The sequence below is a fragment of the Exiguobacterium sp. FD-YE-25-4 genome (genome assembly GCF_057004685.1).
In genome coordinates this window covers 849381-907051 of the sequence record NZ_CM168041.1, presented here as the reverse complement: position 1 = coordinate 907051, position 57671 = coordinate 849381, and the positions used below count along the sequence as shown (strand labels likewise).

Here is a 57671-nt window from a genome sequence, read left to right as displayed (position 1 = left end):
GATTTTGACGCTGTTGTCCATGTTGTTGTGAGCTTGAAGCGGTCGACCTCGTGTCGACCGTTTTTTTGTCCCATCGATTCATCGGTCCGATGTTTCGGCATACAAAAAACCGCTTCTACGCATTTGTAGAAGCGGCTGTTTGTTATACGCCGAGAATCGCGAACGAGACTCCGACGACACCGATGAGCGCCATGGCGTAAACTGGTACGCGCGGCATTTCACCGTTATTATCGAGCGCCTTCCCGAACATGTAGAACACGATCGGATGGACGAGGAATGGCATCGAGAAGATGAGCGGGATGAGAAGCGACGCTTCCGTCCCGAACATACCGCCCTGCACGGCTGCGAAGAGACCGAAGTGCGAGATGGCTGACGATTGAGCCATCGTCGTGTAGTCGAACGCGATCGTGCTGAACGTGAGAAGGACGAGTCCACCGAAGACCGCCATCATCTGCCAACCGAACGAGAACTGCATGAGTGCCTTCACTTCTTTGAAGTCTTCTCCGTTGGCACCGCGCAAGTTTTTAAGCGAGAGCGCAGTCAACGTGAGACCGACCAAGACGATGATCGCCGTCGGCCAAATCCAGAGCGCTCCGTTGTCGGCACTGACTGCCAAAATCGAGAACACGAAGATGTGACCGAAGAACGGGATGTTGATCATGATTGGGGCACGTTTCGCGGCCACTTGACCGAAGTCACCGGCCGTACATGCGCCTGTGAGACCACTGTGTGAGAGCGAGCCGGCCATACCTGGTGCGAGGTTGCGGATATGTCCTGTGCGGGCGAACCACATGAGGAGCGCAATCCCACCGAACATCCAGAACAACTGACCGAAGAAACCGTAGACGAGAATCGAGTTCATGCCTTCGATGGCGAACGCATCACCGATTCGCGAGCCACCGACCATGAAGTTTGCGGCCAAGACGACCGGGATCCCGGCGAACAGAAGCGCACGGACGGTCGGTCCATACGTCCAGTTGTGGAAGATGGCACCGAGTGCTGACGAAAGCAACATGGCAAAGAAGATTTGCGGAAGCGCGATAATCGGTTGAACCGCTACGGCGATGCCGTACGACACGAACAAGATGACGAGCATCAAGACTGTCTCGATGACGCCTTTACGCATGTATACCTTCTTATCGTCGATTTGAGCCTTGTGGTCGATTAAGAGGAACGATGCCGCGAGACCAATCAACGCGAGGATCGGGTAGTAGAGCATGATGCCCTCTGCCGCGCCCGGTTGAATCATCATGCGGAAGAATCCTTCGAGACCGACGAGCAAGAAGAACGAACGGAGGATGAAGATGAACTGTGTCCGTCCTGTCCCGAGGAACATCTCTTCTTTCGATGGCACGACGATGTCTTTCATGTCGAGCTCTTGCTTGCTCAAAATCTTACGGAGCTCTTGGCCGCCGACGAAGAATGAGACAACGAGTGCGATGATGGTCGTCCGTGACATGAAGTCGACGAGCGGGAACTCAGGGAGACCCGGTGTCGCGATGCCCATCTCGACCATGGCGAAGCCAAGTCCGAGACCGAAGATGACGATGACGAGGATTGGTGAGAACCGTGAACCGGCTACGACCATCCGTGATAAAATGACCATCGGGATGACGAAGGCCATGAGCAACCAGAATTGGTTGAGTAATTGTACTTGCGATAACTGCTGAACGATTTCCATGGATAAACCCCTTATACATTTTTTTCACACTGTTTCGAAGTTTACAGGATTGAACATTCTGTGACAAGGGGGTGTGACGGATTGTAAACATTGAAAGCGGAACCAACTGAAATGGTTCCGCTTTCGGTTATTTATTCGATTGGCGAAGGCCCCAAACGCCTTTATTTCCCGTGGAATAAAACAAGTCATCTTTGCCATTGAAGCTGGCCGAATCGCTCGAATGGGCGCGAATCTGTTTATTGACGTGAGCCTTCCAATCTTTATACCGATCGAGCTCGAGTTGATAGTACGACCGCTCGATATATTCGTTAATTTCTTTCAATGACGCCGTCCCGCCATGATGCTGGAGGGCAAATTGGATTTTGCGAAGTAGTGCGCGTTTCAAGTTAAAGACTCCTTTCCCAATCACTCTGAAGCTTTACGACTGAAGTAATGATGCAGTCGAACTTCAACGATTTGTTTGACCCATTCGTAAACCAAAGGATGAGCAAACGCTTCATCATGCTCGATATGTAACGACTCCCCCGTCACGAAGAACGGTCCTTTAGCTATTTTATCAAACGGCATCCGTAAGAGTAACTTTTCGATTCGTTGTTGTTGGAACGGCGATTGGAAGTCTTTCGTTTGCCCATCAATCTGTTGTCGATATGGGATTGCATTGATGAACTTATAGAAAGGACGAGCCGCCTCACTCGCCGAGAGTGGCTGAAGCCATCCATCGATCCCTCGGTTCAGCATGATTGATAGCACAATCATCTTATAGCTCTTCGTCATGTCGGTGTATTCCACTTCGAGCAACAACGACTTCGACTCTTCAAACAGATGGTTCTCCTCGTCACTCAGCTCCCCCATCCGGTTGAAGAATCCGTAAAAGCCACCGTCTTTCTTCCATTCAGAACGATAGGCGTCCATTGAGTATTCCCCGCGTTGAATCAACTCTAAATAACTCGGTCGCCTTCCGAGTTCCTCCTTCACCATGAAGTAGTTCCGCTCCAGCTGTTGTCGACGCGTCGAAGACCGTGTCACCATCCGCTTCAACAAATCGATGGCGTGTAAATCGAATTCGATGTTACACCCTTTAGGCAATGTCTCATTTGTCGGGAGCTCTTTTACAATCGGTTGCCTCTTCATCGTCAACAACGCCAACTTCTTATCGATGTTTTTATAGTTGCCAATCAAATCTATGATGGTGCAGTGCGTCTTACCGCTCAATAGACGTAACCCACGACCGATCTGTTGTGTGAAGACCGTCAACGATTCCGTCGGGCGACAGAACAATAACGTATCAATCTCCGGGATATCGACCCCTTCATTGAATAAGTTGACCGCGAAAATGATATCGAGATATCCTTGCTTCAATTGACTCATCACATCGGTTCGGTCATATTCGGTCTGGCTATGTAACGCGACGGCTTGAACACCTTGCAGGCGGAAATAGTCGGCCAAGTATTCAGCCTGAGTGACCGACGAGCAGAACCCGAGCGCTCGCGTTTGGTGATGCATCCGCCAGGCATCAAAGATTTTTTGAGCGACACTTTCCTTTAACTGCTCCGCCAACAGTTCGTCTTGATCATAGCGACGACCATTGATCAATCGAATCTGGGAATAGTCAATTTCATCATAAACACCGACATAATGGAACGGTGTCAAATATGACTCTTCAATCGCTTCAGTGAAGTGCATCTGATAGGCGACATTGTCATCGCACAATGCGTAGACGTCTCCCCCATCCAACCGATCTGGCGTCGCCGTCAATCCAAGCAAAAACTTCGGTTCGAAGTAGTCAAGAACGCGTCGATAAGATGGTGCAGCCGAATGATGGAACTCATCGACAATAATCAAGTCGAATTGGTCAGGCGCAAGCTGTTGCATTCGATGTTTGGATGCCAATGTTTGGATCGAAGCGAATAGCACGTCGGCTGACTGCTCATCTCTCGAGTCACCACCGAGTAACAGACCTGTCTTCCATTCACTCGATACTCTTTTGTATGAAGCTTCCGCTTGGAGCAAAATTTCTTTCTGATGCGCGATAAAGAGCACCCGCTTGAACTGACGGGCGAAGAAGGCACTCAAATACGTCTTCCCGAGTCCGGTGGCGAGCACGAGCATCGCTTTGCGTCTACCCTCGTCCATCGTCTCGCGTAACGCCTTCAAGGCAGCGTCTTGAACAGTGTTTGGCGTGATTGTATCATCCTCGATATAAACAGGTGGTGGTGCTGCAACCAGCTCCGCTTCCTTCATTCGCTCTTGTCGGGCCATATACTCTTCCCTGTAAGGCTGTAACGAGATGCCGTTCATGATTTGGGCGTAATCACTATAGAACAGGTCATGAAACGCGTCGACTGATTGTTCGAACACGTCCTCCGAGATGCTTGCTGGAATCTCGACGTTCCATTCGACACCTCGATTCAAGGCACTATGCGACAGATTGGAGGAGCCGACAAAGAACGTCCCGCCATCTTGGGTACGGAACAAATAGGCTTTTGGATGGAACGATTGGCCCTTCGAACGATACAGTCGCAATTCAACACCATCAATCTTCATGAGCATCTCGAGCGCATCCGGATTCGTCAAATAGAGATAATCCCCAATCAGAATCCGAACTTGTGCCCCTCGTTCGACTGCACGCTTTAGTGCCTCAGCGATTTCCTGAACACCTGATACTTGCGCAAACGCGACGACCATATAAATTTCAGTCGCCGCGTCGATTTGGTGTTGTAATGGAATTCGTAAATGACTCGTGTGCAGACGTAACTCACTCATGGTCAAGGACCTCTTCCAAGAAGAGACCTTTTTCAAAACCGCCCCGCTTCTCACGTTTCTCCTCACGGATGCGATTCAATTCCTCAAAACTCGCACCATGCATCTTACCGAGCGTATAGACGAGTTCCAAAATGTCAGCAAGTTCTTCGAGTGATTCTTCATCGATGTTCGTCTCTTCGTACTCTTTGATTTCTTCATAGAGCTTCAAGCGAGCCTGTTCGAAATGTTCGGCTTGATTGAGATGTTTGACGACAGGAATTTGCCCTGCTTCATGGATGATTTCAGGGATGCGGTCGCGGATTAACTTGTTGAATTTAGTCATTAAATTCCCTCCATTAAACCCCAGATTTTTTTGAGTGGATTAATTTTGAAGGAATGGACAAACTAGTCTTGGTTGTCCTCCAAACAATCACTGTTGACTCTAAAAAATAGTCTTAAGAACTTACAGATAATTTCAATGATAATGAATACTAATTCTGAAAATAAATATTATTCATAGCTATAGAGATTCTTTTATCTGTGTTCTTCTTCAAACAATTTGTTAACATTATAAATTAATTAAATTTCAGTAAGTGATAGTTTTTCAATTTTTTCGTTATCATTTTTGACCAGCATCATCCTTAAACACATACAAAATTTTGGATCAACAAAAGTGTAGCTGTCTCCTTTTGGAGTTTTTTTTATAGGAGGGTTATCACTATGGGCAATTTCGGATAGCATTTGTCCTATATTCATTTTAGCTTGTGTGGTTAAAGGAAATTCTGTTTTAACTACTTCTTCAATATCAGAGGATTTGAATTCTTTTTTTTCTACTTTTCCCAATGCATACAATACTTGATTTTTTCTCTGCACAGTCGTCTCTCGAGAATTCATTAATAGTTCTACATTCGTGTAATTAGAGGTTAATGATTGGTTTATCCAATCAATTTTGGCTGATTGTAATAAAGCATCGTCATACCGCCAATCATTATCCTCCAAAGCATATGCGATTTTTAAGCAATACTCGTGTAGTCTTTGAGGAATACCTAAAGTCGACCAATAAATATCTTCACTTAATGACCGTAAAGTATCATTTCCCAAATCAATTTTCAGCTTTTCTACAAACCCCTTTTTAACAAAATTTTCAAGTTGATTCTTGCTTAATTTTGACACTTCAGGAATTTCTTCTAGTCTATTATCAATTGAAGAGGCATTTTCAGCTTTCGAAAAATATTCTTTAATGCCATTAGGAACACCTACTATCAAAAATTTCACCTCATATTTGGCATAAATCTCATCATCTAATAGAAGTATTAAATTGCCTAACTCTTTCATCAATTTCTCATCTTCAAAAATAGCCTCTAGGTTTTCAAAAACTATAAGAGCAGATTTTCTTCCAGCTTTCTTCCTCACATATTCTAAACACTGTAAGAAAGGTTCTTTTTCAGTAATTATATATTTATCTGAGTGATCTATTTGTCCTTTTGCAAAAGCAGCATTCACTTCGGCCATTTTTTTCTCAGTATATTCTACTTTTTTCACTTCATCATTCTGGTTGAGATACCATGTAAAAGTTTCAGAGATACTTTGATTAGAACTTGCGTTCGGGAGATTTATTGTTACATATTCACATCCCATCTCTTTCAGCACATTTTTATACATCCAAGATTTCCCTGATCCGCTATCTCCATGAATAATGATATGATACGTTCCATCTATAGCTCTCTTTAATTTTTTTTCTAATTCCGGTCTTGAAATATACATATCTTCATTAACCTTAGGTGCTTTTGGTGTAAAAACTTCATTAGGTTTTATTCTAATTTCTTTTTTAAACAACACTAAATACTCTCTCCTTTTACGATTTTTTTAAAATCCACATTTTTTTAGATAATCAAATTTTAAGAGTGTCTTTAATTTAGAACATGTTCGTCGATAGTTTTTATAAACTTGATTTATTCTAGGTCCAGATCCGCCTTTTATCGTCAATACTTTATAGTGTCAACCTCTACATCGAAGCCAGTGTTCTTTAATTTTACAGTAAGCTCATCATAAAACGGTTCTATATATGGACGTTCAATAAAAATTGTTAAATTTCTTCTAGCCCTTGAACATCCTACGTAAAATAGCTTATAGGCAGACAGAACAGCATAAACTTTATTTTTGTCAAAACATCTTTTTATATTTCCAACAAGGTTTTTATCAAGGAATTTATTATAATCATGAATGCATAGATTAATAAAAATAGGATTTTCTTTAAAGTGATCGCATAGTTCATTAATTCTTTCGTTTAAATACTCTTTTTTTTCTATTAATACGTGACTGTTTATTTCGCTTATTTTACATCCTAATACTTTCACTGTCTCATATATCCATTCTACATATTCATTGTAAAAGGACTCTAAAGATTCTAAGGTTAAATCCACTTTACTCCATAATTCTAAAAACGCGTGCATATGCACTAAAGGAGGGTGCCTCTTAGAATCAGCAACAATGAAAAATACTGAATCGTGGCTTTCGCCTTTTACTCCATGTTGAGTTGACACGCTCGGATTATTCAAATATAAGTTCAAAGCTCTAAATTCTTCTAATTTTATATTTAATATATTTTCATATTCTAAATCGATCCCATCAATATATTTAATGTTAATCAATGGATTACTTTTTAAAGCCTCAAGAAACTCTTTTACAGTGCAATCTTTTAGATATTCAGCATTTAATTTACTTAAACATTCATTTATCCTCTCAATATCATTTTTTTTAGTAATGAGACACTGCTCGTAATTGAAAACACTCTTGTTTTTTCGTACATGGTTAATTATTTTCCCCAAGTTTAATTCTGAATAGTAAGATAAAATCTCCTTTACCAAAAAGAGAAATTTATATAATGTATCTGTATTTTCATTCGTGTTATTAGTCATTACATCAACCGCGGATGGTTTTTGGTTATTAGAATATCTTTTTAATTTTTTAGTATGCAAGAATAATTGACCTGCACCTATTGCATTAAATCTCTGTTGATTCAGTAAATACAGTATTAATGCGTGTGAGTATTTTTCTCGCTCTACTTTCAAACGCGATTCTACGTTGGTGGTAATTATTACTCTAGGTGAATGATTAGGTTCTATAAGTTTGTTTTTTTCTGAATATTCTTGTTCATAGTTCTGATTATTATAGATATTATTTAACAGATTTACAATATCTGGTATGGACCTATAATTAGTTTTTAAATTGATGTTTCTATTTAGTGTCAAAAATTCTTGCTCAAACGTTCCATCATCACTACTATAGATTTGCTGCATCTTGTCGCCCAAGAAAAATAAAGTAGAGTTAGTTTCAATTACAGCGTCATAAAAAATTTTTAATATGATTGGAGCAGTATCTTGGTACTCATCAATAAAAATTTCCTGATACTTTTGTGTGACTCTTCTTTTTATCTTTGGGAATTTATTAAATAGCGCTACAGAAAACTCTAACAAACTATCGTGTGACAAACCTCCAAAATATAGGTGATTATATGAGGTTTCATTGTAATAAATCCTATTAGTATTTTCTTTTATAAAACTTAACGATAAGTCACCGTATTTTTCTCTGAAATTTTGATTAATTCGAGAGATGCCTTCTTTGTCTTCTCTGTTTAATATATTTTTTTGAATCTGGTCACTATATATTTCAAAATAAAGATCAATAACTTCTTTATTTTGAAAGTAAATTCTTAAAAACTGATGAAGAAATGAATGGATGGTGCTAATTTGAACATCTAAAGTGTCTACATCTTTTTTTAACTCTTCAGCAGCCCTTTTTGTATATGTAATGCACAATATATTATTTTTGGGATTCCTATTTTTAATATTAGCAATCATATCTTTAATTTTAGTCGTTTTGCCACTACCTGCAGGTGCATTAACTAAATAAATATTATCAACTATTGCTGAAGCCACTCTAATCCCTCCTCTACATAATGCGGAAGCATTTTTAAAATCATATCGTTTAAAATAACGCTATACATAAAATCTGTTTTCGAGTTACCAGTGTGTTTAACTATATCTCTAATAGAAATCATCTCTTCGGGTTCCTCAGGATGATCTATATCTACATTTTGATTCTCCATACTTCCTAATATCTTCAGAACATCAGGAACATTATGCTCACTTTCTTCATCTTCTAGTTCCCAATCATCTATTTTATCTGCTTTAGACGTTTTTATATTTTGTGGAATAGTGTATTTTAATTGGTCATTTTTTCTATCTATTATCCATTCGCTTCTTCTCTTGGTCGTAATAGAACTAATATTATAGTGTTTAGCGAGCATTGCTTCTTCTAAAGTTCGTGCAAAATTTTCTTCGTTACCTTGAAAATTAACTAAAATTAATTGATTAGAAAACAAATTCTCACCGTTCTTTTTCCAATCATATAAATCAGCTACAGTAGGGCTTTTCTTCCCTCTAGATTTATTAAAGTAGTGATTAAGAGTAGCATTTGTGGTTTGAGATTCAATGATGTCTTCTTGAGTAATTGCATTCTTTTTATAGTCTAAATCCGTCAAAATAAGGGTTTTGACTTCAATAAATTCAATAATTTCACTATATTTATGCGCATAAGCTCCACCCACTTGAACATATGCAATATATTTTTGACTAAGCTTAAAAAATTTATTGCAAGTTAGTAACTTCCTAACCAACAATCTTTCAGTATCACCCTCATAAAGTATGACTCTATCAGCAAAAACAATATCAGAGAACCCTATCTCAAAGAACCAGTCATAAAAATTATCAAGTATAGCATCATCTTTTACTTTCTTTTTAAATGAAGAAAAATCATATATTTTACTGATAAAATGATCAACAGAGCGAGACACCCTTAAGTTTTTCATTTCTGTTAAACGTACCATCTCACTTGAATGTGTACTAATTAAACCTTGTATTTTATTTTCACTATAATAATCGTTCAAGTATTTCCCAAATATTTTTTGCATTTGTGGATGCATATGTGATTCAGGCTCTTCAACCACAAAAATATTCACCAATAAAGGGTTTATTCTCTTTTTATATGCTTCTAGTTGCAGCAATATATAAATCATATTGCTATAACCAAGTCCTTGTGAAGATTCATTTAGATAATGCCCTTGATATTCATATTTTGTACTTGTTATTTGATTTAGTAAGGGGGCGATAGTGTCCTCATTAATATCTATGTCTAAAACCATACTCGCAGTATTCCCACCGTTTGCTTTTGCAATCGATTCTATAGCATCACTAAGTCCAGAAATTGATGCTTCTCTTACTTTATCAACAATTTGAGCATCCCTTATAGGATTCATTATTTGATCAGGTATTTCATTAAGTAAAGTTCCAAGTTCTTCATCATCTTTTGCAAGTTCAATCATATTTTTACTTAGGCTTCTATAACTCCCATTAGCTTGATCGTCAAGGGTTCGACCAGCATTTATATACTTATAATTAAATAGTTTTTTTAATCTATTTGGCTCAATTTCATATTTATTGTCTGAATAATCACTATCACAGTAGTAACATCTTTGAATTAAACTCGCTTTATATATTTCTAACATAATATCCTTAAATTGTTTAATTTTTAAAGAATTTGCGTCATCGTCAGTATCAGTATTTTTTAGTTTCGTATACCTATTTCTTAAATTAATCATTTTTTCTGTTAACGCTTCCAAAAAGCTTGCATATGAAGGTTGAATAATAAATTCAAAATATATACAGTTGTTTTCTGTATCTAAATCCATTATGAAATCCGCAAAATTTCTTATATCATCATTTTCATGATATTCAACTGTAAGTCTTAGGATTGTCGGACTCATAAGATATTTTTTACTTGGACTAGGTGACTCTTTATCAAATATTTTTCGAGCTAGTTTCTCAACTGTTTCAAAATTTTCCTCCTCAATGTCTAATGCATCATAAAACATCTCATAGACATTATCTGACCATTCTTTTGTAATTCTCACAGGAATATCTGAAATATCAAATGGTACTCTCCCATTTTCTAAAAGAGAACCTATTAAATTGATTAAAGAAGTTTTACCACTGTTATTAGCTCCAGCTAATATAGTAATTTCGTTAGATAAAGAAAAGGATTCCGCTTGAAACTTCCTATAATTTTGTATATATATTTTTTTTAACAACATATTTAAATCTCCTTCTCTAGTATTCTAATTCCAGTATATTTACCAACGTTTTCATTATAAACAGTCTATTGAATTTAGTTCCACACTTCTTCTTCATAAATTTCCTTTTGTTTCTAAATCCATTATTAACACAGTTGTTTGTTGGATTTTCATTGTTTCATTCCACAATCTCAAACGCCTTCACATACACGACATGGTCGAGGAAAATAATCCACTCATCCTCGAACTGGACGAACCCGTCCGTCGCATGACGGAACGATTGATAAATCGACTCCAGCGCCGCATAACGACTCTCCGCCTCCACCACTTGCGTCAATACCTCATCATTGATCATATGAAACTCAATCTCGAACTGTTTCATCATGTCCACTCCCTTTCACTCCCTTTCACTGCATTGCCTATTATCTCTTTTCCCAACTTGAGACGTCCCCTTAACCACTCTCTGGTTTCCTCGCATCGACGATTACTGAAGGAAACGCAAGCTGTTCTCCTTGATTTCGAGGATCGTACTTCTTGGACCGAAAGATGATGCCATCGGCTCCATCCCATTCCTGTTGATGAAACGTTCCGTCCTCATCGCAGTATTCAAGCAGTTCAACCTCAAAGCCTACACTTTTAAACAAATCGGTAATCGTTTGATACGTATGAACAATTTTATGACTCGCTGCCGGGTGGTCTTTCGGACCAGGTCCACCGACTTGTACAATGTTTTGATAAGATTCATCCGGAAAATACCCATCCGGCACTGCACAGCGAATGTAGCCTGAGGGCTTTAGATAAGTAAAACAGATTTCCGCTGCCGCCACCCCTTCCTCATACGTCAAATGTTCCCACACGTGTTCGGCTAGAATCGCCGTGATTGAATTTCGTTCGAATCGATTTTGCCACGTATGTATGTCCAATACATTTAATTCTTCTTCCTGTGTATGAATCCAGCCTGGATTGTTGTTGTATTCCCCGGCACCAATCACCAGCTTGATGTCCTTCTCCTTTTCATTCAATCGTCACATCCCCCTTTCACCCGACTCAGCAATCTCTCTTACACTCTTTTCCCCATTCCATCCCAGACTCCTCTCGAAACCAAGATGAAAATTTTCTCAGCTACCGAAAGGAAAGTTTTTCCTATACACTATGATAAATAGTCAGAAAATTACGTGTTCTTACATATTTAATAATGGCTATTGTAATTCAACTTAGAGAGGAGCATTCCTATGGCCTATGACTTTGAATGCAAACACCTGACGAAACGCTTTGATAACGGCGACGTCGCGACACTCGCGCTCGACGATGTGAACCTCCACTTCGCCCACGGCGACTTCATCTCGATTATCGGTCCATCCGGTTCGGGCAAGTCGACGCTACTCAGCTTGATCGGCACGCTCGACCGTCCGACCGACGGCACGCTCCTATTCAACGGCGAACTGATCTCGACCTTGTCCGCAAAACAGCTCGCCGACTTCCGCTTCGACAACATCGGCTTCATCTTCCAACAGTTCCATTTGATCCCGACGTTGACCGCGCTCGAGAACGTCATGGCACCGCTGTTCGGGCGGAAAGTCGACTACGACGGCGAACAACGGGCACTCGAACTGTTGAAAGAAGTCGGACTGAGCGACAAGGCGAACTCGCTACCGTCGCAGCTGTCCGGTGGTCAGCAACAACGGGTCGCCGTCGCCCGCGCCCTCATCCACCGTCCGAAGTGGCTACTCGCAGATGAGCCGACCGGGAACCTCGACACCCATACGGGCGATATCATCTTCGACTTGTTGACGCGTCTGAACCGGGACAACGGCTGCGGCGTCTTGTTCGTCACGCACGACCCCGAGCTCGCCGACCGGGCGAACCGAAAAATCGAGATGCGCGACGGGCAGGTCGTCGCCATGAGCGACGTCCATCATGCTTAAGTTCATCTGGAACTCATGGTGGCGGAACAAAGAACGGTTCATCCTGCTCATGGTCGGGATGCTCATCGTCAGTACCGGGCTCAGTTATCTACTCGGGGTGACCCAGGCGAACAACGGCACGGTCGTCAACGAACTGCAAAAACGTTGGGACTCGTCGTATCATATCGTCGTCCGACCGGAAGGCAGCCGCAGTGTGACCGAGGACTTGAACCTGCTCGAACCGAACTATATGAGCGGACTCGAGGGCGGCATCACGCGCGAACAATACGAGACGATTCAACAGATTGCCGACGTCGATGTCGCGGCACCGATCGCGATGATCGGGTCGACTTATTCAAGCTCGTTCACGAAAACGCATACGTTTGATAAAGCGGGTCTTTATCGCCTCAAGATGAACACACTCATCGATACGGGCATTGAAAAAATCAATGACTTCCAAGATTTGAAAGCTTATTTTTGGGTCGGCTGGATGCCAAACGGTGATTCAACCCACATCGGAATCGGTCCGACCGCCCTGTACGAACAATTCCCCCTCTCTTACGGGAGCGATGTCATGTTGGCTGGGATTGACCCGGTCGCCGAAGCGAAACTCGTCGGCTTAGACGATGCCGTACAAGCAACAGAGTTCAGTCGTTATTTCAACGAAGAGGATGTCCCAGAGCCTTACGATGAAGACATCACGACGATTCCGATTTTGATGAGTTCAAAAGACTACGTCGATGCCTCAATCAACTACACGATTGAAGAAGTGGATGTCGATACAAGCAATCAAGAGGCGTTTATCAAAACCTATCTCGATCAAGGAAAAGATGAATACCTCGATAGCTTGAAAGGTACAGAGGTCGCCTCATACGACTTTACAGCGCAACAAATGCACGACAATATCACGAAACACATTTTAGAAGGGACACCACAACCGCAAGACCCTCGTGTCACAGTTGACTATACTTGGCTTGCCGAGAAGGCTTCACCTCTCGTATATGAAGGCGTGACGAGCCCGTTCCCGAAACGTTGGCCGTACTCGTATCAAATCAAACCGTTCCTCGCTGAGGGTCAAGTGGCTTACGGCCAAGAAAGTATGTATCGCAAGTCAAATAAATACGCGGAAGACCTCAACGATGCACCGAAAGTGAAATATAACTACATCGGCTTGTTCGACCCGTCGAAACTGAAATTGTCGAAAGACCCGCTGACGGAACTGCCGATGGAGACATATTTCCCGGCCAGTGCCGATTGGGTCATGAACTCGAAGGACGAACCGGTCAACCCACCGACGACGGTCAAGCCGACGAACAATCCGTACAGCTTCTTGACGAAGCCACCTTCGATGTTGACAACGCTCGACGCCGCATTCGCCATTGCCGGCGACAAAGCCATCTCGGCGATTCGCGTCAACGTGAAAGGCGTGGACGTCTTAAACGAAGAGAGTGAAGCGAAACTGCAAGCGGTCGCCAAAGAGATTGAGGATCAGACCGGTCTCATCACGGACGTCACACTCGGCTCGTCTCCACAATATGCCGTCACGTATCTCCCTGGACTCAAAGGCGAGAGCGCCCTCGGATGGATACAACAGCCTTGGATTAAACTCGGGTCATCGATCACGATTTTCCAAGAAGCGAAACTCGGCTTCTCCGGCGTCGTCGCGAGCGTCATCCTCGTCGCGATGCTGTACGTGTTCAGCTCAAACATCATCATGCTGTACGCGCGGAAGAAAGAGTTCGCCATTCTGTTATCGCTCGGTTGGAGACCGAGCCAACTGTCGAAACTCTTGTTCCTAGAGGCGACGATTCTCGGTTCGATGGTCGCGCTCATCTCGTGGATGATTCTTGGGACGTTCCTATGGACGGCAGCCGGCTCGACATCGATTGCCCGCATTCTGTTGATCGGACTCGCCGGTCTGTTAATTTATTGGCTCGGGACGCTCATCCCGATTCGACTCGTTCGACGCATCAAACCGTATGAGACGATGCAGTCTGGCGAAGTGTCGAAAGGACGTCGTCTGCTCCGCTCCCGCTCGAGTGTCGGCATGAGCTTGAACCAGCTCGTGACGTATTGGCCGCGGACGACATTGTCGATTCTCGCCATCGCCTTACCGACGAGTCTGTTCGGTTTCTTCCTATTCGTCACATTCCGCCTTCAAGGCGTCTTGTATACGACATGGATCGGCGAGTTCGTCGCCCTTGAAGTTGGAACGATGCATTACGTCGCAATGGGTGTCGCTTTGCTCATCGCCATGCTGACGACGACCGAGATCATGTGGCAAAACGTCTCGGAGCGCAAGCCGCAGCTCGCTGTCTTGAAAGCGCTCGGTTGGCAGAACACATCTATCCGTCGTCTCGTTTTGACGGAAGGTGCGTTGACCGGTTTCTTCGCCGGACTGCTCGGCGTAACGGTCACGATCATCATCGTCACCGTCATGTATCAACAGTTCCCGACGTCTGAGTTGCCGTTCCTGTTCGCGACCATCCTCATCCCGGTCGTGACCGGTGTCCTCGGGGCGCTCCTCCCGGCGGAGCGGGCCGTCCGCATCACACCGGCCGAAGCCATCGGCGGACACGTCGTCAACCAGAAGAAAGTCGAAAAACGGTTCCGTCTCGTGCTCGGGACGACCGCGACCGCTCTCGTCGTCGGCATCATCAGCTTGTTCGTCTTCACGTCACCCGAAGTGAAACCGGTGACCGAGGAAGCGAGCACTACGCCTGCCCCGACCGCACAGACGACCGGTGCGAAACAAGCTGACTTGAAAGATACAAAACCGAAAGAAACAAAAGCAACCGCACCAAAAGAAGATGACCTTCAAAAAATCATGGATCTCGGTACGTTCCAAACGTATATTGGAGACCCGGAACTGAAGAAACGTGAATTCCAAGTCGGTGAACCGGTCTACGCATCACCGGACGGCACCGAACCAGAAGCCGGAAAACGATTCGTCAGTCTTCCCATTTCTCTATTCCATTCAGATGATGGTGAAGGTGGTTATATGGACTATCGTCCGAACGGATTCCGCATGTATACGCCAGACGAAACGGAATATAGTCCGGTCGATATGGTCAACCACAACAAAAAAGCGTTGCGTGGCGGTGCATTTTACACACCAGGCGAGAAGTCCGAAATCGATTTGGTCTTCCTCGTCCCTGAGACTGAACAGACACTCGTCTTATACGCGTCCAGCAATGCCATGCCAAAAATCTATACTGTTAAAATTGAAGTGCCGTGAACTGAAAAAAGGAGCGTCGTCCCTCCTGGGATGGCGCTCCTTTGGCTTTCATCATTTTGGCTCATATCGAAAGTCAGATATTTGCGCATTTGCTCTTGAATACAGCGACTCCATCGAGAATCGACTTGGACGGCTCGTGCCTCCACCGTATAAGGCCTCGATAGTTTGATCGATATACGTATTTTCCGCTTCTAAATATTCGACAACGAGGTCTTTGAACTCATCGGCCGAGGAATCCTCATGCCGCAATTCCTCCAGTTCGGTCGAGTACATGTCGTTGTCTGCTTGCATACCCTGCAATTCTTCAACAGCTCCCGGAACGTTGACGTCATCGGTCGGAACACTCGATAGCGTGAGCATCTTGATTTGATGATCGCGCGCTGACGAGATGATGGAAGCGGCATCGAAATGAATGACGGGTCTGTCGTCAATCGTTTCAACCGTTCCCGTGCTTCCGCAAGCGGATAAACCCATCGTTGTTCCTGCGAACAGAGAGACGGATAAGAGTAACTTCTTCATCATCGATTCTCCTTCGCACTTGTTCGATTTTTTAAGAAAGTTCATCTATAGTTTCGACCACAACCTCTGTATCCCCGGCTTTCCCCAAGTCGAGCACGGTCGGGTCTTCGTATGCCAAGACGTGAAACTCTTGTTCAAACGTCCGAATCACATAATGCGATAGTTCGCCTCGGTACGTGTTGACACGTTCTGTCCCCATGTTCTCTGCGGCGAATCGTGTGAATCGGGACGTCTTCAGTTTCACGATTGGGCAGGCATTACGTAGCCCTTCTTCATGCATACTATGGTCCTCGATTGTCCCAAGAAACACCGCATATTGCTCAAAACGGATACTGATTCGGTCGCGTTCCGCGTCCCACGTCAGCAACATCGTCGGGTCGCTTGCCCCGAAAAATGTCCATTCGAGTGGATAATATGTTACACCCTTCATCTGGAACGACTCCGTCTCGAGCACATAGTCTTCCGTTGTCATCAAAAATTCTAAATCAATCGCCATTCATGAATCCCCCAGCAATCTTTATATAGTCCGGAAATACATAACACCATACAAACTCATTGATTAGGATGATTATAATTGAAAGGTGATTGAGTTTTGTAAGAAAATTCAATACTTCGGCAATACGTTTTTCAGAAACCAATTATAAAACAAAGTTCCCTAAACGAAACAATATAGTCCGCTACGAGAGAAAATACTGAAATACGCCTTTCTTTGCGAGTACAAATTAAAAAGGACCTGTGACATCAGATAAATCGACATCACGGCCCCTATTGATTTGGTTCATGCATTTTCTTCTAAGATGATAAATTCAGCATCGATAATATCGGGGTTAACCCGTTTCATTTCTTTGTAGCTTGAGACAAGCTCTTCATATGACACCTCAACACTTTCCTCAAGTGCGTCTAATAATCGATTTCCCATTTGTGACATCGTCGAATACGTAAGTCCTCCCGAAATGACTCCCCCCGCAATCGGAATGAACTTAGACACGCTTTTCGCAAACGTATTTCGCGTCATCTTTACCCCAATTAAGCTAGACACCTTTTTAATGATTGGATAGTAGAATGTCTTCATGAGCGCTTTATTCGGCAATTGCTTCAATGCCTGCTTCGACAGTTGTGACGACAAGACTTTGATTGTCGCCGTCGCACCACCGACACCGAACATAACCCCTAAAAAGAGAATCAAGTCCCCATTCACCCGTTCGACGTCCAATTCATCTTCATCCCAGAAATCCTCGTAGCCGTGCAAGTATCCGATTTCTTGCGCTAACCTCAGCGCGACCCCAAAAAATTGAGCCGTGTCAGCTGGAATCGTCGCTGCGAGTGCAATCCCCCCCGGTAAACCGGCCGCAAAAGACGCAGACGAACTCTTCATCGTCTGATTCATAATATTCTTCTTCGCGACTTTACGAATCAATGCTCGTGACACATTCGCTTCAATTGGTCCCTTCTCGATGATTTCAGCGAGTAGTGCAGGCGGGACATGCTTACTAAAACTTTTCGCTAAAAACTCTTTTCGATCCACTTTCACACCCGGCAATTTAACAGTATTCGTAATCAACACTTCAAACAAATCAGAACCACTCGACAACCTCGACACCTCTTCCACTTTGATTTAATTCTCTTCATTTATATCAACTATATTTTTTTATTGAGTCTTACACTATCAGTATAAATCTTCTAGCAGAAATATTGGTAAAATATTTCATTTTTAGAGATGGATTATCTAAATTCCATCTATTAAATCAAAAAAGGAGCGCCCATCTCGGACGCTCCGTGCTTCGAGTTAATAAAAGATAAACCACAGTGCCGCTGCCACTAAAAACAGGCCGGCCCCGATGAAGAGAATCTTCGCTAGTCTCTCATATACCATGTCTTCACCTCACCAACGCCGCGCCGACGACGAGCGAGACCCCAATCGAGAGCAGGAACGCCATCAGGCCGACGGCAATGTTCCCTTTCCCAATCTCCTCGTTCACTTTGAGCGACGGCGTCAAAAATTCGAATAACCAATACGTCGTCAAGAGAAGGAAGAAGCCGAAGCTTCCCCCGACCAACACATCCATCGTCTGGTCGTGATGGCTCTCGACGACACGGAAGATGTTGGCGAGACCGACGATTTTCCCGCCGGTCGCAAGTGCAACGGCGATGTTTCCTTTTTGAATCTCGCGCCAATTGCTGTACGGTGTCGTCACCTCGAAGACGGCGAGACCGACGACAATCATGAGTCCGGCGATTGAATACAGGCCGAGCGACTCAAGCAATACGTTCACGTTCACATTCCCCATCCGTCTGTTCCCCTCACTTCAGTTCGACGACCGTGACTCCGAGTCCGCCTTCACCCATCCCACCGGGGCGCTGACTCTTCACGTGACGATGTCCTTTTAGGTACTCTTGCGTCGCCTGTCGCATCGCACCGGTCCCGAGACCGTGGATGATACGGACGTTGTCATACCCGGACACGAGCGCCTCGTCGATATATTTGTCGAGGCGGGAAAGCCCTTCTTCGACCCGGACGCCGCGCAAGTCGAGCTCCGATTTCGTCGAGCTCTGACGCTTGAGCGAGCTGCCTTTCGACTGGAGCGACTGCTCTTTCGATGGGCCGATCTTCTGAAGGTCGTCCGCTTTGACGTTCACTTTCATGATCCCGACTTGGACGTTGTACTCGTTGTCGTTCAATTGCTTCACGATATAGCCCTTTTGGTTGAACGTCGTCACTTTCACTTCTTCGCCTTTACTGAACGTACGTTTCTGTTGCGCTTTTTGTTTCACTTTTTGGATCTTTTTCTCTTGGAGCGTCGGTTTCGCCGATTCGAGCTGTTTCTTCGCGGCGATGATCTCGTGCTCTTTGACGATCCCTTCTGCGCGTAGCTTCTTCAAACGGTCGATGACTTCGTTCGCCTGGCGCTTCGCCTGTTCGACGGCCTTTTCGGCACGAGCCTCGGCTTCGCCGTACATCGTGTCGCGCTCGCGCTCGAAATCGGTCAGCTTCGCCTCGAACGCCGCCTGCTCTTCTTCAAGGTCGTGGCGTTTGACGATGAGTTCTTTCTCGAGCTGTTCGGCACGTTGCTTGGCCGCCTCGAGCTCATTGATCATCGATTCGACCGATTCGGCGTCGGTGCCGACATGGCTACGTGCCTTGTCGATGACCTGTTCCGATAAGCCGAGACGTCGACTGATCTCGAACGCGTTCGAACGGCCCGGTACGCCAATCAACAGGCGGTACGTCGGGCTGAGTGATTCGATATCGAACTCCATCGAGGCGTTCATGACACCTTCGCGATTGTAAGCGTAAGCCTTCAGTTCCGAGTAGTGCGTCGTCGCCGCCACGCGGGCGCCGCGTCGTTTCACTTCATCGAGGATAGCGATGGCAAGGGCCGCCCCCTCTTGCGGGTCGGTCCCGGCACCGAGCTCATCGAATAGGACGAGTGACATGAAGTCGATCTTGTCGAGCATGCTGACGATGTTCGTCATGTGCGAGCTGAACGTCGACAAGCTCTGCTCGATCGACTGCTCATCCCCGATGTCAGCATAGATGGCGTCAAAGACGGACAGCTCCGTCCCGAACTCGGCCGGTACGTACAGACCTGACTGCACCATCAGTTGGAGCAATCCGAGCGTCTTGAGCGTCACCGTCTTACCGCCGGTGTTCGGTCCGGTGATGACGAGCGACGTGAACGCCTCACCGAGCTCGACCGTGATCGGCACGACCTCATCTTGCGGGATGAACGGGTGACGCGCCTGTTTCAACTTGATTTCGCGTTCGTCGTTCAATTTCGGCTCCGTCGCTTTGAGCTGATGGCCGTAGGCGACTTTCGCGAACACGAAGTCGAGCGTGGCGAGCACGTCGAGATTGATTACGACCGAATCGGCGACACCGCCGACGAGGTTCGACAGTTCGCTCAAGATGCGGTCGATCTCGGCGCGCTCTTTCAGGCGGACTTCTTGAATCTCGTTGTTGATTGACACGATTGCCTGGGGCTCGATGAAGAGCGTCTGACCCGATGCCGATTGGTCGTGGACGATCCCGCCGAACGCTTGGCGGTACTCCATCTTGACCGGGACGACGTAACGGTCGTTCCGGATCGTGACGATGGCGTCTGACAGCATCTTCGCGTTGTTGCGGAGGATGTTGTCGATCCGTGAGCGGACGCTGCCTTCAAAGCTGCGGAGCTGGGTCCGGAGACCACGGAGCCGGTCGCTCGCCGAGTCTTGGACCGTGCCTTGGTCGTCGATGGCGTGACGGATCGACTGTTCGACCTCGATCAGCTTCGTCAAACGCTCGGCGTACTCGTCGAGGCGCGGGATGCGGAGGTCTTCATTGTCCTCATGAAGCTTCTCGAAGAAGTTCTTCACTTGGCGGCCGCTGTACATGACGGCGGCGACGGCGAGCAGTTCGCTCGTCGAGAGGACCGAGCCGATGGCGGCCCGCTTCACTTCACTGCGGACGTCGGTCAGCCCGCCAAGCGGGAGACGATCCCGGAGTCGGACGACCTCGGTCGCCTCACGGGTGACGTTCAAATTCGACAATACCCGGTCGTACGTATAGTCGGGCTGCATGTTGAGCGCCCGTTCTTTCCCGAGCGAGCTCGCGGCGTGGGCGGCGAGCTGCTGGCGTAGTTTTTCATATTCTAAAACGCGTAACGCGTGATCCATCTAGCATGTTCCTTTCTGTCGCTTCGCGTCGATGAACGCCTTGGCGTCCTCGAACGAGAGGCAGTTGATGATGTCTGACGGTTCGAGATAGGCTTTCCGGGCGTGCAGGACGCCGAGTGCCATATCTTCCATCATATCAGGGTGGTGCGTGTCGGTGTTGATCATCAGTTTGACGCCGGCCGCCTTCGCTTTCTTCAGCGTCGAGGCCGTCAAATCGAGCCGGTTCGGGTTCGCGTTCAACTCGAGCGCCGTCCCCGTCTCTTTCGCGAGGGCGATCAAGCGCTCCTCGTCGATCGGATAGCCGTCACGGCGCCCGATGAGGCGACCGGTCGGATGGGCGATGACGTTGACGTACGGCGAGCGGCAGGCGTTCTCGAGCCGGGCCATGATCTCGTCGACGGACTGGTCCATCTTTGAGTGAATCGAGGCAACGACGTAGTCGAGCGTCGCCAAGAACTCGGGCTCATAGTCGAGCGTCCCGTCCGGGCGGATGTCCATCTCGACACCGCGGAGGACGTGCATGTCGTGTTTCTTCGCGGCCTCAAGGATTTCTTCCCCTTGCGCCTCGAGCCGTTCCTCGGTCAAGCCGTTGACGAACGACATGTATTTGCCGTGGTCGGTGATGGCGATCCACTCGTAGCCGCGCGCTTTCATCGCCGCGACGAGCTCGTCGACTGTCAGCTTCCCGTCCGACCAGACCGTGTGCATATGGGCGTCGGCCTTGATGTCGTCGAGCGTCACGAGCTTCGAGATGTCGTGTTCGAACTCAAGATTCCCTGCCCGGAGCTCCGGCGGGATAAACGGCAGACCGTAGCGTTCGAACAGCTCGGCTTCCGTCTCCGGTTGCCAGAGGCCGTCCGCCGTCTCGACGCCATACTCGGAGATCGACTCGCCCTTCGCCTTGGCGAGCTGGCGCATCCGGACGTTATGGTCTTTCGAGCCGGTGAAGTGATGGAGCGTCGCGGCGAAAGCGCCCGGTTCGACCATGCGGAAGTCGACCGACACCATCTCCTCGCGCTCAAGGACGAGCGACACTTTCGTCTCGCCGGCCGCGATGACCTCGTTGATGAACGGGAGGGCGAGCAGCTTATCGCGGAGGGCGACAGGTTCCTCGGTCGCGATGATGAAGTCGAGGTCTTTACACGTCTCCTCGGCGCGGCGGAAACTGCCGCCGACCGAATGGCGCAAGACGAGCGGCTCGGCTTCGAGCACCGTCTCAATCTCTTCGACGACCGGACGCATCATGGCGTACGCCAAACGTTCCGGACGTGACTCGAGGTTCCGTGCCGCCGTGAGCAATTTCTCGACGCTCTTGGCGCCGAATCCCGGCAGGCTCGCGGCCGTGCCGTCCTCTAACACGGTAATGAGTGTCTCGAGATCGACGACACCGATCTCACGGAGCTTGGCGAGCTTCTTGCCGCCGAGTCCTTGGATTTTGAGCAGTTTCATGAGACCGTACGGGATCTCTTCTTGGAGTGACTCGAGCACTTCGCTCCGCCCCGTGTCCCGCCACTCTTGCAGGACGGCGGCCGTCCCTTTGCCGATCCCAGAGATCGTCGTCAAATCCTCGATGTCCTCGAGCTCGAGCTCCGTGTTCTCGAGCGCCGTCGCGGCTTTCCGGAAGGCGTTGATCTTGAACGGGTTCTCCCCTTTAATCTCCATATATTGTGCGATCTTTTCTAACAGCATCATCGCTTCAACTTTATTCATTGAAATTCCCCCTTTTCCATACAGAAAAGGCCGAGACACAAGCACTAGCTTGCATTCCGGCCTGTCGTGTTACAACATCTTATTCGAGAACCATTCTGAGAGGTATGGTGTGTCTTGAATGATGTACGTCGCGAGCGACGAGTTATCGACCGCACTTTGGACGCTCGCCATCGGCACGAAGGCGATGACCCATAAAATGAAGAACGTGATCACATACGCCTCGAAGAAACCGAGGACGGCACCGATGATGCCTTTCAATTGGCGCAAGATCGGCAAGTCCGTCAAGAAGTCGAGCATCGATAGGATGAGATGCAAGACAAGTTTCGTGATGACGAACAACACGACGAACCAAAAGACGTTATAAAATGTCATCTCGAGCCCCGTGAGCGCGTTTAAATCGATGACACCTTTCGGAAGCGTTCCATCGAGTTGCGACGGATACGGAATCCAAAGCTTGAACGCTTCGGCGAGATCACGGTAGTATGCATTGGCGACGAGGAAACTGATGATGAGCGCGACCCAATGGCCGAGCTGCAAGATCGCCCCGCGACGGAACCCGTTAACGATTCCGATGAACAAGAAAAACAGTATAAGTAGAGTAACCATAAAGTGATTTATTCTCCCGTATTTCGTTTAGTTTTGACGTGATCGCTCGCGATTTGGATAGCGGCGAGCACCGCTGCCTGACGAGCGTCTAGATGAGGGGACTGTTCACGAATCTCACGGATTTTGCTATCGACCAGAAAGCCCACTTCCCTCACATGATCGGCCGGCTCTTCGCTGACGATCGTATAGTCTTGACCCGCGATATGAATTGTTGTTCGTTGTACCTGCACGCGTCACCCCTCCTTTACGTCTATTCAAAATTAATCATAACATCGTTTGTATATTAGGAAAAGAAGAAGGTCCCTCCCTTTTCCACTCCAACATTTTGTGATACCCTATTTCAAAGTTGTCAAACGTCAATCTTCGTTAAAAAATGAAAGATAGGGTGGCAACACCGCATGAAATGTGCGAAAATAGCAACAATTCAAACATTAAGAGAGGATGATTTATTTGAAATTACGCATTGGCCTTCTAGGTCGCATCATCATCGCTATCGCATTCGGGATTTTACTCGGTAGCATCGTACCAGAAAGCCAGAACTGGATTGTCCGGACGTTCGTCACGTTCAACACGGTCTTTGGACAGTTCCTAGGCTTCGCCATCCCACTCATCATTCTCGCCTTCATCATTCCAGGAATCGGGGAACTTGGAAAAGGCGCTGGGAAATTGGTCGGTTTGACGGCACTGATTGCATACGTATCGACAATCGTCGCCGGGACGCTCGCCTACTTCGCGACGAGCAACCTGTTCCCACAAATTTTGACACGGAACAACGCGTCAGCTGAAAGCCCGGAGGAAGCGCTCTTAAAAGGCTTCATGGAATTCGAGATCCCACCGGTATTCGGCGTTATGACGGCGCTCATTCTCGCATTCGTCATCGGCATCGGGATTGCCGCCATCGAAAGCAAGCGCTCGCTCGATTTAGCCATGGATTTCCGCGATATCATTGAACTACTCATCAGCAAAGTCATCATTCCACTATTACCGATTCACATCGCCGGAATTTTCATGAACATGACGTATGCCGGACAAGTCGCTGAGATTCTCTCGGTGTTCTCGCTCGTCTTCGTCACAATCATCGTCTTGCACTTGACGATGCTCTTGATTCAATACTCAATCGCAGGGGGTCTCAACAAAGAGAACCCGCTTCGCCTCTTGAAGACGATGATGCCGGCTTACTTCACGGCCATCGGGACACAGTCGTCAGCGGCGACAATCCCGGTCACGCTTCGCCAAGCGAAAGCGAACAACACGGACGAGGGCGTCGCCAACTTCGTCGTCCCGCTCTGTGCGACGATTCACTTGTCAGGGTCGACAATCACGCTCACATCGGTCGGTGTCGCCCTCATGTACTTGAACGGCATGCCGATGTCTTACGCGATCGTGCTTCCGTTCATCCTCGCCCTCGGCGTCACGATGATTGCGGCACCAGGCGTACCAGGTGGAGCCGTTATGGCCTCACTCGGTTTGTTCGGTTCAATCCTCGGGTTCGATGCGACGATGCAAAGTCTCGTCATCGCTCTCTATTTGGCACAAGATAGCTTCGGCACGGCGACGAACGTCACGGGAGACGGGGCCATCGCCAAGATCGTTCACTACTTCAAACGCAACACGAAACTCCTCGACGACGCCAAAGCGCGCGAAGAAATCGCATAATACGCTCCAAAATTTGATAGAATGAGGAAAACGGGCAGGCCACGCGGTTTGCCCGTTTTTCATACATACGAAGAAAGGGTGTTTACATGGAACTGATTCGTTGGAACGACCTATCCGGATTTGAAGAACGTGTCATGCCCCACCTGCTCGAACATGAGGCCGAGAACAGCTTGATGATTGGCGTGCTCGATGCCATCAAGCAAGGCCGATACGAGTCGTATCATCAACTGACCGTCGAAGATGACGGTGATGTGCTCGCGATCCTGCAAGTGACGCCGCCCCATCCGCTCAACTATGTGCTCGTTACGCCCGAGCGAGAGGATGACGTCCTTCGTCTGCTCGTGCCTGAACTATTAAATGGTGATATCCCATTCACCGAGGTCGTCTCGCAAGCCGATCTAGCGATGAATTTCTACACGCTCTGGTACATCCTGACGGCACGAGAGCCGAAAGTCTTCATGGAGCAAGGTCTGTACCGTCTTGATCACGTCAACGACATCCCGCTGTCGGAAGGGTCGATGCGACGGGCGACCGAGGACGATGAGACGTTCCTCGTAAAGGCGTACAGCGCGTTTGAAAAGGAGACCCGTTTGCCGGTCTCGTCGAAGGCAGACGCAACACGAAAGATTGCGACGATGCTCGAGAATCAAGAAGTGTACGTCTGGGAAGTCGACGGCAAGGTCGTTTCCTGCGCGAAGAAATCGCGCGAGACCGCGAACGGCGTCACCGTCTCGTTCGTCTACACACCGAAAGCGCTGCGCAAGCGCGGCTATGCCCGCTCGCTCGTCGCCGAGCTGAGCCGGGAGCTCTTGACGTCGAAACAATATTGTACGCTCTATACAGATTTGAGCAACCCGACATCGAACAAGATTTACAAAGAAGTCGGCTATCAAAAAATCTTCACTTCAGCGTGGATTCGATTGCCTAGCTGATTCGTGTCGCCTCCCCTATACTGTAGGTGGAGGCGATTTTTGATGAACAGACTATTCGGTTGGTGGCTCCGCATCCCACGCCGGATCCGGATGACCGTCTTGACGCTCGCCACGCTCGCGGTGCTCGGCTATATGGTCTTCCTCGGCGGAAGGAGCATGCTCGACGACCCGAACTGGGACACGCTCTGGCTGAGCGTGATTGGCGCCGCCCTCTTGACCTTTATCGCGTATAAGGCAACAAAAAAGTGATCGACGCGTTCGTCGATCACTTTTACTATACGTTTAGAAGAATGAAGCTGGGTTGACCGTGTTACCCGCGCTCGAAGACGAGTACGAGTAGCCGCCACGGTGAATCTCAAAGTGCAAGTGTGAGCCAGTCGAGTTCCCTGTGCTACCCATCGCGCCGATGTTTTGGCCTTGTGTCACACGTTGACCGGCTGATACCGATACCGAGCTCATGTGTGCGTACACTGTCGTCCAGACCTGCCCGTTCAACACATGCGTGATGATGACGTGGTTGCCGTAGGCCCCACCCCATCCAGCACGTGTGACCGTACCTGTTTGTGACGCATTGATCGGCGTTCCGACTGGTCCCGCGATATCAAGTCCGTTGTGGAACGAGTAGCCGTTCGCACCGCTCGCCGCGCCCCAACCTTGTGAAAGACGACCGTTCGCCGGGCGTTGGAACATGCCACCACTTGCCGGTACAGATGTCGCAGCCGATGCTTGCGGTGTGCTGACTGCGCTCGCAGCAGAGTTTGAACTCTGTTGTTTCTTCGCAGCCGCTGCTGCCGCTGCCGCACGTTTCGCTTCTTCCGCTGCACGACGTTGCGCTTCCATTTCAGCTTTGATGGCTTTCTCTTGTGACTTGAGTGTTGACTCCATTTCTTGGAGGCTCACCAATTTCGATTCGAACTTCACTTTTTCAGCGTTGAGTTTCTTGATTTTCGCTGCGCGCTCTTTCATTTTCTTGTTGAGCGTCTTTTGACGTTGTTCGAGTTCTTCTTTTTGTTTCACGAGAGCATCGCGCTCGGCTTTCAACTCAGCTTGCGCTGCAGCCAATTTGTCTTTCGTCGCTTGGTATTCTTCAAAAATCTGCTTGTCGTTCTCTTGAATCGTACCGGCTGTGATCATTCGTGTGAGTAAGTCACCGAAGTCTTTTGAACCGAAGATGAATTCAGCCCAGTCGATCGAGCCACCGCCATTTTTTTGCATCGTGGCCATGCGCTCTTTCATCAACTCTTCTTGCGCCTTCATCTTTGCTTCGTATTGCTTGATTTTCTTTTGAAGGGCCGCAATTTTTTGTTGTGTCGCACGAATCTCAGCTTTTTTTTGAGCGACGTCATTGATGACGTCTTGGAGTTCGGCATCTAACTTGTTGATTTCTTGCTGTTCTTTGCTGATTGCCTGCTCACGTTTTTGGATCGAGGCGTTCGCTTTGCTCTGTTCACTGCTATTCTTTTGTTGTTGCTGCTGCACCTTTTTCTGTTTGTCTGTAAGTGACGCTGCATAGCCAGGTGTCGTGCCGCTAATGAGAAGAGCTCCTAAAGTGACGGTTGCTGCAAGTTTCTTCAAGTTAACCAATGTGCTTCCCTCCGCTGAGTTCTGTGAATTTCTATATAAAATAGATCGAATAATTTATAAGTTAAAACGCGAATTCCTGTATCGCTCTGAGACTCATTATAGCAATCTAAACCTAAAGTTATTTTACACTTATATTTCATTCGCATTACATTGACCTGTTTTAGGTTTTATACGTTTAAAAATGGGGGTATAAAGGGATTTCTCATTTACCCATGTCACAAAAACGTTATAAATAAAAAAGAAAAGCACTTCTTGAAAGCGCTTTTCAAATAACTACCTATATGATTTTTTTACCACCTTGGGGAGACATACCCCGATCGCGACCGGTTCGTTCGGCCGTGTTTCCACAAATAATAACCGCCAACGAGAAGGACGCCACAGGCTGCCCCGAAACTGTCGAGCAGGATATCCTGGATGAGCGGTGTCCGCTCCGGCGTCAGGCTTTGATGGAACTCATCAAAGATGGCGACCGTATTCGCGAGCGCCCATGCAAACAAGATCGTCAGACCGGCATGGAGTCTTGTACGCGACACGGCTTTGACGAGAAGTGCCCCGAGAGCGAAAAAGACGGTGAAGTGCGCCGCTTTCCGAATCAAGAACTCAATCAAGCCGACGCTCCCTTTCGCCTCGAGCGATACTGGTCCTCCGGCGTACTCGAAGTCGACGGTCGAGAGTACCGGTTCGGCCCACGTCCAATCGAACCGTTCGAGCGGTGAGACGATGCTCTGGTCCGAATACGGGGTCGCGCTCGAGAAGAATAAGCCAATCAGGATCAAACTGATCCATATAAATTCATTTTTCAGTATGTACATAACACCGTTCCTTTCTACAACGAGTCTCATTATACGCCGTCCATCATGTTTCATTGTAACAACGACTTCATCATTTCATGACAATTTGATTGCGAACAACCGGTTCAAAGTCGTGTCTTGAAATTCCGATTGGTATAATGAAAATAAAAAGGGGGAATCAACATGATCTATCAATATGAAGCGGCCGACATGAGCGGCAAGCTCCAACCGCTATCCAAATACGAGGGGGACGTCCTGTTGATCGTCAACACGGCGAGCAAGTGCGGCTTCACACCACAGCTCGACGGGCTCGAGAAATTATATGAACGTTACCAGGGGCAAGGGTTCCATATCCTCGGCTTCCCATGCAACCAGTTCGGCAATCAAGACCCGGGCTCGAACGAGGAAATCAGCGAGTTCTGTCAATTGAACTACGGTGTGACGTTCCCGATGTTCGCCAAAGTCGACGTGAACGGGAAAGACGCCCACCCGCTCTTCCAATACTTATCGAAAGAAGCACCGGGCCTGCTCGGCTCGAAGACGATCAAGTGGAACTTCACGAAGTTCCTCGTCGACCGGAACGGCAACGTCATCGAACGGTTCTCGCCGCAGACGACACCGGACGAGATCGAGACGGCGGTCAAACGCCTGTTATAAGGAAAAGGATGGTCCACCGAAATCCGGTGGGCCATCCTTTTTTTAGCGTGGGGTGATGAAGTTGATCGTGTAGAACGGACTGGATTCTTCATTATAGACGAGGCCGACCGACACGTGCGTGAAACCATCTTTCAAAATGTTCTCCCGGTGGCCGAGCGAATTCATGAGTCCCCAGTGGGCGTGGAAGACGCTCATCTGCCCCATCGCCAAGTTCTCTCCGGCGAGGGAGTAGGCGATGCCGGCCTCATTCATCCGCTCGAACGGGTCGCGGCCCTCGGGATCGGTATGGCTGAAGAAGTTGTTGCGGGCCATGTTCTCACTATGGGCGCGCACGACCGGGAGCAGCGGTTCGTAGTCAGCGAGCGCCGACAGTCCGAACTTCTGACGGTCCCAGTTCATTAGCATCCGCATCAATTGTTCGTTCGCGACGAGATTGTCTTCCGACACGTCGCCGTAATAGCCGTCACTCGACTCCTCGACGTCCCGGTCGACAGTGAGCACGGCCTTTAGCTTGTCCTCATCGTGCTGATCGAAGAAGAGCGTCACATAGTCGTCGTCGATCGCATAGACGTTGAATGACGGGTCGTCCGGGATCAAATAGCGTTTGAGTCCCTTATTATACGACTTGACCTCATCGAAACCGATTTGCTCGACTTGTTGCCGTGTCGTCTCACCCACGACGAGTCCTTCATAGACGCTCCCCGTCTCGAACTGGTAATGGCCTTTCTTCGAACCGTCGTCATCGATCAACTCGAGGCTCCGGTCCCCGCCCTTCTCGAGCAAGTACCAGTCATGCCCGGCGTATTGGCTCGTGAAGCGCGGCGCATCGGTGGTCGCACGTTCCTGTTGTTCTTCCGCCACTTCCGTCGACTTCACTTGAACGCTCGTCGGCGCCGACACGTTCGGCACTTCATACTTCCAGGCCGCATACATGCCGATCGCGAGCAATAGAATCACTAGTTTACGAAACATTGCGTCTCCTTTCGAAAAAACTACTCCTGTCGCTCACCGAAGTCACGCAGTCGTGTCTTGATATCGATGAGCATCTCCATATAAGCGACGTACGTCGCTTCATCTATATTCAGCATACCACTCACTTTGACCGGTACGTCTTCGGCCTGCTCACGCAGTGCGCTGCCGGACGGCGTGAGGGATAAGAGGACGCGACGCTCGTCGTCGGTCGCCCGCACTTTCTCCACGTAATCGAGCTGAATCAATCGTTTCACGAGCGGCGACAGCGTGCCCGAGTCGAGCGTCAGTCGGTCGCCGAGTTGTTTCATGTCGATATTGTCTTCTTCCCACAAGACGAGCATGACCAAGTACTGGCTATACGTCAGCTTGAGCGGCGCGAGAATCGGCCGATACAGGCGTGTCAATTCTTTCGAGGCGGTATAGAGCTGAAAACAAATCTGATGCTCTAATGTTAACGAACTTTTCATGTCATTTCCTCCGGCTGTAGTCTTATGACAAGCATATCACTTGCTTATCTGTTTGACTGCCCTATAATTAGATTGTGCACAACTTAATTGCCTAAAAACGAAATGGAGGAATTGAATCATGAAACCATTATTCACAGCTTCAGCAACTGCAATCGGTGGCCGCGAAGGTCGCGTTACATCGACGGACGGCGTCATCGACTTAAACGTCTCAATGCCTGGCTCAAAACACGCGGACGAAGCGACGAACCCGGAGCAACTTTTCGCAGCGGGTTACGCGGCATGTTTCGGTAGCGCCTTGAACCTCGTTATCGGCAAAGAACGTATTAAAACAGATGGCACGAACGTCACAGGACACGTGACGCTCAACCAAGACGATGAAGGCTTCTTCATCTCGGTCGAACTCGAAGTCGAGATCAAAGGTGTGGATCAAGCGACGGCGGAACGTCTCGTCGAAGCGGCACACCAAGTTTGCCCGTACTCGAAAGCGACACGCGGCAACGTCGACGTCAAGTTGACTGCCAAAGCAGCATAATTCGATGGCCCGCTTCCGAGCGGGCTTTTTTTTGCGTCTCCCTACTCTACGGAGTAGAATGAAGGAACGATAGACAAGGAGAGGAGGCGGATGATGTTCAAAGGAAAACGAAAATATGTGACGTTCGGCCTCGGGGTCGCGTTTCTTCTCGCCGCCTTCTATAACGGCCTGACCGTCCGCAATTATGCGGTCGAGTCGGACAAGCTCGAGGCAGGACAATCGTTCCGAGTCGTCCTGCTGTCGGACTTACACGGCTACTCGTACGGGGACGACCAGCGCGTCTTGATCGACAAAGTACGAGACCAAACACCGGATTTGATCGCCCTGCCCGGTGATATCCTCGACCGCTTCCGCTCCCCCGACGCCTCGTTCGAATTGATCGAGGGGCTACAAGGGATTGCGCCGATGTATTTCGTGACCGGCAATCATGAGATCGACGGCTCGGACGATTTCGTCCGCCACGACGTCAAGGACGTATTTCGCTCCTATGGCGTGACGGTGCTCGAGAACGAGACCGCGTCGATCAATATCAACGGCGTCGACGTCCTCGTCGGCGGACTCGAGGACCCATTGCGGACGTATACGGAAAACATCCACGGCAGCTGGGAAGAGACGGCATTGACCACTCTCGGTGATGTCGACACGGAGACGGCGTTCAGTCTGCTCTTGTCACATCGGGCCGAGCAGGTCGAGACGTACGCCGCCTTACCGTTTGACCTCGTCCTGTCAGGCCATGCCCACGGCGGACAGGTTCGAATTCCCTATTTATTGAACGGGCTGTACGCACCGGACCAAGGCTTCTTCCCGAAGTATGCCGGCGGTCTATATGAGCACGAGACGTTCACCCACGTCATCGGTCGCGGCTTCAACTACAGCGTCAGCGTACCGCGCGTGTTCAACCCACCAGAGATCGTCGTCATCGACGTCGCTGGGACCGGGGCTCCTCAGTGAGCCCCTTTTCCTATTTTCCCCAAAAATCGGGTTCGCATGCACCGAGTGCGGGTACAGTATCCATGTTGTGACTTACCTGTTTTCGAAAAAAGGAGGAAGTGGACATATGCGTGCTGTTACCTATCAAGGAACGAAGAACATCGAGGTCAAGGATGTGAAAGACCCGGAAATCGAGAATCGGGAAGAGATTATCGTCAAGATCACATCGACGGCCATCTGCGGGTCGGACCTGCACATCTATCAAGGCAACATGCCGACCCGACACGGGTTCATCATCGGCCACGAGCCGATGGGCATCGTCGAAGAAGTCGGACCGGATGTCACGAAAGTGAAAAAAGGTGACCGGGTCGTCTTACCGTTCAACGTCTCGTGCGGCCATTGCTTCTATTGTGAGAACGACATGGAGAGCCAGTGCGACAACTCGAACCACGCCCCGCACACCGACGCCGGCGGGTTGTTCGGTTACACCGAACAGTTCGGGAACCATCCCGGCGGTCAAGCCGAGTACTTAAAAGTGCCATATGGAAACTTCATGCCGCTCGTCATCCCGGAGTCGTGTGAGCTCGATGACGAGGCGCTCCTGTTCTTATCGGACGTCATCCCGACGGCGTGGTGGAGTCTAGACAACGCGGGTATGAAGGCCGGCGACACGGTCGTCGTCCTCGGATCGGGGCCGGTCGGTCTGATGACGCAAAAGCTCGCCTGGGTGCGCGGCGCGAAACGTGTCATCGCCGTCGATCCCGAAATCTATCGTTTGAATCGGGCCAAGCTGTCGAACAACGTCGAGACCGTCCTGTTGAAAGACCCGGTCGAGACCGGCAAATACATCCGCGAGATCACGGGTGGCGGCGCCGATATCGTCGTCGACTGTGTCGGGATCGACGGGAAGAAATCACCGATCGAGAAAGTCGAGCAGAAACTCATGGTCCAAGGTGGCACGCTCAGCGCCATCAAAGTCGCCAAAGAAGCCGTCCGTAAGTTCGGTATCGTCCAATTGACCGGTGTCTATCCGATGAACTACAACCAGTTCCCGATGGGCGACTTCTTCACACGCAACGTCACATTGAAGACCGGACAAGCCCCGGTCATCCATTATATGCCCGAGCTGTTCCAAATGATCGTCGACAAGAAGTTCGACCCGACCGACATCATTACGCACCGCTTGCCGCTCGAACAAGCGGCCGACGCCTACAAAATCTTTAATGATCATCTCGACGACTGCGTCAAAGTCGTCTTAAAACCATAACGAACAAGCGGTCCCCGACAGATGTCAGGGACCGCTTGTTTATTTACCAGATCGTCCGTTCTTCGCAACATTGCGCTTCCCGTTCGATTTGAACAGTCGAACGCTCGAACGTGGCGAACTCTCGGATTCGTTTCGTCACCTCACGCAAGACGCGCTGGTCGTCCGTGTCCGCCTCGATCAAGACGTGGCACGTGACGGCGAATTCGTTCGATGAGATTGACCAGACATGTAAGTCATGGACTTCTTTGACGCCATCGACGCCACCGAGTTCACGTTGCATCGCCACGACGTCGATTTGGTCGGGTGTCCCTTCCATCAAAATATGGATCGCCTCCCGCGTCACGCGGTAGCCGCTCAATAAAATCAGGACAGCGACGAACAGACTCGCGATCGGGTCGGCAAGCGTCCAACCGAACGCCATAATCAATACGGCCGCCGTGATGGCACCGACCGAGCCGAGCAAATCGCCGAACACGTGCAACAGTGCACTGCGGACGTTCAAGTTGTCACGTTCCCCCCGCATGAGCAGCCAGGCCGCAAGTACGTTGACGAGCAGTCCGATGATGGCGACCGTGAGCATGCCCCCGCTCAAAATCTCAGGTGGGGCGAACAAGCGCTGATACGCCTCGATGATAATGTAGATGGATATGACGAGCAGCGTCAATCCGTTGACGAACGCCGCCAAAATCTCGAACCGTCGATAGCCGAACGTGCGCTCAGGCGTCGCCTGCCGTGCCCCGAACCGAACGGCGAGAAAACTGAGACCAAGCGCGGCGGCGTCACTGAGCATGTGGCCCGCATCCGACAAGAGCGCCAAACTGTTCGTCCATAATCCGCCGATGACCTCGACGACCATGAACGTCGCGATCAGGACGAACGACCAGAATAATGCCCGTTGGTTCGTCGTATGGTGATGATGGTGGTCATGTCCGTGGTGATTGTGATGTGCACCCATACCATCCCCTCCTCTCCCTTTCATTCTATACCTTTCTTCTTTAACATTCAAACGTACGTTTGAATGAATACATAAAAAACAATCGTCGAAAGGGATGTCCTCTCGACGATCGTCATTATTTTTGTTCGAGCCGGACCCGCATGACCCCGTCATATGGGAACAACTTCAATTGTCGCGTCTCGCCCTCATACCAACTGCCGGCGCTTTGACTGCTCGTCGCCGTCATATCAGGCGTCGCGACCGCTTGGCGGTCCCAGTCGATCGCCTTCACCTGCTGGTCACGCACCATCAAGAAGAAACCGTCATAGAAATGATATTCGTTCACTTGGTCACGCTGGACGGCTTTCGGGGCACCGAGCGTGGCGCGGACGCTCGAGATATCTTGTCCGAGCCATTCAAGCGTCGCCGGGTCGGCCGTAGGGACGACCGTTTTCCAGGCCGCAGTCACATCTTCGTCCGAGACAATCGTCGCTTCTTTCGTCACTTGCGCTTCCGTCACCCAACCGATCGTCCGCTCGTTCAATTGGAGCTTGACGAAACCACTGACGGCCTCGAGTTGTTCGAAACGGTCGCCGAGGTCGGCCTCATAGATGACCGTCACCCGGTCATCGGCAAACACTTTCGTATACGGCGCCGCGATATAGACGAACACCCCGTCGGTCTCGTCAGCCTCTGCTTCCGCCTCGGTCTCCTCTGTCGCTTCCGTCTCACTGTTGACCGATTCGGTCGCGATGTCGTCCGTCTCCGGCAACGCCGACTTCTTCGAGTCCATGAGCGCCGCGAAAGCGATGACGCCGATGAGCGAGGCGATCAACAACACCACTGTCGCTGATTGCCAAAATCGTTTCCGTTTCCGTGACGCTGCCCGTGATACCCGTACTTCTTCTTTCATGTTCTTCCACCCCTATTTGTTTCGTCCCTTCTCCGATTCGGCAAGAGGGATCCCGTTTCCTGCCTCGTCGAAGAAAATTTGCGGCTCGCTCGTCAACGTCTCGAGCGTCCGCAGCGTCGCGTCGACGTCGACCGGCGGCTTTGTATCACCCGACTCAAGGACGCGCACCGTCTTTCCGAGCTCGATTGTCCGGTCCGTCAATCGATGGAACGTCCGGTCGTGCGAGATAAGGATCAACCCGCCCCGGTATACGTCGAGTGCGGCTTCGATTTGTTCTCGCGTCGCCACATCCAAATAGTTCGTCGGCTCATCGAGCGCGAGCAAATCCGCATCCGAGAAGTAGAGGATGAGGAAGGCGATGCGGCACTTCTCCCCCATGCTCGCGTCACGGATCGGCTTATACACCTCATCGCGGCGGAATAAGAAGTGCGCCAAAAGCGTCCGTGCCTCCGTCTCTGTGATGTCACTCTCGGCGAGAAGTGCGTCGAGCAACGTCCCGTCTTTCGGCAATCGCGCGAGCGTCTGCGAGAAATAGCCAACCTTCAGTTTCGGGTGACGCTTGATGTCCCCTGCCTCCGGTGCGAGTTCGCCGATCAATAGTTTCAAAAGCGTCGTCTTCCCACTTCCGTTCGGACCGACGATGGAGATGCGGTCACCCCGGTTCACCGTGAACGAGAGGTGCTCAAAGAGGGGTTCCTCATAACCGAACGAGACGTCGTCGACCGTGATCCACGTCTTCGCCTCGAGCGGGTCGGCTTGGAAACGGACGGAGACGTGGGCCGCGTCTTTCGGGCGATCGGGCCGAGAACCTTCGAGTTGCTCGAGCTTACGTTCCCTTGCCTTCATTTTGACGGCGAGGTTCGCCGCTCCTTTTTGCGCGCCGGGACTCCGTACGCTCGCCGTCGCTTTCGCTTTCAAATGCCACCCCTTATATTGGGCGATCATATCAAGCAGCTCCGACTTCCGCGCTACGTAGCGGGCATGGGCTCGCTCGTCGCGTACACGTTCCTCGGCCTTCTGGTGTTTATAGGCCGTGTAGTTGCCAGGATAGCGGACGACTTTCCCTTCATCTAACTCAAGGATGACCGTCGCGACATCGTCGATGAACTGGCGGTCGTGGGAGATGGCGAGCACCGTACCCGGAAACTCGTTCACCCAGCGCGTCAGCCACTCGATTGAGTCGACATCGAGATGGTTCGTCGGCTCGTCTAAGAGGACGATATCGACGTGTCGCATCGTGAGCCGAGCAAGTTGGGCCCGTGTCTGTTCACCGCCGCTCAACTCCCGGAGCCGGATCGAGTCCTGTGCGTCGAGACCGAGCCGTTTGAGTGCTTGTCTCGCCTCAAGCTCGAGTCCGAAGGCGTCGGCTGCGAGCGCCTCGTCGTATGCTTCAAGCACGCGCGCCGTGTCTCCTGATGTCACGTCCATGTAGAGCGGATAGCGCTGCGGGTCGCCTTGCATGACGTAGTCCAGCGCAGTCTCTTCTCCGTCAAACACCGTCTGTTCGACGACACCGACCGAACCTAAGACGTCGATCGTGCCTGCCTGCGGGGTCAGCTCGCCGATAAGCAGCTTGAACAGCGTCGTCTTGCCGGACCCGTTCTGTCCGAACAAGATGGCCCGTTCTGCTACCGCCACGTCGAACGAGACGTTGTCGAATAATGGTTGCCGGTCGTGGTCGAACCGGACTTGTTGGATTGATAACATATTGTTTCACCTCGCTAATTGTTCGGATACGCGATGAAACAAAAAACACCATCCGCTCAAAAGCGATGGTGTGAAGAGCTCCGGTCAAGCGGAAAGAAGGGTTACCCCCGTAGCCTGAAATTGGACACACTTCACCCGTGACTGTTCGTGCGAACAGTGATGATTCGTTTCATCAGTTGAGGGCGTGTGACTTTTTCATGGCACGTTGTACCTTCCTTTCCTAAGTTATTGCAACCGTACCAAATTGAAAGCGGATTCGCAAGAGGTGCCCCACAATCTCCCATTTTTTCTACACCTTCCGGCGGATGCAAGCGCGTCACGCGAGCGGTATGATTAAACCAACTTAGATGATGAGGTGACTGCCATGAAATTACGAAACCTACTCGTCCCGAGCGCTGTCCTAGCGAGTGTCGGTACGTTCTTATATACACGATTCAAACAAAGACTGCCTCGCCCCGCCTTCAAAGTCCCGACGGTCAAGCCGGACCTCGCCTCGTTCGATGAGACGGTGGTCGGCGCCACCTGGGTCGGCCATTCGACCGTGCTCATCCATTGGTACGGATTAAAGATTTTGACCGATCCGGTGTTCTCGAACCGGATTGGGGTCCACGTCGGCCCGGTCACGTTCGGGATGAAACGCCATACCGCCCCCGCCCTCTCGATCGAGGAGATTGGGCACGTCGACGTCATCTTGCTCAGTCACGCCCATATGGACCACTTCGACCATAAGAGCCTGAAGCGGCTGATCACCCGCGATACGGTCGTCATCTCGGCTCCAGGCACGAGCAAACTGTTACGTAAATATCCGAGCTTACAGACGCTCGAGATGCACCCACACGACAAATTGACGCTCGCGAACGGGCTCCACGTCCAAGCGATCCCTGTCGCCCACTGGGGCAATCGTTTCCCATGGGACAAACATATGGGCTATAACGGCTACGTCTTGAAATATAAAGGCGTTCGCATGCTGTTCGCCGGGGATACGGCGTACACCGAATCGTTCAACGGGCTCGCGAACAAAGAGCCGATCGACCTCGCCTTTTTTCCGATCGGTGCCTATCAACCCGAGTCGTTCGAGGAAGCGCACTGCACCCCGGAGCAGGCATGGACAATGTTCAAACAGAGCGGCGCGAAGCGTTTCTTCCCGATGCATTGGGACACGTTCGTCTTATCCTACGAACCCGTCGAGGAGCCGTATGAGCGACTCGTCGCCGCGGCAAAGCTTGAACGTGATCAAATCGTGATCAAGGCGCACGGCGAAAGTATTCGGCTGTAGCTTTCGCTTTCACTTCCGGACGATTTTCGGTAACGTAAGAGGTGAGAGGGAGGGAATCAATTTATGGAATGGACAACACTCAACAATGATGTGAAACTGCCGATGCTCGGACTCGGCGTGTACAAAGTGGAAGACGGAGCGGTCACGGTCGACACGGTCAAAGCGGCGCTTGACGCCGGCTATCGGTTAATCGACACGGCGGCCATCTATCAAAACGAGGAGAGCGTCGGCCAAGCGATTCGCGAGTCAAGCGTCCCGCGGGAAGACATCTTCGTGACGACGAAACTGTGGAACGAGTTCCACGGCTATGACGAGGCACTCCAAGCGTTCCAAGATAGCCTCGACCGGCTCGGGCTCGAATATGTCGACTTGTTCTTGATTCACTGGCCGATGCCGCGCTTCGGCAAGTTCGTCGAGACGTATAAAGCGCTCGAACAGTTGTATGAGGAAGGCAAGGTTCGGGCCATCGGGGTCTCGAACTTTGAGATCAGCCACCTCGAACAGATCATCCAGTCGTGCTCGATCGTCCCGGCGGTGAACCAAGTCGAGATCCACCCATACTTGTCCCAAAAAGAGTTGATTGCGTTCTGCCAGCGGTACGATATTCAAATCCAGGCGTGGAGCCCGCTCATGAAAGGGCGTGAGGCGCTCGAGGATCCGGTCATCACCGAGATCGCTGATAAGTACGGGAAGTCGCCGGCTCAAGTCATCTTGCGTTGGCACTTGCAGAACGGCGTCGCCGTCATTCCGAAATCGGTCACGCCGAGCCGGATTCGCGAGAATATAGAGGTATTCGACTTCACGTTGACGAAAGAAGAGATGCACGCGATCGACGGACTCAACCGCGACGAGCGGACCGGGTCTGACCCGAACGAGATGCACAAAATCCACTACTGAGGAGAGATTGTACATGTTCAAAAAACTAGCTTCTGATTTGACGGGCTTCAGCGATATCGGCGAAGTCATCGACCCGAAAGATTTCGATAAAGCGGATTCGGATGATTACGTCCTGCATGAGGACAACGAGAAGATTTATTTCTTGATCAAATCGAAATCGGACGAGTACTGCTTCACAAACTTGGCGATGATCCACCTCGACGGGACGAGTGCGATGAGTTCGAAACGCGTCTTGTACCGTTATCCTTACGCCCATTTCCCATTGAATAACGTCATGTTCGAGACGGCCGGTACGGTCGACATGGACGTCGAGATCAAGTTCACCATCGGCGACAAGCCGTACTCGATCGACGTGAACAAGAAACAAATCGAGCATGTGAAAGACTTGTACAAATCGCTCCTCGCCATCGCTGAGAAGCAACGTGAAGGCCGGAAGATGATGGAGTATGCCAACGCGTCACTCACGCATTCGGTGTCGATCTTGAGCGGACTCCGCCAAGGCGACATGAACGTGGCGTCGACGTTCAAGGAATTGAACGAACAAAGCTTCGACTGGCTCAAAGGTCACTATCACGAGTGGAACCGCAAAGACTTCGGTGACGTGTTCGAGAAGTACATCAACAACTAATGAAAAATGGCCCACGATTCGTCTGAATCGTGGGCCGTTTTCATTTGCCTTCATCAATCAATTGTTCGGCGAGCCGTTGGAACAAGTGGCTCATATGGACGGCCGAGGCGATGGCGAGCGACTGTTGGATGCCGTTCGTCTCGTTCGTGCGCACGTTGGCGAGGAGCGTCTCGGCCTGCGCCTCGAACGCCTGCATGTTCTGCTCCTTCTGAACCTGGTACGCGTCATAGAAGTCCTCGAGCGAGAAACCTTCGTCCGACTCGTTCAACGGCCGGAGCGTCTCTTTGATGTCATTAATCGAGAGCAATCCTTTCATCTCGTAAATCAGGCTGAGCAACATCAAGTGCTCGTTCGTGTATTTCTTGTTTTTGACGGGATGGAACAGTTTGCCCTTGGCGTAGTTGTTGATCATCGTCTTCGTCAAAATCGTCTCATCGTCGCTTCGTTTCATCTTGCCGTAATATTGCTCGAACAGCTGGATGACTTGGTCCATATATAAGTCGATCGTCGGGAGCACCTGTTTCGGCAACGTCCCTTCCGTCTCTACAATCTCGTGCGGTTTCATCGAATCACCTCCCCTTCAGTATACGGACAAACTCAATTTGTCGAAACAAAAACCTTGTTGTTCTTCCGTATACAGCTTATCATGTAGTTATGGATACTACATGACGTGATAAGGAGTGTTTTTACATGAATTCGATTTTTCGGGAACCGATTAATGCACTGACCCATTTGGCCGGGGCCGTGCTCGCGTTCATCGCGTTGATTGCGATGACGGTGAAAGCGTCTCTGCTCGGGTCGCCGCTCGCCATCATGGCTGCGATCTTGTTTGGGATTAGCCTCGTCTTCCTTTATTTGTCGTCCGGCCTGTACCACAGCATCATCGCCTCGCCGAAAGTCATCGCCTTTTTCCGGAGAATCGATCATGCGATGATTTACGCCTTGATCGCCGGGACATACGCCCCGCTCACGTTGCTTGCGCTTGAGGGACCGACACGTTGGGTGTTGTTCGGCACCGTCCACGCGCTCGCCTTGTTCGGCATCATCTTCAAGCTCGTCTGGTTCCACGCGCCACGCTTCTTGTCGACGGCACTCTATATCGGCATGGGCTGGTTATCGGTGTTCTTCATCGGGCCGCTTCATGACGTCATCGGCAACGCCGGCATCTTTTGGCTATTGCTTGGCGGTTTCATGTACACGATTGGCGGGCTCATCTACGGCTTCAAGCCGAAGTTCGTCAACTGGCGCGGTTGGGGCTTCCACGAGGTGTTCCATTTGTTCATCTTGTTCGGCAGTTTCGCCCACTTCGTTTGCGTGTTCTGGTACGTCTTTTAAGTCCTCCTCGTGAGGGCTTTTTTCGTGAGCACATTCATTTACTTCAAATTCAAGACATCCTACACTGACTGTAGGAGGGATTAAATATGAAAATTGAAGTTTGGTCAGACTATGTCTGCCCGTTCTGTTATATCGGCAAGCGCCGTCTAGAAGAGGCGCTCGAACAGTTCCCGCACGCGGACAACGTCGAAGTGGAGTTCAAGAGTTTCGAGCTCGACCCGAACGCCCCGACGACCGACTCGCGTTCGATTTACGAAGCACTCGCGAAGAAATACAGCATGCCGCTCGAGCAGGCAAAAGGTACGACGGCACAAGTCGCCGCCCAGGCCCGCACCGTCGGACTTGAGTACGATTTCGACAACATGGTCGTCACGGGCACACTCGACTCGCACCGGTTGACGCACTATGCGAAGACGGTCGGAAAAGAGAAAGCATTGTCAGAAGCGCTCCTCAAGGCGTATTTCGTCGATGCGAAACATATCGGCGACCACGACGTCCTCGTCGAGATCGCGACAAGTGTCGGACTCGATGCTGACGCCGTGAAAGACGTGCTCGCTTCAGACGTATACACGGAAGACGTTCGCGCTGAAGAGAAGCGTGCAAGCGACCTCGGCATCACCGGCGTCCCGTTCTTCGTCTTTGACGGAAAATATGGCGTCTCTGGTGCGCAACCGACCGAGGCGTTCACACAAGTGCTTGAGAAGACGTGGGCCGAATCGGCACCGACGCTTCAAGTGCTCTCAGGCGGTGCGACGTGCACGGACGACAACTGCGATATCTGATTTGAAAGAAGCCGAATCCCGGCTTCTTTTTTGTAGCTTTCTAAATCGTTCTGAAGGATAATTATTATTACCTAATAAGAATCGAGGACTTAACCATATGTGGAAAAATCGCAACGTCTGGATCATCTTGACCGGGGAGTTCGTCGCCGGTCTCGGGCTTTGGCTCGGCATCATCGGCAACTTGGAGTTCATGCAGGAGAAAGTGCCGTCTGACTTCGTCAAGGCGCTCATCCTCGCTGGCGGACTGCTCGCCGGGGTCGCCATCGGGCCGCTCGCCGGTCGACTCACCGACCAAGGCTCGAAAAAGAAAATCATGCTCATCTCAAGCATCGTCCGGGCGCTGAGCGTCCTGTTCATGTTCGTCGCCATCGAGACGGGAAGCGTGCTATGGATGGTCGTCTTCCTCGTCTTCCTGCAAGGGTCGGCCGCGTTCTACTTCCCGGCGCTCCAGGCGGCTATCCCGCTCATCGTCAAAGAACGGGAGTTGCTCGCCTTGAACGGGGTGCATATGAACGTGTCGACGCTGTCGCGTGTCATCGGGACGGCCATCGCCGGCATCTTGCTCACGCTCATCTCACTTCGGGACGTCTACGCGCTCTCGCTTGTCGCTTATCTGCTTCTCGCCGTCGCGACGTGGTTCTTGAAGATCGACGAGACGACCGTCCCGTCTGCGAAGAAAGTGGACGCCAAGTCGTCCGGCGGGTTCAAGGACGTCTTTCCGATCATCAAATCGATTCCGGTCATCTTTATGACGCTCGTCATGACGCTCATCCCGCTCCTCTTTATCGGCGGGTTCAACTTGCTCGTCATCAATATTAGCGAGCTGCAGGACTCGACGGCGATCAAAGGATGGATTTACACGGCCGAAGGGATTGCCTTCATGGTCGGTGCGTTCCTCATCAAACGGATCGGTGAGAAGTTCTCCGTGTTCTCCATCTTGTTCACGTTCTCGTTTTTGATTGGGGTCGCCCAGCTCATGCTTTACTTCGCCGACATCCCGGCCGTCTCGATCGCCGCATTCGTCTTGTTCGGCTTCTCGGTCGGCTGCTTCTTCCCGACGGCCGTGACGATTTTCCAGACACGGATGCCGAAAGACTATCACGGCCGCTTCTTCTCGTTCCGGAACATGCTCGACCGAATCGTCTTCCAAGTCGTGTTGCTCGTCACTGGCTTCTTCCTCGACTTGATCGGCTTACAGCTCATGGTCGTCTTGTTCGGGATCAGCTCGATCCTCATGACGGGTGCGTTCCTCGTCTACACGCGCAAACACAAACTTCATATCGAAACGGACGAGGCCGAACGCCTCTCTTCGTGACAAAAGCGGTGACCGAATTCGGTCACCGCTTGTTCATGTCTTCGATGTCACGCCACCAGTTGGTCGTGTCGTTCCGTCCGTCGAGCGTGATCCGCTCACCGATTCGTGGCGTGAGCACGTCCTCTCGTGGTAAGAGACTTACCATCTGTTCGGCTGGGTCGAACCAGGCGTGGAACGATAATGTGAACGCGCCCCAATGGATCGGCAGCATCTTGTCGGCCCGCACGTCCCGGAACGCCTGTGCCGTCTCAGTCGGTTGCATATGCACGTCCGGCCAACGCTCGTCGTATTGGCCGCACTCGAGCGCTGCGAAGTCGAACGGTCCGTACGCATCACCAATCTCTTTAAAATGCGGCCCGTATCCACCGTCCCCACTGAAGAACAGGCGATCCGTCTCACCGAGGACGACCCATGACGCCCAGAGCGTCGCGTTGCGGTCAGTGAGCGAGCGGCCCGAGAAATGCCGAGCCGGCGTGCAGACGAACGTCCATGGCCCGAAGTTGTACGTCTCGCCCCAATCACGTTCGACGATGCGTTCCGCCCCGACACCCCACCGTTTCAAGTGGCTGCCGACACCGAGCGGGACGATGAAGACCGCGACCTTGTCTTTGATTGTTTGAATCGTCGCATAGTCCAAATGATCGTAATGGTCATGCGTGAGCAGGACGACATCGATATCTGGTAAGTCGTTGAGCTCGAACGGCAAGTCCTCGCTGAACCGCTCGTTCTTTGCGAACGGGAGCGGCGACGGGCTCCGGCCGAACATCGGGTCGACGAGCATCGTCTTGCCGTCCATTTGGACGAGCATCGCCGAATGGCCGAGCCAATAGATGCGGGTGAAGCTCGAGCCGAGTTTCTCGCTGAAGTCGATTGGGACGACCGGCAACCGCTCACTCGGTTTCCGAAGCGAGTCCGGGTTCAAATATTCCTTCGACATCGAGATCATGTCGTCCGTTGAAAACCGCATCGGCGTCTCGAGCTGATTGCGAAACTTGCCGTTCACGAGGTTCGGCGACCGTAGCGTTTTCGGCTTTTTCCCGAGCGGTTTATATTGGGTGAGCACGGTCCCCGTCACGGCTGCCATGCCCATCAATGAAAATAATAATGTCTTCTTCATGTTCATCCACTCCTCTACGTTTTCATTATACGGTACTAGCGCCGATTTCCCTGTTTTTGAATATAGAAAAAGACGGCACATGGCCGTCTCATGATTCTTGTAAAATCTTGATATCGTTCACGATATCCTCGAGCGGTACCTCTTGGAAACCGGGATACACTTTGATGATCTTCCCATCTTGGTCGACGAGGTAGAAGGATGTCCCGTGATCGACTTGCGTGCCCTCTGCCGGTTTACGAACGAGCGCCTTGAAGTTCTGTTGCGCGAACGCCTCGATCTCCTCCTGCGAGTAGCCCGTCAAGAACTGCCAGTCGGCCTGTGCCAAGTCGTAGTTTGCCATGAACTCTTTGATTTTGTCTGGCGTGTCGACGGTCGGGTCGACGCTGAACGACACGAACTGGACATTCTCGACACCTTCCTCAACGAGCGCCTCATTGAGCTTTGTCATGTTGTACGTCATCGGTGGACAGACCGTCTCACAGTTTGTGAACACGAAGTCGGCCATCCATACCTTCCCTTTCAAATCATCGAGACTGACCATCTCTTCATTTTGATTCATATAATTGAACGACTCGATCTCCCAGTTGAGCGGGTCTTCGATTTCGTTGCCGCATGCGGCGAGCACCACCATGAGGCTGATCAGCCCGAAAAGCATCCATTTCTTCACACGTTCCATCTCCTTCGTTGTCAGTTGCGTTTCACGCGCCAAACGAGGAGCGTGATTAAAGTAAATGCCGTCAAGGCAAGGAACGGGATCGTCACGAACCCGAACCAATTGATGTATTGCACGTTACAAGGTACGCCTGCGACACACGGTTTGATGTCGGCAAACCCGGGTACTTTTTGGACCAAGTAGTGGTACAAAGAAACGAGACCGCCGATCATCGACAGCGGCAATACATACTTCTTCACCGCCCGGTCGTCCGTGAACACGGCAACGCCGAGCAGGATGACGAGCGGATACATGAAGATGCGTTGAATCCAGCAAAGCTCACATGGCACGAACTCGCGAATCTCACTGAAGTAAAGACTGCCGAGCGTCGCTGTGAGGGCGACGAGCCAAGCGAGATAGAGACCATAACGGGTCAAGAACGACTGCTTCATGGTGTGCCTTGCTCGATTAAGCGTTCAATCGTCTCATAGTCAAACGGATCTTCGAGCATGACGCCGTTGATCATGATCGATGGCGTGAACTGGACACCGTGCTCTTTGACGAGCCCGTCATCGAGGCTCACTTGGTCGAGCACCGTCGAGTTCTCACTTAAATCGTCCTCGAGCTTCGCCACGTCGACCGATGTCGTCTCGCTCGCAATCTCTGTCAACCGCTCGACCGTGACCCATGCCTCGTCGTGCTGCTGACTCGCCGGTTGCGCGTCGTAGAGCGCCTTATGGAAATCCCAGAACGCGTCCGGGTCTTGTTTATACACTGACTCTGACGCGAGCGATGCCAAAATCGACTCTTGTCCGTGGAACAGGACGTTGATATAGCTGAAACTGATTTTCCCTGTGTCGATATAGTCTTGCTTCAACTTCGGATAGACCGTCTCACCCCACTGTTTACAAGACGGGCATTTGTAATCCCCGAACTCGACGACCGAGACGGGTGCGTCCGCATCTCCGAGCGTCGGCTGTCCTTCGGTCGACACATGCTCTGCCTTTACCGGTGCCGCCGTCTCCGCTTGTTCGGCCGGCCGGTTCAAGAGAACGACCACAACGGCCACGAGGGCGACCGCGAGCAGCGTCGCGATGACCAATAGTTTATTCTGTTTCATTTGTCTCACCTCTATTTGTATCGATTCGTCTTTCATTATAACGAAAGCGCTATCTGTTTCCACGAAATCACCCTTGTTTTTTCGTAACTTCGCTTCATGTCACGGCAAAGATGACGATGAACAGAGTGGAGATTGTCACTGTAGGAGGAATTTGTTCATGAAATCATTTTCGATGCGCCTCGGCCTGATCTTGGCGCTCAGCATCGCCACACTCGTCTTTTTGCTCACCATCACGCTAACGTACATGACCAGCCAACGCTCCGCCGCCTCGCTTGAAGCAGAGATCGGGGAACGGTTGTCGATGACGTCGCACCAGCTCGTCGATAAGCTCGACTTCTACATGTGGTCGCGCTATCAAGAAATCCAATTGCTCCAAGGACTCGACGCCTTGAACGAACCCGCCTCGAGCCGGGCCCTGCTCGACCAGGTCCAAACGAACATCCCCGCTTTCTCATGGATGGGCGTGACCGATGCGTCGGGGAACGTCGTCGCTTCGACGAATGGAATATTAGAAGGCGCTTCAATCAGCGAACGCCCTGTCTTTCTAGAAGCCCAGGATGAGCCGTTCATCGGGGATGTCCACGAGGCCGTATTGCTCGCGGAGCTGTTGCCGAACCCGACCGGTGAAGTCCTTCAGTTCGTCGACATCAGTGTCCCGCTGTTCCGTGACGGGGCCTTCCAAGGCGTGCTCGCGACTCACCTCAGTTGGGAATGGGGGAAGGAAGTGCTCCGCCACTTCAACCGGACGCTCCACCATCAGTCCGAGTATACCGACCTATTCGTCGTCAGCGGACGCGACAACACCGTGTTGCTCGGCCCGGACCATCTCGTCGGGAAACCGCTCCCGACGAAACTAGACGACGGATGGCACGTCGACACGTGGGCGGACGGAAAATCCTATTTGACCGGCGTCGCCACCGGGGAAGGGTATGAAGATTACGCCGGCCTCGACTGGAGTGTCGTCGTTCGCCAACCGGCCGAGGTCGCTTTCGCCCCGGTCGCCTCACTCGAGCGAAACATCTTATCGATCGGGCTCATCGCCTCGTTCGTGACGGCCATCCTCGGTTGGCTCCTCGCCTCAGTCGTGACCCGGCCGCTAAAACGGATCACCGAGACGGCAGCCCTCATGAAACAAGGCAAAGCGAAGACGTTCCCACACCAATCAGGGATTCATGAGATCGAGTCGCTCGCTTTCGCCTTAGAATCGCTCGTCACGTCACTCACCGAATCCGAGACGGAACGGGTCCATTACGAGTCGCTCGCCCATCGCGACGTTTTGACCGGGCTCGCCAATCGGACGGCGCTTCGTCACTATTTGAACGAAGCCCAGGCGACAAAGAACGAATACGTCTGTTTCTATATCGATCTCGACGGTTTCAAAGCGATCAACGATACATACGGGCACGCCGCCGGGGATGACGTCTTGATTAAGATTGCCGAGCGATTGAAACGAGTGACGCTCGATGGGTCCTATCCGGTCCGTTTGAGCGGTGACGAGTTCTTCCTCTTGTTCGAACGGAACGGACAGAACGGACACTCCATCACACGCATCGGCGAAGACATTATCGCGTCCCTATCCAAACCGATCACCATTGAAAGCGGGACGACAAGCGTCGGGGCCAGTATCGGCGCCTCGCTCTGGCAGACAGAAACGGTGCCGCACGCCGCCATCGAACGGGCGGACCAGGCGCTCTACCGCTCCAAAGCGAACGGAAAAAATCAAATCACGCTCGATGAGACGCTCATCGCATAAGAAAAGGTCCATGCCGTTCGTCGGCATGGACCTGCTTGTATTACGCTTCGAACAACAATTGTTCTGGGTCTTCAATCATGTCTTTGATGTGTTTGAGGAACGTCACAGCCTCACGACCGTCGACGATGCGGTGGTCATACGAGAGGGCCACGTACATCATCGGACGGTTCTCCATCGTTTCCGCGTCGATGGCAATCGGACGGAGTTGAATCGAGTGCATCCCGAGGATGGCGACTTGTGGTCCGTTCAAGATCGGTGTCGACAAGAGTGAGCCGAAGACGCCACCGTTCGTGATCGTGAACGTGCCACCTGTGAGGTCGCTCAACCCGAGCTTGTTGTTGCGGGCTTTATCGGCGAGGTGCAAGATGTCTTTCTCGATCTCACCGAAGTTTTTGCGATCCGCTTCGCGGACGACCGGGACGACGAGGCCGTCCGGAGCCGACACGGCGATGCCGATGTCATAGTATTTCTTCAAGACGATCTCGTTGCCTTGAATCTCAGCGTTCAAGTATGGCATCCGTTTGAGCGCCGCGACGGCCGCTTTCGTGAAGAACGACATGAAGCCGAGTTTGACGTCGTTATCTTTGACGAACTTCTCTTGGCGACGTTTGCGGAGCGCCATGACGGCCGACATATCGATTTCATTGAACGTCGTCAACATCGCTGCCGTCTGTTGCACTTCGACGAGGCGGTTGGCAATCGTTTGACGACGACGCGTCATTTTGATGCGCTCTTCATCTTTGCCGCTCGCTGCCGGCTGCGGTGCTGCTGCCGGTGCTTTTGGCGCTTGTGGTGCTTGTGCCGGTGCCGGTTTCGACTCGTGGTTCGTCACATCATGGACGTTGATGCGGCCGATCGGGTCGTTCGTTTGGATGGCCGACAAGTCGATGCCTTTCTCACGGGCCAGTTTACGGGCCGCCGGTGTCGCGATCGGTCCTTTGCCTGGGCTCGCCACGTGTTCTTCACGGCGTTCGACTTTCTTCGCTTCGCCGACTTCCTCTGTTTTCGTCTCGGCTGGTGCCGGAGCTGTCTCTGTCGCCGCTTCTGCTTTTGTCTTCGTCGCGACAGCCGTACCGCCACCCGAACCTGAGCTGAGGCGAGCGATCACTTGTCCGACTTGGACCGTGTCTCCTTCGGCCGCCAATTGCTCGTCGAGCGTGCCCGACTCATCGGCCGGCACTTCGATGTTGACTTTGTCCGTCTCGAGTTCGACGATGGCTTCCCCTTTTTCAACGTGGTCGCCTGGCTGTTTGAGCCAAGACGCGACCGTTCCTTCCGTAATGGACTCTGCTAATTCCGGTACTTTGATTTCGATCACAATGAGTTCCCCCTTAACTTATTTACGATCTTTTTGATATGTGCTCGTGCCGGCAGCAGCCGAGACGGCGTCACGTGAGATGGCTTCACGGATGATGCGTGCTTGTTCTTGTTTATGGGCCGTCGGATTTCCTTCGGCCGGGCTCGAACGGCGGCGGCGGCCGACGTAGCGGACGTTCAATCGGTTCGATGTGACCGCTTCGAGACGAGGCTCGATGTACGTCCATGCCCCCATGTTTTTCGGCTCTTCTTGGACCCAGACGATCTCTTTCGCGTTCGGATAGCGGCTGATCAATTCACGGATCTCACGGACCGGGAACGGATAAATTTCTTCGACACGGATGATGTGCAGGAAGTCGAGTGACTCCTCTGACTTCATCGTCGCTTCTTGCAAATCGATTGCCATCTTCCCTGAACAGAAGACGAGACGTTCGACTTGCTCCGGATTCTCACCGAGACCAACTTGTTCGATGATCGGACGGAAGTTGTTGTCGGACAGTTCATCGACCGATGAGGCTGCAAGCGGATGACGAAGCAGGCTCTTCGGAGTCATGATGATCATCGGACGAACTTGTTCCGTGCCGAGCATCTTCGCCTGGCGACGCAAGATGTGGAAGTACTGTGCGGCCGTCGACAAGTTCGCGACCGTCCAGTTCTTCTCTCCGGCGAGCGTCAAGTAACGCTCCATCCGGGCACTCGAGTGCTCAGGACCTTGGCCTTCATAGCCGTGCGGCAACAGCATGACGAGACCTGATTTTTGGCCCCACTTGGCGCGACCGGCCGAGATGAACTGGTCGAACATGACTTGCGCCGAGTTGGCGAAGTCACCGTACTGTGCTTCCCATAGGACGAGCGTATCTTGGGCGAACACGTTATATCCGTATTCGAAACCAAGTACCGAGCCTTCTGAGAGCGGGCTGTTGTGGACCGAGAACGAGGCGTTCGCCGTCGACAAGTGATGGAGCGGCGAGAACTTCTTGCCTGTCTCGACATCGTTCAACATGATGTTACGCTGCGCGAACGTTCCGCGCTCTGAATCTTGCCCGCTCAAGCGGATCGGCGTGCCGTCCGAGATGATTGAGGCATAGGCGAGCGTCTCAGCATGGCCCCAGTCGACTTTCCCATTGTCCGCGAACGCGTCACGGCGACGGTCAAGCACTTTTTGAAGTTTATGGAACACGCCGAAGCCTTCCGGCCAGACGAGCAATTCGTCGTTCAATTGTTGGAGCACATCACGTTCCACGCCCGTCTCGACGAACGGGAAGCCTTTATGGACCGCTTCCGGCAAGACGATGTCGGCATCTTCTTCTTCGGCCGGGACGAGGTCACGGGCCGACTTGAGACGATCCTCGATCGACTGTTCGATCGTCGCCTTGTCTTCTTTCGACATGACGCCTTCCGCTTCGAGCACGTCTGCGTAGACGTGACGGACCGATTGGTGTTCTTTGATGGCTTTATAGAGCACCGGGTTCGTGTTCATCGGTTCATCCATCTCGTTATGACCGTAGCGGCGGTAACCGACCAAGTCGACGAGGATGTCTTTATGGAACTTGGCACGATACTCGCTGCACAGTTTGGCGACGGCGACACACGCTTCCGGGTCGTCCGCATTAACGTGGAACACTGGAATCTCATAGCCTTTGGCGATATCGCTCGCATAACGTGTCGAGCGCGAGTCGCTCGGGTCAGTCGTGAAGCCGATCGTGTTGTTGGCGATGACATGGACCGTCCCCGCTGTACGATAGCCTTGCAAGTTCGTCATGTTGAGCGTCTCGGCGACAATTCCTTGACCTGGGAACGCGGCGTCTCCGTGAATCAAGATCGATGCGGCCTTGTCGTCATGTTGGACCGCCATCCCTTTTTCTGAGCGGTCGTCTTGCGCGGCGCGCGTATACCCTTCGACGACCGAACCAACGAACTCAAGGTGACTCGGGTTATTGGCGAGGTTCAAACGGACCTCTTTCTTCTCTTCTAACACTCTGCGGTCGAGACCGAGGTGATATTTGACGTCGCCAGACCAACCGAAATTGATGCCGATCGATCCTTCCGACGGGATCAACTCTTTGTTCGGGGCGTGTTGGAACTCGGCGAAGATCATCTCGTACGGTTTGCCGAGCACGTGCGCGAGCACGTTCAAGCGTCCGCGGTGGGCCATCCCGATATTGATATGTTCTGACCCGCTCGAGATGAGGCCGCCGACCATGGCGTCAAGGAGCGGCACCATCGCGTCGAGCCCTTCGATCGAGAAGCGCTTTTGTCCGACGTATGTTTTATGAAGGAACGACTCGAACAACTCTGTCTCGGCTAGACGCTGGAAGAGCTCGATTTTTTCGTTCTTCGAGTACTTCGCTTTCAATGCGCCTTGCTCGATGCGGCGGCGAATCCAACGCTTCTCTTCCATATCGTCTAAGTGGCGGAGCTCGATGGCAACCGTGCCCGTATAGACGTCAAGCAAATGACGAACGAGTTCGAGCGCGTTCGCGCCCGGTTTTGGCACGTCTTCCGACAACAAGTGAGCCGGTACTTGCTCGAGGTCGGCCTCACTCAATCCGTAACGGTCAAACGCAAACAAGCCGTGTTCGCGCGGGTGGTCTTTGAGCGGATAGATATCGGCCGCTTTATGGCCGAGTGCCCGGATATCATTGACCAACCGTGTCGCTGCCACGACTTTCTCTAAATCAAACGATGCAGCCGGCGCGACAGGCGCGCTCGCTTCCGGTGCCCCGTGTTCGTCAAAGTATTGACGCGTCTCCGCGTCGACCGATTCTGGGTCTTCCACGTATTGCTCATATAATTCAACGATGTAGCCTAAGTTTGGACCATAAAATGCTTGCACTTCTTTGCGACCGTTCGACGACTCTCCCATTGAATAAATCCCCCTATCCGTTCCTGTGCGTCCGATGTGTGAACGCTTTCATTTTAACATTAAGCACGAAGCAGTTCATCCATCTGATTCGTCCTGCAAAAAGAGCCAAATCTTGCCTCTTTCTCTCCTCTTCATACTACACCTTTCCCTGTGGAAAGACCCTTTCAAATTCACAATTCGTCCATACTATTTCAATAAGTTTTCCTTATCAACTAATTGTGAAATCAACGCTTTGTTTCAACAGTTTCAAAAAAAGGTGAAACCTTGTTTCAATCCAGTCCGTATATAAGGGTGTCCAGTTGGAAAATACTCTCAACGAAAGCAAGGTGACCCTATGTTATCCGTACAAAATGTACACAAGAAAATGGGCCAGACGAACGTCCTGACGAATGTCAGTTTTGACGTCACGCCCGGAGAAATCTTTGGCTTCCTCGGCCCGAACGGCGCCGGGAAGACGACGACGATTCGTATTATCACCGGCCTCATGCCAGCAACACACGGCAAAGTGACCGTCGACGGATTCGACGTCTCGACAGAACGCCAACAAGCGCTCAGTCGCATCGGTGCCATCGTCGAAAACCCGGCCTTCTATCCGTATTTGACGGGCCGCGAGAACCTGATTCACGCGATGAACTTGATTCCTGGTCTAAAGAAAGTCGACTTGAACGCCCTCGGTGCCCTCGTCGGACTTGAGACAAAGCTCGATATGAAAGTGAAACAATACTCACTCGGGATGAAACAGCGACTCGGCATCGCCCGTGCCCTGCTCCATAACCCGAAAGTATTGATCCTCGACGAGCCGACAAACGGTCTCGACCCAGCAGGCATCGCTGATTTGCGCAACTACTTACGGCATTTAGCCGACCACCGCGGCATCGCCATCCTCATCTCGAGTCACTTATTGAGCGAGATGGAACTGATCACCGACCGGTTCGCCATCATCGATCAAGGACAAATCAAGTCGGTCCAAGGCGGAGACGGTGAGGCCAAGACGGAGAGTGTCATCCTCTGTAAAGTCGGCCGCGAGCAGATGAACGAAGCGCTCGATGTCGTCGCACTCGCTTTTGATGATGTGAAAATCATTCAACAGTCAGCTGAGACGTTCATCGTCCCGCGTCCGGAAACCGATATCCCGCATTTGTTGAAACATCTCGTCGAACGTGACATCGCCGTCTATCAGATCGGGATGAAACACGAGACACTTGAAGAACAGTTCTTGAAATTGACGAAAAAAGAAGGAGGCACGAACAATGCGTTCATTACTAGCCAATGAGTTCATGAAATGGCGACGTACGATTAAACCGCTCGTCGCACTCGGTATGTACACTGGGATCATCGTCTTAACGTACTTCATCGTCCGGAGCGGCAACAACCCAGGTGACGCGGAAACGTTCGTCAACTATGCGACGATGGCGGCGATGACGTTCCTCGGCATCTTCACGATCGTCTTCACCGCTGAGATGATTGGGAACGAGTTGAAATTTGATACGTTGAAGCATTTACTCATGAGCCCTTACTCGCGCGATCGAATTTTACTGTCGAAACTTGTGGCCGCCCTTCTCATCATGCTCGCCCAGTTCGTGTTCATCCTTGCCGTCACGTACGGTTTTGCGTTGACGCTCGACGGGGAGTTGACGCTCGAGCAGTTCCGCAATGTCCTGCTTAGCGTCTCGAGCGGCGTGTTCGTCATCTTCTTGACGCTCATGTTCTCGGTCGTCTTCAAATCGGTCGGGGTCGTGATCGGCTTCACCGTGCTCGCAAACTTCGTCTCGACGATGATCGGTGGTCTTCTCATCGCGTGGAAACCGGCCATCGCCAAATGGATCGTCTTCCTACACACGGACTTGTCGATCTACTACCAAAGCCCAGGTTTCATGGAGACGATGGACGTGACGATTTGGTTCTCGGCGTTCTACGTCTTGATTCACATCGTCGCCTTCTATATCATCACGGCGTTCATGTTCCGCAGCAAAACGTTTGCTGAATGACGATTAACGTCTGAACGAGTGTGGTACTTCCTATACAGAGACTTCTTTGAATGGAGGGACCACGATGCCAAAGACGGCGTTACTCATCATCGATCTGTTTAACGACTTCGATTTCGTCGGTGGGGACGACCTGTTTCGACATACGGAGCCGATTGTCGACCCGATTTTGAAACTGAAACGTCACTTTAAAGAGAACGACTTGCCGGTCATCTACTGCAACGATAACTTTGGGCAGTGGAAATACAGCACCGAGGATATCATCCGGCACGTCGAGTCTTCAAAAGGCAGCGCCATCGCCAAGCGGATTGCGCCGGAAGACAAAGAGTATTTCATCATCAAACCAAGGCACTCGACGTTTTACGGGACACAGCTCGACATCTTGTTGCGTCAACTTGACGTCACATCACTCGTCCTGACCGGTGTCGCCTCGGATATCTGTATCCTGTTCTCGGCGAATGACGGCTATATGCGTGAGTATGAGCTCCACGTCCCGCGCGACTGTGTCGCCGCCGAGACGGACAAGCGCAACGACAGCGCCTTGACCGTCATCCACGAGGCGCTTGGCATTCCAATCGATGATGCCGACACATATATAAAAGATACCCAGGTGTGATAAAAGCCTCTGACTGTTGGACACAGAATCCCAACATTTCAGAGGCTTTTTCGTTACGTTTTCAGCTATGCTTGATATATGAAGAAACAAAGAAGGATGTGACAATATGTATCTCACAATCGGATTATCGTTACTCGTTTGCTTGATTGCCCTCATTTTTACGATCATGGTCGGACTCGGGAAAGACAAATCAGACTACAGTCAAAAGAAAAGCTGGTCGATGGTGTCGTGGACGTATATCGTCCTGTTCCCGATCTCCTTCGTGGCGCTCGGCCTGTTATACTATTTCATTACCCGATGACTTCGTTCATCGGGATTTTTTGTGTCATCACGAGCGGACGAGTGTCGGCTTCACCGCCAAAGCGGCAGCTACGATACCAATGAGCGGGAAGACGAGCGAATACCAAATGATCATCTCATAATTCCCGAGCAGGTCGTAGGCAATCCCGAACGGAAGCGGGCCGACCGCAGAACCGAGCACCATGACAGACGTCGCCAGCCCGCTGATGCTGCCGAGCGCGGCGCGACCGAAGTAATACGGCCAGACGTAATTCAAGGCGATGCGTTCAAAACCGTTGCTGATCCCCCAAATGACCCCGAAGAGAATGGCGAGCGAGAACGTCGTTGTATACTGCAAGATAACCATGAAGACGATTTCGGTGACGAAAATCCCGATGAGCACGTAATTGATTTTCACGACATCGATGATTCGTCCAGCGATGAACGTCACCGGAAACCCAAGGATCGCCATCAAACTTAAGACGAGTGCCGCCGTGACAGGAGGCAGACTTTGCTCTTCAAAAATCGAAATCAGATGAAACGTGATGGCCGTGTTAACGAGCGCCGGAATCCCGATACACGAGAGAATCAGCCAAAACGCCCGTGTCTTGAGCGCTTCTTTGAACGTGAAGTCGATGTCGACATGAATCGGTGCACCTGCCGTCTTTGGACTCGGGTGTGGGTTCGTCCCGCCATCCGGCAACAACCCCATATCCTCCGGTCGATTGCGGACGAAGCGGTAAGCGAGCGGCGTGAACAAGACGAACACGAGGAGTCCCCACACTTGCCACGTCGTCTGCCAGCCGATCAAACCGACGAGCCAAACGTTGAGCGGAGGAAAGACAGCCGAACTCAAGAAACCACCAATCGCCATATAACTGAGCGCTTGCCCGCGTTTCGTGATGAACCATTGCGGAACGAGCGTGTTCGGAATGAGTGTCATCGAGCCTTGTCCAAATAAACGGAGCATCCAAATCCCGAAGAAGAGCATCGTCAAGTTCACCACATAACTATTGAACAGACAGGCGACGGCTAAGAGAATCGATGCTAAGACCATCATGACACGTTGCCCGAGCCGGTCAATCAACCGCCCGACGAAGAACAGACATGCCGCTGAAGCGAGCGTCGCCGCCGAATAGATGCTCGACACTTCTGAACGCGACCAACCGAAGTCGGTTATGTATTGATCGATAAACACTGAGATGAAATACGTCTGACCGGGACCCGAGAAAAAGACGCCGAGCCCCGCGATCATGACCATGTACCATCCATAATAGGATGGTTTTTTAACTTTCCCCATCTTACTCCCCCTCCCCGTTTTACTATTTCACCGCGATCACGATTCCAATCGGATAATGGCGGGTCGCCCGTTTCGGTTCGACGAGCACACCTCGTTGATAATAAAATTCGGTCGACGTGAATGACGTAAATAATTCCTCAAACTCGGCCTCGGTGAACTGGTGGGCATGGAACGGTTCATTCGTCGGTTGCCCGACCCCTTGCCCGAATGGCGTCGATAACACCAAGATGCCCCCTGGCTTCAAGAGTTGCCACACGTTCGCCATGAACGCCTCATAGTCGGTCACGTGTTCAATCGTCTCGAAGCTGACGATGCAGTCGAACGTCCCGAGTTTCTCCGGCAACGTCCGGTCTAACACGTCGCCTACTACATAGGCCACGTTCGGATGGTGATAGCGGCCTTTCGCATAGCGCGTCGCCTCTTCTGACAAGTCGAGCGCGACGACCTCGGTCACGGTCCCCTTCAAGTTCTTGGCGATCAATTGACTGCCGTATCCGCTCCCGCTCGCAAAATCGAGGACGCGTCCGTTCATGTATAAGAGGGCGAAATGGTAACGCGCGATATGTTCAAGCAACAAGCCGTTCAGCGGGTCCATGCGATCTGGGATGACCCGTTCTCCCGTATAATCTAATGTCATCTCGTTCTCCTTTTCTGATGTGCACTTCTTTCATCTTAGTCTTCCTAAGGCGCGACGACCACAAAAAAAGAGAAAAGACTGTTTCCAATCTTTTCTCTCTTCATTATTGAGCTTGTTTGAAGCGGAGTAAATCTGAATAGATGAGCTGATCGTTCATCTCGAGGATTTTGTTCGCTTCTGATTCAAGTGGTGTACACGCCTCACCGTCTTCTGCGACTTCGCCAGTCTTGGCGTCATAGCACATCGACTGCGTGAACAGATGGTCTTGCGTCACGACCGTTCCATCACGGAAGATGGCGCGGTCATAATGCTCTTTCGAGAACAAGTCGTTCCCGAATCCGACCTGTTCTGACGTATCGATTCCAAGCAAGTGAAGGATCGTCGGTTTCATGTCGACATGACTGCCGATCGTGTCATGTACTTCGCCCTTGGCTTGTCCCGGTAAGTGGACCGCGAACGGGACCGATTGGAGCTTGGCGACGTCGTATGGCGTCAACTCGTCTTTCCCGAGCAGGTCGGCCATCGCGTCGTTATGGTTCGTCGAGATGCCGTAATGGTCACCGTAGACGACGAAGATTGTGTCATCCCACATACCGTTCGCCTTCAACTCGTCAATGAACAACCCGAGCGCGTAATCTTGATACGCGAGCGCCTGCGGGAAGTTGTTGAGCGTCGTCGAGTTCGTCTCAAATTTCGGGACGAGCTCGTGCTTCTCACTCGGCATTGTGTACGGGAAATGGTTCGTCAGCGTGATGAACTTCGCATAGAACGGTTCCGGCAGCTCTTCGAGCATCGGTACCGATTGGCGGAAGAACTCATCATCGAGCAGACCCCACTCCGTCATATCCTCAGGGTTCCCGAGGTCGTAGCTGGCTTCGTCAAAGAACTTGTCGACGCCGATGTTTTGATACATCTGGTCGCGGTTCCAGAACGACTTGTTGTTGGCGTGGAACACGGCCGAGTAGTAATTGTCATCTTTGATGACTTCTGGTAACGCGTTGTATTCGTTATCGGCGTTCGTGAAGTAGACTCCTCCACGTGAGAGGCCATAGAGCGAGTTATCGAGTGCGAACTCGGCATCTGACGTCTTCCCTTGGCCGGTCGTATGGTAATAGTTCGGCCAGTAGTGGGATTCTTCGATCAGTTTGTTCAAGTTTGGCGTGATGTACTCGCCGTTCGACGCTTTCATGTTGTGCGTGAAGTTTTGAGCCGACTCGAACGAGACGACGACAACGTTCTTGCCTTTATACTTCCCGAACATCTCCGGG

Annotated in this window: 55 protein-coding genes (2 of these 55 cut by a window edge); 21 read left to right on the top strand and 34 right to left on the bottom strand. The window is 51.0% G+C overall.

Features of this window, described 5'->3' with window-relative positions; translation table 11 throughout:
* Window positions 1-31, top strand: partial view of a DUF1304 domain-containing protein gene (locus tag AC13H5_RS04655; protein ID WP_483546393.1) — the 3' portion only. Its footprint begins 326 nt before the window's first position; the window shows 31 of its 357 coding nt (coding positions 327-357); its start codon lies beyond the left edge, outside the window; its stop codon occupies window positions 29-31.
* A gap of 111 nt (window positions 32-142) precedes the next feature.
* Here AC13H5_RS04655 and AC13H5_RS04650 read toward each other — a convergent pair whose 3' ends face one another.
* The 9 genes from AC13H5_RS04650 to AC13H5_RS04610 all read right to left on the bottom strand — a co-directional run bounded on the left by AC13H5_RS04650 (window position 143) and on the right by AC13H5_RS04610 (window position 11575).
* A complete protein-coding gene (locus tag AC13H5_RS04650; protein WP_214752478.1) occupies window positions 143-1681 on the bottom strand; it encodes a hypothetical protein in 1539 nt (512 codons plus the stop codon).
* A 127-nt stretch (window positions 1682-1808) separates the two neighbouring features.
* The gene (locus AC13H5_RS04645) at window positions 1809-2066 is read right to left on the bottom strand and encodes a hypothetical protein (protein ID WP_483546392.1); all 258 of its coding nucleotides are present in this window, start codon (window positions 2064-2066) and stop codon (window positions 1809-1811) included.
* A gap of 20 nt (window positions 2067-2086) precedes the next feature.
* The gene (locus AC13H5_RS04640; protein ID WP_483546391.1) at window positions 2087-4444 is read right to left on the bottom strand and encodes a DEAD/DEAH box helicase family protein; all 2358 of its coding nucleotides are present in this window, start codon (window positions 4442-4444) and stop codon (window positions 2087-2089) included.
* The gene (locus AC13H5_RS04635) at window positions 4437-4766 is read right to left on the bottom strand and encodes a nucleoside triphosphate pyrophosphohydrolase (protein ID WP_483546390.1); all 330 of its coding nucleotides are present in this window, start codon (window positions 4764-4766) and stop codon (window positions 4437-4439) included. Before AC13H5_RS04635 ends, AC13H5_RS04640 begins: the two co-directional genes overlap by 8 nt.
* Window positions 4767-5002: 236 nt before the next feature.
* Window positions 5003-6262 (bottom strand): AAA family ATPase, encoded by a 1260-nt coding sequence (locus AC13H5_RS04630; protein WP_483546389.1) that lies wholly within the window; start codon window positions 6260-6262, stop codon window positions 5003-5005.
* A gap of 143 nt (window positions 6263-6405) precedes the next feature.
* A complete protein-coding gene (locus AC13H5_RS04625) occupies window positions 6406-8361 on the bottom strand; it encodes a UvrD-helicase domain-containing protein (protein ID WP_483546388.1) in 1956 nt (651 codons plus the stop codon).
* Window positions 8346-10574, bottom strand: coding sequence for an AAA family ATPase (locus tag AC13H5_RS04620; protein WP_483546387.1), 2229 nt, complete (start codon window positions 10572-10574; stop codon window positions 8346-8348). The genes AC13H5_RS04625 and AC13H5_RS04620 overlap by 16 nt, the downstream gene beginning before the upstream one ends.
* Window positions 10575-10731: 157 nt before the next feature.
* The gene (locus AC13H5_RS04615) at window positions 10732-10938 is read right to left on the bottom strand and encodes a hypothetical protein (RefSeq protein WP_408584442.1); all 207 of its coding nucleotides are present in this window, start codon (window positions 10936-10938) and stop codon (window positions 10732-10734) included.
* Window positions 10939-11005: 67 nt separating this feature from the next.
* Window positions 11006-11575 (bottom strand): class I SAM-dependent methyltransferase, encoded by a 570-nt coding sequence (locus AC13H5_RS04610; RefSeq protein WP_483546386.1) that lies wholly within the window; start codon window positions 11573-11575, stop codon window positions 11006-11008.
* 210 nt (window positions 11576-11785) lie between these two features.
* On the opposite strand from AC13H5_RS04610, the gene AC13H5_RS04605 reads away from it, so the two are divergent.
* Together AC13H5_RS04605 and AC13H5_RS04600 are read left to right on the top strand one after the other, a co-directional pair.
* Window positions 11786-12478 (top strand): ABC transporter ATP-binding protein, encoded by a 693-nt coding sequence (locus AC13H5_RS04605; protein WP_483546385.1) that lies wholly within the window; start codon window positions 11786-11788, stop codon window positions 12476-12478.
* Window positions 12471-15695: an ABC transporter permease gene (locus AC13H5_RS04600; protein WP_483546384.1), complete on the top strand. Its 3225-nt coding sequence runs from the start codon at window positions 12471-12473 to the stop codon at window positions 15693-15695. Before AC13H5_RS04605 ends, AC13H5_RS04600 begins: the two co-directional genes overlap by 8 nt.
* A gap of 51 nt (window positions 15696-15746) precedes the next feature.
* Here AC13H5_RS04600 and AC13H5_RS04595 read toward each other — a convergent pair whose 3' ends face one another.
* The 8 genes from AC13H5_RS04595 to zapA all read right to left on the bottom strand — a co-directional run bounded on the left by AC13H5_RS04595 (window position 15747) and on the right by zapA (window position 23416).
* Window positions 15747-16214, bottom strand: a complete 468-nt coding sequence (locus AC13H5_RS04595) for a hypothetical protein (protein WP_483546383.1) — start codon at window positions 16212-16214, stop codon at window positions 15747-15749.
* A 31-nt stretch (window positions 16215-16245) separates the two neighbouring features.
* Entirely contained in the window at window positions 16246-16710 is a 465-nt protein-coding gene (locus tag AC13H5_RS04590; RefSeq protein ID WP_483546382.1) for a hypothetical protein, read from the bottom strand.
* A 282-nt stretch (window positions 16711-16992) separates the two neighbouring features.
* Window positions 16993-17805, bottom strand: coding sequence for a bacteriochlorophyll 4-vinyl reductase (locus AC13H5_RS04585; protein WP_483546381.1), 813 nt, complete (start codon window positions 17803-17805; stop codon window positions 16993-16995).
* A 286-nt stretch (window positions 17806-18091) separates the two neighbouring features.
* Window positions 18092-18502 (bottom strand): DUF350 domain-containing protein, encoded by a 411-nt coding sequence (locus AC13H5_RS04580; RefSeq protein WP_034776716.1) that lies wholly within the window; start codon window positions 18500-18502, stop codon window positions 18092-18094.
* 13 nt (window positions 18503-18515) lie between these two features.
* Entirely contained in the window at window positions 18516-20870 is a 2355-nt protein-coding gene (locus AC13H5_RS04575; RefSeq protein WP_034776714.1) for an endonuclease MutS2, read from the bottom strand.
* Entirely contained in the window at window positions 20871-22586 is a 1716-nt protein-coding gene (gene polX, locus AC13H5_RS04570) for a DNA polymerase/3'-5' exonuclease PolX (protein ID WP_483546546.1), read from the bottom strand.
* A gap of 63 nt (window positions 22587-22649) precedes the next feature.
* Window positions 22650-23186, bottom strand: a complete 537-nt coding sequence (locus AC13H5_RS04565) for a CvpA family protein (protein WP_034776712.1) — start codon at window positions 23184-23186, stop codon at window positions 22650-22652.
* A gap of 8 nt (window positions 23187-23194) precedes the next feature.
* The gene (zapA, locus tag AC13H5_RS04560; protein WP_021066785.1) at window positions 23195-23416 is read right to left on the bottom strand and encodes a cell division protein ZapA; all 222 of its coding nucleotides are present in this window, start codon (window positions 23414-23416) and stop codon (window positions 23195-23197) included.
* Window positions 23417-23627: 211 nt separating this feature from the next.
* Between zapA and AC13H5_RS04555 the strand changes: the two genes are divergently transcribed.
* The 3 genes from AC13H5_RS04555 to AC13H5_RS04545 all read left to right on the top strand — a co-directional run bounded on the left by AC13H5_RS04555 (window position 23628) and on the right by AC13H5_RS04545 (window position 26023).
* Window positions 23628-24842: a dicarboxylate/amino acid:cation symporter gene (locus AC13H5_RS04555; protein WP_214797141.1), complete on the top strand. Its 1215-nt coding sequence runs from the start codon at window positions 23628-23630 to the stop codon at window positions 24840-24842.
* Window positions 24843-24928: 86 nt separating this feature from the next.
* The gene (locus AC13H5_RS04550) at window positions 24929-25774 is read left to right on the top strand and encodes a GNAT family N-acetyltransferase (protein ID WP_483546380.1); all 846 of its coding nucleotides are present in this window, start codon (window positions 24929-24931) and stop codon (window positions 25772-25774) included.
* Between the two features lie 42 nt (window positions 25775-25816).
* A complete protein-coding gene (locus tag AC13H5_RS04545) occupies window positions 25817-26023 on the top strand; it encodes a hypothetical protein (RefSeq protein WP_483546379.1) in 207 nt (68 codons plus the stop codon).
* A gap of 33 nt (window positions 26024-26056) precedes the next feature.
* On the opposite strand, the gene AC13H5_RS04540 is transcribed toward AC13H5_RS04545, so the two are convergent.
* The gene (locus tag AC13H5_RS04540; protein WP_483546378.1) at window positions 26057-27358 is read right to left on the bottom strand and encodes a murein hydrolase activator EnvC family protein; all 1302 of its coding nucleotides are present in this window, start codon (window positions 27356-27358) and stop codon (window positions 26057-26059) included.
* A gap of 290 nt (window positions 27359-27648) precedes the next feature.
* Entirely contained in the window at window positions 27649-28170 is a 522-nt protein-coding gene (locus AC13H5_RS04535) for a VanZ family protein (RefSeq protein ID WP_214797145.1), read from the bottom strand.
* A 162-nt stretch (window positions 28171-28332) separates the two neighbouring features.
* Here AC13H5_RS04535 and AC13H5_RS04530 point away from each other — a divergent pair, with 162 nt between their 5' ends.
* Window positions 28333-28806 (top strand): glutathione peroxidase, encoded by a 474-nt coding sequence (locus AC13H5_RS04530; protein ID WP_029595900.1) that lies wholly within the window; start codon window positions 28333-28335, stop codon window positions 28804-28806.
* A 42-nt stretch (window positions 28807-28848) separates the two neighbouring features.
* Here AC13H5_RS04530 and AC13H5_RS04525 read toward each other — a convergent pair whose 3' ends face one another.
* Window positions 28849-29778: a CAP domain-containing protein gene (locus AC13H5_RS04525; protein ID WP_483546377.1), complete on the bottom strand. Its 930-nt coding sequence runs from the start codon at window positions 29776-29778 to the stop codon at window positions 28849-28851.
* Window positions 29779-29798: 20 nt separating this feature from the next.
* Window positions 29799-30245: a MarR family winged helix-turn-helix transcriptional regulator gene (locus tag AC13H5_RS04520; RefSeq protein ID WP_214752457.1), complete on the bottom strand. Its 447-nt coding sequence runs from the start codon at window positions 30243-30245 to the stop codon at window positions 29799-29801.
* A gap of 118 nt (window positions 30246-30363) precedes the next feature.
* Between AC13H5_RS04520 and AC13H5_RS04515 the strand changes: the two genes are divergently transcribed.
* The 3 genes from AC13H5_RS04515 (at window position 30364) to AC13H5_RS04505 (ending at window position 32974) form a co-directional block, all read left to right on the top strand.
* Complete coding sequence (locus AC13H5_RS04515) at window positions 30364-30777, top strand: organic hydroperoxide resistance protein (RefSeq protein WP_021066776.1); 414 nt, start codon at window positions 30364-30366, stop codon at window positions 30775-30777.
* A 90-nt stretch (window positions 30778-30867) separates the two neighbouring features.
* Complete coding sequence (locus tag AC13H5_RS04510; RefSeq protein WP_483546376.1) at window positions 30868-31728, top strand: metallophosphoesterase; 861 nt, start codon at window positions 30868-30870, stop codon at window positions 31726-31728.
* 106 nt (window positions 31729-31834) lie between these two features.
* The gene (locus AC13H5_RS04505) at window positions 31835-32974 is read left to right on the top strand and encodes a zinc-dependent alcohol dehydrogenase (RefSeq protein ID WP_034776693.1); all 1140 of its coding nucleotides are present in this window, start codon (window positions 31835-31837) and stop codon (window positions 32972-32974) included.
* Between the two features lie 43 nt (window positions 32975-33017).
* On the opposite strand, the gene AC13H5_RS04500 is transcribed toward AC13H5_RS04505, so the two are convergent.
* The 3 genes from AC13H5_RS04500 to abc-f form a co-directional block, all read right to left on the bottom strand.
* Window positions 33018-33929 carry a cation diffusion facilitator family transporter gene (locus tag AC13H5_RS04500; protein WP_483546375.1) on the bottom strand — a complete coding sequence of 304 codons (912 nt, stop codon included), beginning with the start codon at window positions 33927-33929 and terminating at the stop codon, window positions 33018-33020.
* A gap of 115 nt (window positions 33930-34044) precedes the next feature.
* Window positions 34045-34821, bottom strand: coding sequence for a hypothetical protein (locus AC13H5_RS04495; protein WP_483546374.1), 777 nt, complete (start codon window positions 34819-34821; stop codon window positions 34045-34047).
* 12 nt (window positions 34822-34833) lie between these two features.
* The gene (abc-f, locus tag AC13H5_RS04490) at window positions 34834-36528 is read right to left on the bottom strand and encodes a ribosomal protection-like ABC-F family protein (RefSeq protein ID WP_483546373.1); all 1695 of its coding nucleotides are present in this window, start codon (window positions 36526-36528) and stop codon (window positions 34834-34836) included.
* Window positions 36529-36892: 364 nt separating this feature from the next.
* Here abc-f and AC13H5_RS04485 point away from each other — a divergent pair, with 364 nt between their 5' ends.
* The 3 genes from AC13H5_RS04485 (at window position 36893) to AC13H5_RS04475 (ending at window position 39329) form a co-directional block, all read left to right on the top strand.
* Complete coding sequence (locus AC13H5_RS04485; RefSeq protein ID WP_483546372.1) at window positions 36893-37804, top strand: MBL fold metallo-hydrolase; 912 nt, start codon at window positions 36893-36895, stop codon at window positions 37802-37804.
* Between the two features lie 63 nt (window positions 37805-37867).
* Window positions 37868-38701, top strand: a complete 834-nt coding sequence (locus AC13H5_RS04480; RefSeq protein ID WP_214752447.1) for an aldo/keto reductase — start codon at window positions 37868-37870, stop codon at window positions 38699-38701.
* 13 nt (window positions 38702-38714) lie between these two features.
* Window positions 38715-39329, top strand: coding sequence for a PH domain-containing protein (locus AC13H5_RS04475; RefSeq protein WP_021066768.1), 615 nt, complete (start codon window positions 38715-38717; stop codon window positions 39327-39329).
* A gap of 40 nt (window positions 39330-39369) precedes the next feature.
* Here AC13H5_RS04475 and AC13H5_RS04470 read toward each other — a convergent pair whose 3' ends face one another.
* Window positions 39370-39894: a DUF1836 domain-containing protein gene (locus AC13H5_RS04470; protein WP_483546371.1), complete on the bottom strand. Its 525-nt coding sequence runs from the start codon at window positions 39892-39894 to the stop codon at window positions 39370-39372.
* Between the two features lie 125 nt (window positions 39895-40019).
* On the opposite strand from AC13H5_RS04470, the gene trhA reads away from it, so the two are divergent.
* The 3 genes from trhA to AC13H5_RS04455 all read left to right on the top strand — a co-directional run bounded on the left by trhA (window position 40020) and on the right by AC13H5_RS04455 (window position 42761).
* Window positions 40020-40664, top strand: a complete 645-nt coding sequence (gene trhA / locus AC13H5_RS04465; RefSeq protein WP_214752445.1) for a PAQR family membrane homeostasis protein TrhA — start codon at window positions 40020-40022, stop codon at window positions 40662-40664.
* 86 nt (window positions 40665-40750) lie between these two features.
* Window positions 40751-41446 carry a DsbA family oxidoreductase gene (locus AC13H5_RS04460; RefSeq protein WP_034776681.1) on the top strand — a complete coding sequence of 232 codons (696 nt, stop codon included), beginning with the start codon at window positions 40751-40753 and terminating at the stop codon, window positions 41444-41446.
* 97 nt (window positions 41447-41543) lie between these two features.
* A complete protein-coding gene (locus AC13H5_RS04455; protein WP_034776679.1) occupies window positions 41544-42761 on the top strand; it encodes an MFS transporter in 1218 nt (405 codons plus the stop codon).
* 22 nt (window positions 42762-42783) lie between these two features.
* Here AC13H5_RS04455 and AC13H5_RS04450 read toward each other — a convergent pair whose 3' ends face one another.
* From AC13H5_RS04450 to AC13H5_RS04435, 4 genes are all read right to left on the bottom strand, one after another.
* Window positions 42784-43878, bottom strand: a complete 1095-nt coding sequence (locus AC13H5_RS04450) for an MBL fold metallo-hydrolase (RefSeq protein WP_483546370.1) — start codon at window positions 43876-43878, stop codon at window positions 42784-42786.
* 88 nt (window positions 43879-43966) lie between these two features.
* The gene (locus AC13H5_RS04445) at window positions 43967-44554 is read right to left on the bottom strand and encodes an SCO family protein (protein WP_483546369.1); all 588 of its coding nucleotides are present in this window, start codon (window positions 44552-44554) and stop codon (window positions 43967-43969) included.
* An 11-nt stretch (window positions 44555-44565) separates the two neighbouring features.
* Window positions 44566-44982 carry a disulfide oxidoreductase gene (locus AC13H5_RS04440; protein WP_034776676.1) on the bottom strand — a complete coding sequence of 139 codons (417 nt, stop codon included), beginning with the start codon at window positions 44980-44982 and terminating at the stop codon, window positions 44566-44568.
* Window positions 44979-45650 carry a DsbA family protein gene (locus AC13H5_RS04435; RefSeq protein WP_034776675.1) on the bottom strand — a complete coding sequence of 224 codons (672 nt, stop codon included), beginning with the start codon at window positions 45648-45650 and terminating at the stop codon, window positions 44979-44981. The genes AC13H5_RS04440 and AC13H5_RS04435 overlap by 4 nt, the downstream gene beginning before the upstream one ends.
* Window positions 45651-45807: 157 nt before the next feature.
* Here AC13H5_RS04435 and AC13H5_RS04430 point away from each other — a divergent pair, with 157 nt between their 5' ends.
* Entirely contained in the window at window positions 45808-47403 is a 1596-nt protein-coding gene (locus tag AC13H5_RS04430; RefSeq protein WP_483546368.1) for a diguanylate cyclase domain-containing protein, read from the top strand.
* 40 nt (window positions 47404-47443) lie between these two features.
* Here AC13H5_RS04430 and odhB read toward each other — a convergent pair whose 3' ends face one another.
* Both odhB and AC13H5_RS04420 read right to left on the bottom strand, forming a co-directional pair.
* Window positions 47444-48721, bottom strand: coding sequence for a 2-oxoglutarate dehydrogenase complex dihydrolipoyllysine-residue succinyltransferase (odhB, locus tag AC13H5_RS04425; protein WP_034776673.1), 1278 nt, complete (start codon window positions 48719-48721; stop codon window positions 47444-47446).
* Window positions 48722-48739: 18 nt separating this feature from the next.
* Entirely contained in the window at window positions 48740-51586 is a 2847-nt protein-coding gene (locus AC13H5_RS04420) for a 2-oxoglutarate dehydrogenase E1 component (RefSeq protein WP_483546367.1), read from the bottom strand.
* 334 nt (window positions 51587-51920) lie between these two features.
* Between AC13H5_RS04420 and AC13H5_RS04415 the strand changes: the two genes are divergently transcribed.
* The 4 genes from AC13H5_RS04415 to AC13H5_RS04400 all read left to right on the top strand — a co-directional run bounded on the left by AC13H5_RS04415 (window position 51921) and on the right by AC13H5_RS04400 (window position 54488).
* Entirely contained in the window at window positions 51921-52859 is a 939-nt protein-coding gene (locus tag AC13H5_RS04415) for an ABC transporter ATP-binding protein (protein WP_034776668.1), read from the top strand.
* A complete protein-coding gene (locus AC13H5_RS04410; RefSeq protein WP_034776666.1) occupies window positions 52837-53574 on the top strand; it encodes an ABC transporter permease in 738 nt (245 codons plus the stop codon). The genes AC13H5_RS04415 and AC13H5_RS04410 overlap by 23 nt, the downstream gene beginning before the upstream one ends.
* A gap of 64 nt (window positions 53575-53638) precedes the next feature.
* A complete protein-coding gene (locus tag AC13H5_RS04405) occupies window positions 53639-54187 on the top strand; it encodes a cysteine hydrolase family protein (protein WP_483546366.1) in 549 nt (182 codons plus the stop codon).
* 106 nt (window positions 54188-54293) lie between these two features.
* Window positions 54294-54488, top strand: coding sequence for a hypothetical protein (locus AC13H5_RS04400; RefSeq protein ID WP_034776662.1), 195 nt, complete (start codon window positions 54294-54296; stop codon window positions 54486-54488).
* Between the two features lie 27 nt (window positions 54489-54515).
* Here AC13H5_RS04400 and AC13H5_RS04395 read toward each other — a convergent pair whose 3' ends face one another.
* From AC13H5_RS04395 to AC13H5_RS04385, 3 genes are all read right to left on the bottom strand, one after another.
* A complete protein-coding gene (locus tag AC13H5_RS04395; RefSeq protein ID WP_483546365.1) occupies window positions 54516-55766 on the bottom strand; it encodes an MFS transporter in 1251 nt (416 codons plus the stop codon).
* Between the two features lie 22 nt (window positions 55767-55788).
* The gene (locus AC13H5_RS04390; protein ID WP_483546364.1) at window positions 55789-56403 is read right to left on the bottom strand and encodes a class I SAM-dependent methyltransferase; all 615 of its coding nucleotides are present in this window, start codon (window positions 56401-56403) and stop codon (window positions 55789-55791) included.
* Between the two features lie 103 nt (window positions 56404-56506).
* Window positions 56507-57671, bottom strand: partial view of an LTA synthase family protein gene (locus AC13H5_RS04385; protein ID WP_483546363.1) — the 3' portion only. 743 nt of this gene lie beyond the right edge of the window; 1165 of the gene's 1908 nt are visible here — the last part of the coding sequence; its start codon lies beyond the right edge, outside the window; its stop codon occupies window positions 56507-56509.

Bases quoted from the DNA above. Each gene is read 5' to 3' on its own strand.
- AC13H5_RS04440 (WP_034776676.1), bottom strand. From the start codon at position 44,982: ATGAAGCAGTCGTTCTTGACCCGTTATGGTCTCTATCTCGCTTGGCTC.
- AC13H5_RS04575 (WP_034776714.1), bottom strand. From the start codon at position 20,870: ATGGATCACGCGTTACGCGTTTTAGAATATGAAAAACTACGCCAGCAG.
- AC13H5_RS04545 (WP_483546379.1), top strand. From the start codon at position 25,817: ATGAACAGACTATTCGGTTGGTGGCTCCGCATCCCACGCCGGATCCGG.
- AC13H5_RS04590 (WP_483546382.1), bottom strand. From the start codon at position 16,710: ATGGCGATTGATTTAGAATTTTTGATGACAACGGAAGACTATGTGCTC.
- AC13H5_RS04565 (WP_034776712.1), bottom strand. From the start codon at position 23,186: ATGGTTACTCTACTTATACTGTTTTTCTTGTTCATCGGAATCGTTAAC.
- AC13H5_RS04620 (WP_483546387.1), bottom strand. From the start codon at position 10,574: ATGTTGTTAAAAAAAATATATATACAAAATTATAGGAAGTTTCAAGCG.
- AC13H5_RS04500 (WP_483546375.1), bottom strand. From the start codon at position 33,929: ATGGGTGCACATCACAATCACCACGGACATGACCACCATCATCACCAT.
- AC13H5_RS04400 (WP_034776662.1), top strand. From the start codon at position 54,294: ATGTATCTCACAATCGGATTATCGTTACTCGTTTGCTTGATTGCCCTC.
- abc-f (WP_483546373.1), bottom strand. From the start codon at position 36,528: ATGTTATCAATCCAACAAGTCCGGTTCGACCACGACCGGCAACCATTA.
- trhA (WP_214752445.1), top strand. From the start codon at position 40,020: ATGAATTCGATTTTTCGGGAACCGATTAATGCACTGACCCATTTGGCC.
- AC13H5_RS04485 (WP_483546372.1), top strand. From the start codon at position 36,893: ATGAAATTACGAAACCTACTCGTCCCGAGCGCTGTCCTAGCGAGTGTC.
- AC13H5_RS04595 (WP_483546383.1), bottom strand. From the start codon at position 16,214: ATGAAGAAGTTACTCTTATCCGTCTCTCTGTTCGCAGGAACAACGATG.
- AC13H5_RS04480 (WP_214752447.1), top strand. From the start codon at position 37,868: ATGGAATGGACAACACTCAACAATGATGTGAAACTGCCGATGCTCGGA.
- AC13H5_RS04535 (WP_214797145.1), bottom strand. From the start codon at position 28,170: ATGTACATACTGAAAAATGAATTTATATGGATCAGTTTGATCCTGATT.
- AC13H5_RS04600 (WP_483546384.1), top strand. From the start codon at position 12,471: ATGCTTAAGTTCATCTGGAACTCATGGTGGCGGAACAAAGAACGGTTC.
- AC13H5_RS04455 (WP_034776679.1), top strand. From the start codon at position 41,544: ATGTGGAAAAATCGCAACGTCTGGATCATCTTGACCGGGGAGTTCGTC.
- AC13H5_RS04525 (WP_483546377.1), bottom strand. From the start codon at position 29,778: ATGTTTCGTAAACTAGTGATTCTATTGCTCGCGATCGGCATGTATGCG.
- AC13H5_RS04650 (WP_214752478.1), bottom strand. From the start codon at position 1,681: ATGGAAATCGTTCAGCAGTTATCGCAAGTACAATTACTCAACCAATTC.
- AC13H5_RS04510 (WP_483546376.1), top strand. From the start codon at position 30,868: ATGATGTTCAAAGGAAAACGAAAATATGTGACGTTCGGCCTCGGGGTC.
- AC13H5_RS04445 (WP_483546369.1), bottom strand. From the start codon at position 44,554: ATGGAACGTGTGAAGAAATGGATGCTTTTCGGGCTGATCAGCCTCATG.
- AC13H5_RS04505 (WP_034776693.1), top strand. From the start codon at position 31,835: ATGCGTGCTGTTACCTATCAAGGAACGAAGAACATCGAGGTCAAGGAT.
- AC13H5_RS04475 (WP_021066768.1), top strand. From the start codon at position 38,715: ATGTTCAAAAAACTAGCTTCTGATTTGACGGGCTTCAGCGATATCGGC.
- AC13H5_RS04530 (WP_029595900.1), top strand. From the start codon at position 28,333: ATGATCTATCAATATGAAGCGGCCGACATGAGCGGCAAGCTCCAACCG.
- AC13H5_RS04410 (WP_034776666.1), top strand. From the start codon at position 52,837: ATGCGTTCATTACTAGCCAATGAGTTCATGAAATGGCGACGTACGATT.
- AC13H5_RS04395 (WP_483546365.1), bottom strand. From the start codon at position 55,766: ATGGGGAAAGTTAAAAAACCATCCTATTATGGATGGTACATGGTCATG.
- AC13H5_RS04640 (WP_483546391.1), bottom strand. From the start codon at position 4,444: ATGAGTGAGTTACGTCTGCACACGAGTCATTTACGAATTCCATTACAA.
- AC13H5_RS04420 (WP_483546367.1), bottom strand. From the start codon at position 51,586: ATGGGAGAGTCGTCGAACGGTCGCAAAGAAGTGCAAGCATTTTATGGT.
- AC13H5_RS04470 (WP_483546371.1), bottom strand. From the start codon at position 39,894: ATGAAACCGCACGAGATTGTAGAGACGGAAGGGACGTTGCCGAAACAG.
- AC13H5_RS04405 (WP_483546366.1), top strand. From the start codon at position 53,639: ATGCCAAAGACGGCGTTACTCATCATCGATCTGTTTAACGACTTCGAT.
- AC13H5_RS04415 (WP_034776668.1), top strand. From the start codon at position 51,921: ATGTTATCCGTACAAAATGTACACAAGAAAATGGGCCAGACGAACGTC.
- AC13H5_RS04515 (WP_021066776.1), top strand. From the start codon at position 30,364: ATGAAACCATTATTCACAGCTTCAGCAACTGCAATCGGTGGCCGCGAA.
- AC13H5_RS04495 (WP_483546374.1), bottom strand. From the start codon at position 34,821: ATGAAAGAAGAAGTACGGGTATCACGGGCAGCGTCACGGAAACGGAAA.
- AC13H5_RS04635 (WP_483546390.1), bottom strand. From the start codon at position 4,766: ATGACTAAATTCAACAAGTTAATCCGCGACCGCATCCCTGAAATCATC.
- AC13H5_RS04460 (WP_034776681.1), top strand. From the start codon at position 40,751: ATGAAAATTGAAGTTTGGTCAGACTATGTCTGCCCGTTCTGTTATATC.
- AC13H5_RS04555 (WP_214797141.1), top strand. From the start codon at position 23,628: ATGATTTATTTGAAATTACGCATTGGCCTTCTAGGTCGCATCATCATC.
- AC13H5_RS04580 (WP_034776716.1), bottom strand. From the start codon at position 18,502: ATGGGGAATGTGAACGTGAACGTATTGCTTGAGTCGCTCGGCCTGTAT.
- AC13H5_RS04520 (WP_214752457.1), bottom strand. From the start codon at position 30,245: ATGAAAAGTTCGTTAACATTAGAGCATCAGATTTGTTTTCAGCTCTAT.
- AC13H5_RS04435 (WP_034776675.1), bottom strand. From the start codon at position 45,650: ATGAAACAGAATAAACTATTGGTCATCGCGACGCTGCTCGCGGTCGCC.
- AC13H5_RS04550 (WP_483546380.1), top strand. From the start codon at position 24,929: ATGGAACTGATTCGTTGGAACGACCTATCCGGATTTGAAGAACGTGTC.
- AC13H5_RS04390 (WP_483546364.1), bottom strand. From the start codon at position 56,403: ATGACATTAGATTATACGGGAGAACGGGTCATCCCAGATCGCATGGAC.
- AC13H5_RS04450 (WP_483546370.1), bottom strand. From the start codon at position 43,878: ATGAAGAAGACATTATTATTTTCATTGATGGGCATGGCAGCCGTGACG.
- AC13H5_RS04605 (WP_483546385.1), top strand. From the start codon at position 11,786: ATGGCCTATGACTTTGAATGCAAACACCTGACGAAACGCTTTGATAAC.
- AC13H5_RS04430 (WP_483546368.1), top strand. From the start codon at position 45,808: ATGAAATCATTTTCGATGCGCCTCGGCCTGATCTTGGCGCTCAGCATC.
- AC13H5_RS04615 (WP_408584442.1), bottom strand. From the start codon at position 10,938: ATGATGAAACAGTTCGAGATTGAGTTTCATATGATCAATGATGAGGTA.